42 protein-coding genes and 2 tRNA genes (2 of these 44 running past the window's edge) are annotated in these 57,671 nt (G+C 40.3%); 21 read left to right on the top strand and 23 right to left on the bottom strand.

Annotation, left to right across the window (positions count from 1 at the left end):
- A protein-coding gene (locus tag LC454_RS07145) for a TolC family protein (RefSeq protein ID WP_223581038.1) crosses the window boundary here: on the bottom strand, positions 1–1,089 show its 5' portion. 300 nt of this gene lie to the left of the window's left edge; 1,089 of the gene's 1,389 nt are visible here — the first part of the coding sequence; the start codon lies at positions 1,087–1,089; its stop codon lies off the left edge, out of view.
- A gap of 82 nt (positions 1,090–1,171) precedes the next feature.
- Positions 1,172–1,600, bottom strand: a complete 429-nt coding sequence (locus LC454_RS07140; RefSeq protein ID WP_223581037.1) for an HYC_CC_PP family protein — start codon at positions 1,598–1,600, stop codon at positions 1,172–1,174.
- A gap of 244 nt (positions 1,601–1,844) precedes the next feature.
- Between LC454_RS07140 and LC454_RS07135 the strand changes: the two genes are divergently transcribed.
- The gene (locus tag LC454_RS07135; protein ID WP_223581036.1) at positions 1,845–2,279 is read left to right on the top strand and encodes a hypothetical protein; all 435 of its coding nucleotides are present in this window, start codon (positions 1,845–1,847) and stop codon (positions 2,277–2,279) included.
- 209 nt (positions 2,280–2,488) lie between these two features.
- Positions 2,489–2,562: transfer RNA gene (locus LC454_RS07130), tRNA-Pro, on the top strand.
- A 218-nt stretch (positions 2,563–2,780) separates the two neighbouring features.
- Here the strand turns inward: LC454_RS07130 and LC454_RS07125 are convergent.
- On the bottom strand, positions 2,781–3,791 hold the full coding sequence (locus LC454_RS07125; RefSeq protein WP_223581034.1) for a substrate-binding domain-containing protein: 1,011 nt from the start codon (positions 3,789–3,791) through the stop codon (positions 2,781–2,783).
- A 248-nt stretch (positions 3,792–4,039) separates the two neighbouring features.
- Here LC454_RS07125 and LC454_RS07120 point away from each other — a divergent pair, with 248 nt between their 5' ends.
- The 10 genes from LC454_RS07120 (at position 4,040) to LC454_RS07075 (ending at position 21,348) form a co-directional block, all read left to right on the top strand.
- The gene (locus LC454_RS07120) at positions 4,040–7,177 is read left to right on the top strand and encodes a SusC/RagA family TonB-linked outer membrane protein (protein WP_223581025.1); all 3,138 of its coding nucleotides are present in this window, start codon (positions 4,040–4,042) and stop codon (positions 7,175–7,177) included.
- Positions 7,178–7,194: 17 nt separating this feature from the next.
- A complete protein-coding gene (locus LC454_RS07115; protein ID WP_223581023.1) occupies positions 7,195–8,760 on the top strand; it encodes a RagB/SusD family nutrient uptake outer membrane protein in 1,566 nt (521 codons plus the stop codon).
- Between the two features lie 31 nt (positions 8,761–8,791).
- Positions 8,792–9,676 (top strand): DUF5017 domain-containing protein, encoded by an 885-nt coding sequence (locus LC454_RS07110; RefSeq protein ID WP_223581021.1) that lies wholly within the window; start codon positions 8,792–8,794, stop codon positions 9,674–9,676.
- A complete protein-coding gene (locus LC454_RS07105) occupies positions 9,673–12,324 on the top strand; it encodes a glycerophosphoryl diester phosphodiesterase (RefSeq protein ID WP_223581019.1) in 2,652 nt (883 codons plus the stop codon). Before LC454_RS07110 ends, LC454_RS07105 begins: the two co-directional genes overlap by 4 nt.
- 22 nt (positions 12,325–12,346) lie before the next feature.
- Complete coding sequence (locus LC454_RS07100) at positions 12,347–13,792, top strand: hypothetical protein (protein WP_223581017.1); 1,446 nt, start codon at positions 12,347–12,349, stop codon at positions 13,790–13,792.
- 37 nt (positions 13,793–13,829) lie between these two features.
- Entirely contained in the window at positions 13,830–15,353 is a 1,524-nt protein-coding gene (locus LC454_RS07095) for an SGNH/GDSL hydrolase family protein (RefSeq protein WP_223581015.1), read from the top strand.
- Positions 15,354–15,439: 86 nt separating this feature from the next.
- Positions 15,440–16,117 carry a GDSL-type esterase/lipase family protein gene (locus tag LC454_RS07090; RefSeq protein ID WP_223581013.1) on the top strand — a complete coding sequence of 226 codons (678 nt, stop codon included), beginning with the start codon at positions 15,440–15,442 and terminating at the stop codon, positions 16,115–16,117.
- Between the two features lie 65 nt (positions 16,118–16,182).
- A complete protein-coding gene (locus tag LC454_RS07085) occupies positions 16,183–18,465 on the top strand; it encodes an FAD-dependent oxidoreductase (protein WP_223581011.1) in 2,283 nt (760 codons plus the stop codon).
- Positions 18,466–18,508: 43 nt separating this feature from the next.
- On the top strand, positions 18,509–20,203 hold the full coding sequence (locus tag LC454_RS07080) for a sodium:solute symporter family protein (protein WP_223581009.1): 1,695 nt from the start codon (positions 18,509–18,511) through the stop codon (positions 20,201–20,203).
- 164 nt (positions 20,204–20,367) lie between these two features.
- Positions 20,368–21,348 carry a DUF1080 domain-containing protein gene (locus LC454_RS07075; protein WP_223581007.1) on the top strand — a complete coding sequence of 327 codons (981 nt, stop codon included), beginning with the start codon at positions 20,368–20,370 and terminating at the stop codon, positions 21,346–21,348.
- 45 nt (positions 21,349–21,393) lie between these two features.
- Here the strand turns inward: LC454_RS07075 and LC454_RS07070 are convergent, their stop codons facing one another.
- Positions 21,394–21,687, bottom strand: a complete 294-nt coding sequence (locus LC454_RS07070; RefSeq protein ID WP_223581005.1) for a hypothetical protein — start codon at positions 21,685–21,687, stop codon at positions 21,394–21,396.
- A 45-nt stretch (positions 21,688–21,732) separates the two neighbouring features.
- Positions 21,733–22,152 (bottom strand): hypothetical protein, encoded by a 420-nt coding sequence (locus LC454_RS07065; RefSeq protein ID WP_223581004.1) that lies wholly within the window; start codon positions 22,150–22,152, stop codon positions 21,733–21,735.
- A gap of 294 nt (positions 22,153–22,446) precedes the next feature.
- Between LC454_RS07065 and LC454_RS07060 the strand changes: the two genes are divergently transcribed.
- Positions 22,447–23,193: a copper homeostasis protein CutC gene (locus tag LC454_RS07060; protein WP_223581002.1), complete on the top strand. Its 747-nt coding sequence runs from the start codon at positions 22,447–22,449 to the stop codon at positions 23,191–23,193.
- 34 nt (positions 23,194–23,227) lie between these two features.
- On the opposite strand, the gene LC454_RS07055 is transcribed toward LC454_RS07060, so the two are convergent.
- Both LC454_RS07055 and LC454_RS07050 read right to left on the bottom strand, forming a co-directional pair.
- Positions 23,228–23,398 carry a spore protein gene (locus LC454_RS07055; RefSeq protein WP_120262149.1) on the bottom strand — a complete coding sequence of 57 codons (171 nt, stop codon included), beginning with the start codon at positions 23,396–23,398 and terminating at the stop codon, positions 23,228–23,230.
- 32 nt (positions 23,399–23,430) lie between these two features.
- Positions 23,431–23,501: transfer RNA gene (locus tag LC454_RS07050), tRNA-Cys, on the bottom strand.
- A gap of 382 nt (positions 23,502–23,883) precedes the next feature.
- Between LC454_RS07050 and LC454_RS07045 the strand changes: the two genes are divergently transcribed.
- The 3 genes from LC454_RS07045 (at position 23,884) to LC454_RS07035 (ending at position 27,387) form a co-directional block, all read left to right on the top strand.
- Entirely contained in the window at positions 23,884–24,513 is a 630-nt protein-coding gene (locus LC454_RS07045) for a porin family protein (protein ID WP_223581000.1), read from the top strand.
- A 116-nt stretch (positions 24,514–24,629) separates the two neighbouring features.
- Complete coding sequence (locus tag LC454_RS07040; RefSeq protein WP_223580999.1) at positions 24,630–25,763, top strand: AI-2E family transporter; 1,134 nt, start codon at positions 24,630–24,632, stop codon at positions 25,761–25,763.
- A gap of 991 nt (positions 25,764–26,754) precedes the next feature.
- Positions 26,755–27,387, top strand: coding sequence for a porin family protein (locus tag LC454_RS07035; RefSeq protein WP_223580998.1), 633 nt, complete (start codon positions 26,755–26,757; stop codon positions 27,385–27,387).
- A gap of 73 nt (positions 27,388–27,460) precedes the next feature.
- Here LC454_RS07035 and rpsJ read toward each other — a convergent pair whose 3' ends face one another.
- From rpsJ to rpsL, 4 genes are all read right to left on the bottom strand, one after another.
- Positions 27,461–27,766, bottom strand: a complete 306-nt coding sequence (gene rpsJ, locus LC454_RS07030; RefSeq protein ID WP_028070501.1) for a 30S ribosomal protein S10 — start codon at positions 27,764–27,766, stop codon at positions 27,461–27,463.
- Between the two features lie 127 nt (positions 27,767–27,893).
- Positions 27,894–30,017 carry an elongation factor G gene (fusA, locus tag LC454_RS07025; RefSeq protein WP_223580996.1) on the bottom strand — a complete coding sequence of 708 codons (2,124 nt, stop codon included), beginning with the start codon at positions 30,015–30,017 and terminating at the stop codon, positions 27,894–27,896.
- A gap of 133 nt (positions 30,018–30,150) precedes the next feature.
- A complete protein-coding gene (gene rpsG, locus LC454_RS07020) occupies positions 30,151–30,618 on the bottom strand; it encodes a 30S ribosomal protein S7 (RefSeq protein WP_046671863.1) in 468 nt (155 codons plus the stop codon).
- Between the two features lie 19 nt (positions 30,619–30,637).
- Positions 30,638–31,051, bottom strand: coding sequence for a 30S ribosomal protein S12 (gene rpsL, locus LC454_RS07015; RefSeq protein WP_073405808.1), 414 nt, complete (start codon positions 31,049–31,051; stop codon positions 30,638–30,640).
- 812 nt (positions 31,052–31,863) lie between these two features.
- On the opposite strand from rpsL, the gene LC454_RS07010 reads away from it, so the two are divergent.
- Complete coding sequence (locus LC454_RS07010) at positions 31,864–32,349, top strand: beta-barrel fold lipoprotein (RefSeq protein ID WP_410528653.1); 486 nt, start codon at positions 31,864–31,866, stop codon at positions 32,347–32,349.
- A gap of 109 nt (positions 32,350–32,458) precedes the next feature.
- Here LC454_RS07010 and LC454_RS07005 read toward each other — a convergent pair whose 3' ends face one another.
- On the bottom strand, positions 32,459–32,635 hold the full coding sequence (locus LC454_RS07005; protein ID WP_223580993.1) for a hypothetical protein: 177 nt from the start codon (positions 32,633–32,635) through the stop codon (positions 32,459–32,461).
- Positions 32,636–32,804: 169 nt separating this feature from the next.
- Here LC454_RS07005 and LC454_RS07000 point away from each other — a divergent pair, with 169 nt between their 5' ends.
- Positions 32,805–34,364 carry a hypothetical protein gene (locus LC454_RS07000; protein WP_223580991.1) on the top strand — a complete coding sequence of 520 codons (1,560 nt, stop codon included), beginning with the start codon at positions 32,805–32,807 and terminating at the stop codon, positions 34,362–34,364.
- Positions 34,365–34,413: 49 nt separating this feature from the next.
- On the opposite strand, the gene rnr is transcribed toward LC454_RS07000, so the two are convergent.
- From rnr to fsa, 3 genes are all read right to left on the bottom strand, one after another.
- A complete protein-coding gene (gene rnr / locus LC454_RS06995; protein ID WP_223580989.1) occupies positions 34,414–36,546 on the bottom strand; it encodes a ribonuclease R in 2,133 nt (710 codons plus the stop codon).
- Positions 36,547–36,805: 259 nt separating this feature from the next.
- Positions 36,806–37,234 carry a Fur family transcriptional regulator gene (locus LC454_RS06990; RefSeq protein WP_120262141.1) on the bottom strand — a complete coding sequence of 143 codons (429 nt, stop codon included), beginning with the start codon at positions 37,232–37,234 and terminating at the stop codon, positions 36,806–36,808.
- A gap of 130 nt (positions 37,235–37,364) precedes the next feature.
- Positions 37,365–38,024, bottom strand: coding sequence for a fructose-6-phosphate aldolase (gene fsa, locus LC454_RS06985; protein WP_120262140.1), 660 nt, complete (start codon positions 38,022–38,024; stop codon positions 37,365–37,367).
- A gap of 178 nt (positions 38,025–38,202) precedes the next feature.
- Here fsa and LC454_RS06980 point away from each other — a divergent pair, with 178 nt between their 5' ends.
- On the top strand, positions 38,203–39,423 hold the full coding sequence (locus LC454_RS06980; RefSeq protein WP_223580987.1) for an MFS transporter: 1,221 nt from the start codon (positions 38,203–38,205) through the stop codon (positions 39,421–39,423).
- A gap of 82 nt (positions 39,424–39,505) precedes the next feature.
- Here LC454_RS06980 and LC454_RS06975 read toward each other — a convergent pair whose 3' ends face one another.
- The 7 genes from LC454_RS06975 to LC454_RS06945 all read right to left on the bottom strand — a co-directional run bounded on the left by LC454_RS06975 (position 39,506) and on the right by LC454_RS06945 (position 52,890).
- Positions 39,506–39,961 carry an aspartyl protease family protein gene (locus LC454_RS06975; RefSeq protein WP_223580986.1) on the bottom strand — a complete coding sequence of 152 codons (456 nt, stop codon included), beginning with the start codon at positions 39,959–39,961 and terminating at the stop codon, positions 39,506–39,508.
- A gap of 129 nt (positions 39,962–40,090) precedes the next feature.
- Positions 40,091–41,029: a malate dehydrogenase gene (locus LC454_RS06970; RefSeq protein ID WP_120262138.1), complete on the bottom strand. Its 939-nt coding sequence runs from the start codon at positions 41,027–41,029 to the stop codon at positions 40,091–40,093.
- A gap of 397 nt (positions 41,030–41,426) precedes the next feature.
- Complete coding sequence (locus LC454_RS06965) at positions 41,427–43,751, bottom strand: BamA/TamA family outer membrane protein (RefSeq protein ID WP_223580984.1); 2,325 nt, start codon at positions 43,749–43,751, stop codon at positions 41,427–41,429.
- Positions 43,723–49,008, bottom strand: coding sequence for a translocation/assembly module TamB (locus LC454_RS06960; protein WP_223580982.1), 5,286 nt, complete (start codon positions 49,006–49,008; stop codon positions 43,723–43,725). Before LC454_RS06960 ends, LC454_RS06965 begins: the two co-directional genes overlap by 29 nt.
- Before the next feature lie 319 nt (positions 49,009–49,327).
- Positions 49,328–49,702 carry a DoxX family membrane protein gene (locus LC454_RS06955; RefSeq protein ID WP_223580977.1) on the bottom strand — a complete coding sequence of 125 codons (375 nt, stop codon included), beginning with the start codon at positions 49,700–49,702 and terminating at the stop codon, positions 49,328–49,330.
- A 22-nt stretch (positions 49,703–49,724) separates the two neighbouring features.
- Complete coding sequence (locus LC454_RS06950) at positions 49,725–50,066, bottom strand: DUF4342 domain-containing protein (RefSeq protein ID WP_223580976.1); 342 nt, start codon at positions 50,064–50,066, stop codon at positions 49,725–49,727.
- Positions 50,067–50,253: 187 nt separating this feature from the next.
- Positions 50,254–52,890, bottom strand: coding sequence for a valine--tRNA ligase (locus LC454_RS06945; protein ID WP_223580975.1), 2,637 nt, complete (start codon positions 52,888–52,890; stop codon positions 50,254–50,256).
- 299 nt (positions 52,891–53,189) lie between these two features.
- On the opposite strand from LC454_RS06945, the gene LC454_RS06940 reads away from it, so the two are divergent.
- Together LC454_RS06940 and LC454_RS06935 are read left to right on the top strand one after the other, a co-directional pair.
- Positions 53,190–55,073, top strand: a complete 1,884-nt coding sequence (locus tag LC454_RS06940; protein ID WP_223580967.1) for an LTA synthase family protein — start codon at positions 53,190–53,192, stop codon at positions 55,071–55,073.
- Positions 55,074–55,077: 4 nt separating this feature from the next.
- Complete coding sequence (locus tag LC454_RS06935; protein WP_223580965.1) at positions 55,078–57,003, top strand: LTA synthase family protein; 1,926 nt, start codon at positions 55,078–55,080, stop codon at positions 57,001–57,003.
- Positions 57,004–57,009: 6 nt separating this feature from the next.
- Here the strand turns inward: LC454_RS06935 and LC454_RS06930 are convergent, their stop codons facing one another.
- Positions 57,010–57,671, bottom strand: partial view of a hypothetical protein gene (locus tag LC454_RS06930; protein WP_223580963.1) — the 3' portion only. The gene runs 415 nt beyond the window's last position; the window shows 662 of its 1,077 coding nt (coding positions 416–1,077); its start codon lies off the right edge, out of view; it ends in the stop codon at positions 57,010–57,012.

Here is a 57,671-nt window from a genome sequence, read left to right as displayed (position 1 = left end):
TTCTCTCTGGATCGCCTGTGTATATAATTTTTGCTCCCTGTTTTTGGTATTAAAACGGAAGATATTAGTCAGGTTCCAGCTTAATGAAACGCCAAGCAGATAATTTGCTCGGTTTATACCCACTCCTTTAAAATAATTTGAAGAGTATGCTGAGTTATCCTGTATATAGTTCCAATCGAAGCCGGTTCCACGTCCTTGTAGTACGCCAAAAGCGGAAACAGAGGGCGTGCGGTTGGATTTCAGGACTTCCTCGGTTTGCAAGCTCTCATTGATCTTACTGTTTTGGAATAGTAGGAATGGATGCTTTTCTATGGAACTTGCAAGTGACGCTACCGTGCTGTTCGGGATGCTGGTATTATAAGTCGTATCCAGCTGATAGGTTTTAAAATCATCATTTAACAAGATGGCGAGTTGTTTTGAGTATTCCAGTTCCTTGTCGTAGGATTTGATCTGTAGGGATTTTGCATTGGAAACTTCCGCTTTGGCCAATTGGGCGTCCACTTCGGCGATCAATCCACTTTCCGCTCGGGCGGCAGTCATTTCATAAAATACCTGCGCGCGGTCCAGGTTTTTTTCCTGAACATATTTTATTCGTTGACTCGCCAGTAGATTCAGATAGGCGGCACTTGTTTTTATTTTGTGCTGAAAGATTTCCTGTGCAAGATCGGCCTCGGTTGTCTGTTCCTTTATTGAACCGAGGAGCACCTGATTTTTGATCCTTCCAAAGGTGTATACATTCCAGTTGATATTGGCAAAATAGAGCGATCCAAAGGCGGCATTCCAATTTTGCTCCGCTAGGGGCATGGATGTTGCACCCGATGCAAGACCGCCATAGGCATACATAGGACCATGTTGGGCATTTATTGTTCCAAAGCTCTGCTGTGCTGCTAAGGTGAGATCCGGAAGATATTGTTGTTTTTGAAAGACAGTATGCTGTTTTGCTGCCGATGCAACAAATTGCTTTGATTTTATCTGGTCGTACTGTTCAACGGCACGTGTGAGGGCATCTTCGAGTTTTAAGGTCTGTGAAAAGCCATGTAGGCTCATTCCACAGATTATACCCAATGATGCAATGAGTTTTAATTTCATCGAAAATAAAATTTGTTAGTAGACGTCAAGAATTAAGGCGGTACCTGTTTAGGCACCACAAGCTTTTACAAGATGTATGCTGTCAAATTCGATAAGTACAATGAAGGATATAGAGTGGATTGCTCCAAACGGGACTTTTTAAGGATAGATAGGCGAGGGGTTTGTTGTTATTGCTATTGACAAAGGAAATATCAAATAGGGCGCCCAGCAGTTGGTTGGGTATCGCCGAACCCCAGAATTTTACTGAAAAGTCAAAGTGAGATTGCTTTTTTATACTGTCGTTGAGTTTGACCAGTTTGGACTGATGTTTACAGCAGTCTTTCTTTTTTTCGTTTAATTTCTTGTCCTTTGAAGAGCAGATCGGGCAAGGTTTATTGTTGTCAGGGTTTTCAGTATTCGTCCAGCTGTACAGTTTTATAGCTGTTCCTTTGCAAATATGCTGGTACTGTGTAAGGCCTAAGGCCAATACCGAATATATTATGGAAAGAAAGACGACGACTAATTTTTTCACCTGTTTTAACTTATCTGTTGAATTGCCTACAAATTCGTCTGCGTCATAGGTTGCTTGACAAATCGCAATGGCTTCATGTATCAGTGATGCAAATATATTTTTTCTTTTAAAGGCTTATTTGTACAATTTCATCAAAGTTTTATAACATTTCTCCAAGCCGAATGCGAAGCAATTTATCGGAGGTAGCTATAGCGGATGTTAGAGTTTGGTATAATACTTGTAAATGTACCCCCAAAAATAAATTATGAGCACATTAAAAATGACTTTTAAAAATTGGATGCTGCTGTTGCTTGGAGTAATTGCGGTTGGAATGACATCTTGTAGCAAGGAAACTGTTGATAATATTGGCAGGGATGCAGCACTGAATATAATCCGTACCGGAAATTGGGAACGCTGGACTAAAACTGTTTCAGGAAATAGTGTCGCCGAGTTAAATGTGACCCGTGAAATGATGGAACAGGGCGAGACACTTAATTTTGATAAAGATGGTGCCTGGCATAAGAAAAAAGATAAATCTGCGGTAGCTTACGATTACAGTATGCCTGATTCAAAAACAATGATTTTTGATGGTGTTGAATATAAAATTCAGGAAAATATTGTTTCTACAGTATCGAAGCTCACACTGATTAATCAGCAGGGGGCGATTAAAACCACCATGGTAATCAAAAGAAGTTGGTAATCTAGACGAGATCAGATGGTCAGTAGCTAAATCTAAAATCTGCTGACCATTTATTTAAGGACTTTTCGTTTATAAATATATTGTTTATTGGTTTTTTTAAAATTATTTGTCAATATATCAGTTGGTTAAGCGTGTCGTTGAAAATAATTTTGAAAACAAAATATTTTTAGTGTACTTTTGTGCCACACAAAACAAAGGTGATACCTTTTCGGGGTGTAGCGTAGCCCGGTATCGCGCCACATTTGGGATGTGGAGGTCGTAGGTTCGAATCCTGCCACCCCGACTGAAAAGCTCTAACGAAAGTTAGGGCTTTTTTTGTTTCTAGGCGGGATGAGAACCTACGACTTCTTAGGGACTATAAGGTTCGATCCGGAGGAGGCTCAGGGTTGTGTTTGGGCATTGTGTGGCTGAGCCAATCCTGCCACCCCGACTGAAAAGCTCTAACGAAAGTTAGGGCTTTTTTTGTTTCTGGGAAGGATGAGAGCTTGCGACCTCAAAATGTTAAAGAGATTTCCGAATGATAACTTGAGTAGGATTGCGTTCGTTTAAAGTTTTCTTTTGAAGTATAGCCTTAGCTGCCGCTTTTCCCATTGCCCGGAAATCGGTAGATATTACCGTAATTCCCCCCTCAAGGATCTCTTTGACGTCAGTATCATTATAGGAAATAAGGCCTATATCCTCGCCCAATGTAAATCCATGTTTTTTTGCCAATTTAATTAAGGATACGTCATCCGAATCGTAGCGACTAAAGGTGATAAAGGCTGTATGCTTCTTAAACTTTGTCTCATCTACGTCTGGGATAATGTCATAATCGATGCTTGACTCTTCACAGTACCGGACGAAACCTTTGATGACATGTTCGGCATGTAAAGCTTCAGGATGTGCGATCAATATGATTCTTTGGTACTTTTGAATATTATTCTGCAATAAGGAAAGGCTATTATAAATATCGTATTCATAGTCCTGATAGATAGCCGTATAATTTCCGGAGAGTCCCAATTGATTGTAGTCGATAATAATCCGTTTGTTCGGAGGGATGAGATTGATGATCGGAGATGGGTCTTCTTTCAGGAATGTAACAATAACAAAATGCGTATAGTTGTTGATGTTTTCAGTGATAATATTACGAAAGACATTAAAGTTGTGATGGTGAAAATAGACGTCGATCGCTGCGGTCCCCTTGGTCTCTACTAATAAAGATTGATAAATCTGTTCACGCATGGTATTCATTTTATCCAGGAGTAACAGGATGCGATAAGAATGCTCCACCTGTTTTTTCTTTACATAATATCCTTTGCGATAGACAGACTCAATTATCCCTTTTTCGAGTAGATAATTAAGACCTTTCAAGACCGTCTCTTTGCTCATGCCGAGTTGGTCCTGCAATTGATTTAAAGAGGGAATACGATCTCCAATATGTAGGTCGTTCTTTTCGATCAATGCATGAATGTGATCTACTAGTTGAAGATATTTCATGCGAGACCCGTTGCCTGTTTCGTTTGTAGTGGACATGTGATGAATAGTCATTTACGATAATAGAGTCAAACTTAGATAAACTTGTTTTTATATGCAAGTCTTGATATTATTCAGATAACGGAATCAGTTTGATGATTTTCTCCCCCCATGAAGATATTTTCAAGAAGAAACTACATCTTTTTTTATTTTTTTTTTGCAGGGGCAAATATAATTTATACTTTTATAAAAGCAAACCAGTCTAGACCAGACTAGATTGCAACGAATAACTAATTATAAATACTATTATGACTCTATTTCATCTAAAGGCGGCTCTGCTTTTATTGGGGATTTTTTTTCTAGCGTTGTCCTCCTTTGGACAACAGCCCACTTCTGTCAAAGGAAGAGTGATGGATGTCGAAGGGCTTCCTTTGGTCGGAGTTACAGTATCTAATCAGTATAAAACTGTAACAACTTACACAGACTCATTGGGTAATTTTTCTATATCGCCCATCTCTCAAGGTGAATTATTACTTTTTTCAATGGTTGGCTATGTTACTGTAAAACATGTGGCCAAATTGGATCGTTCCCAGAATATCCAGCTTTCACGAAGCGAAAAGATACTCGATGACGTTGTTGTCATCGGCTATGGGACAACAACCAAACGCGATCTGACGGGAGCTGTAGGTCAAGCTAATTTGACAGATATGCGTAAAGCCCCTGTTGCCAATTTCGAGGAAGCCTTAGCCGGTCGGGTGGCTGGTGTTAAGGTAAGTTCAAATGATGGACAGCCAGGAGCGGAGCTCAATATCGTTATTCGGGGTAATAACTCGGTGACACAAGATAACTCTCCACTCTATGTCGTTGATGGATTTCCGGTCGAAACATCTGTTGGGAATACCATTAATCCCGAAGAGATTGAATCCTTGGAGGTATTGAAGGATGCTTCAGCGACAGCGATTTACGGCGCTAGAGGAGCCAACGGGGTGATTCTTATTACAACCAAAAAAGGTAAAGTTGGGACCCCGGTCATTAACTACAACGGTTGGGTAGGACTCAATCAGATCCTAAAAACGCAAGAACTGCTAAATCCATACGAATTTGTGAAATATCAATTGGAACAGAATCCCACCCTGTATACAAATATATACCTAAAGGATGGTAAAACCCTTGAAGATTATCGCAATATGGAGGGGATCAATTGGCAGGACAAAGTTTTTAGAAAAGCTGTTACCCACAATCATTCTATAGCGATACGTGGGGGGACGGATCGTACACGATATGCAATCTCTGGATCATTATTGGATCAGGATGGGATAATCCTAAACAGTGGATTTAATAAATATCAAGGAAGAGTAGTGCTGGACCAGACTATAAATAACAAATTGAAAATAGGCTTGAATCTAAACTATACGGCCTTTAAACGATATGGTACCGTGGTGTCAGAATCTCAACCTAGCCCGACTGCGAGCCTGATGTATGGGCTCTGGGGGTTTCGGCCAATCACTGGAAATGCGTTGACGGATGCTTCTTTGATAGACGATCTTTTTGATCCGGATATGGATCCAAGCTTAGGTACCGATTTACGGATCAATCCTTATCTCGCTGTGCAGAATGAGTATAATCCCCTGTTCAGTACAAATCTTGTTGCTAATGGTTATCTGGAATATAAATTGGGATCGGAGTTGACGTTTAGGGCTACTGGTGGCTATACGCGTATAAACCAACGACGGGAAGTATTCTTTAACTCAAAATCCAGAGCAGGACATCCCTTTTCAAACAATAAAGTAAATGGTTCTATTTGGAATAACGAAGTCACCAATCTATTAAATGAGAATACCCTGTCTTATGACAAGAAATTTAATGGGGGGCATCGGCTAAAGGCGGTCGTCGGGTTCACAGTGCAAGATGTCCGAAATTATACCAACGGATTTACGTCCATTTTGGTGCCCAATGAATCATTAGGTATTAAAGGCCTGGACGAAGGACAGATTACGATGGCGCCAGTGACTGACGCATCCAATGGACTGATATCTTATTTGGGGCGGGTTGATTATAATTATCGATCAAAGTATTTGCTGACACTGTCTTTCAGAAGTGACGGCTCCTCTAAATTTCCGAAATCCAACAGATGGGCTTATTTCCCTTCGGGATCTTTTGCGTGGCGATTGAAAGAGGAAAACTTTTTGAAACCGAGCAAGATTATCAGTGATGCAAAATTGCGCGTAGGCATAGGTTCTACCGGAAATAATCGTGTATCAGAGTATGCATCATTAACGGCCTTACAGATGAATCCCGCTTCAGGCTACAGTGTAGGTAACAGCGCCGGTCAGGGAATGGTACCGACGAATCTTGGAAATCCAAACTTAAAATGGGAGACCACCGTTCAAACCAATGTTGGTCTCGACCTCTCCATACTCAAGAATAGAGTGTCCCTTACAACGGATTATTATCACAAGGAGACACGTGATCTATTATTGAATGCAACCTTGGCTCCCAGTATGGGATTCCTGACAGGCTTCAAAAATATTGGTCGGGTATCTAACAGCGGTATCGAATTTACATTGGAGACCAAAAACGTACAGACTCCAAATTTCTCATGGAGTTCAAGTTTTAATATTGCATTTAATAAAAACAAAGTTCTTGAACTCAATGAAGGAGAGCCGAGTTTGGCAACACGTGTCACCTGGGGAAATTTCAATAATGCATATCCTTATATCGCAATACCAGGACAGCCAATTGCCTTATTTTATGGGTATCTTTTTGATGGTGTCTATCAGTACGCAGATTTTGACCTCGTCAACGGAAACTATCTACTGAAAGCGGGACAACCCAATAATGGAGTCCCCAGAGCTAGCATTAAACCAGGTGATATTCGCTTTAAGGATATCAATGGCGATGGACAGGTTGACAATTATGACCTGACAATAATAGGCAATCCAAATCCAAAACATATCGGCGGATTTAACAATAACCTCAATTATAAAAACTTCGATCTGAATGTTTTTTTACAATGGAGCTATGGCGGGGATATCTTAAATGCCAATCGCATTGAGTTTGAAGGCGGAGATCCTGTCGCTCGCGGTTTTCTGAATATGTTTGCTTCTTTCGCTGATCGCTGGACACCGGAAAACCAGACCAACGCGCTATATCGTGTCGGCGGTCAGGGGCCAGCAGTGTATTCTTCCAGAACAATTGAGGATGGATCCTATTTACGACTCAAGACCCTGTCTTTAGGATATACTTTCAATGCTGATCAGCTCCGAAGATTACGAATGAAATCCATACGACTTTATGTCGCTGCACAAAATCTAGTTACATGGACAAAATATTCAGGGCTCGATCCCGAAGTGAGCACCCGTCCTGGAGCATTGACACCTTCGTTTGATTGGTCCGCTTATCCTCGCCCTCGTACGATGACAGTCGGAATTGACCTTAATTTTTAAACTAACCTTTGATCAAGATGAAACGCATTTTTATTTTTTCTATATGTATCGCTTGTCTAACCAGTTCATGTTCCAAATTGCTGGATAAAGAACCTGACTTTGTGACCACTGAAAAATATTTTCGAAATGAAAGCGAATTGATGAATAGTCTCAATGGAGTCTATAACAGGCTGATCGACACCTATGGGCGGATGTATAGCCGTGGGCTTTTTAGCTATCTTGTCGTTAGTGATGAGGCCTATTTCAAGAATATATCAATCAACAATATTCGAGTGATGGTCATGGACGCTGCTGATTTGGACATTACTAGATTATGGGAAACCTTATACGAAGGGATAAATAGAGCAAATCTATTATTGGAAAATGTTGATCGTGTAGAGATGGATATCACCAAAAGAAACGCCATCAAGGGCGAAGCACTCTTTATGCGCGGATATTACTATTATATCCTAACCGATTTCTTTGGAAAAGTTCCTTTAAAACTATCTTCTACCCAGTCTCCCAACGACCCTTACCCAGCTCAGGCTACCCTGGCGGCTTTGTATACGCAAATTGTGAAAGATATGCAGGAAGCGGAAAACCTGGTTTACGAAAGTGGAGTAGTGGCTAATGAAAGAGTGTGCAAAACGGCTGTTCAGGCCGTACTAGCCCGTGTGTTTCTAAAAATGGCGGGACAGCCCATCAATGATCACGCTCGCTATCAAAATGTTATTGAATATACGGATAAAGTGATTGCTTCAGGAAAGCATCAGCTCAATCCCAATTATAAGCAAATATTTATCAACCATTCACAAGATATAAATGAGCCGAAAGAATGCCTGTGGGAAGTTGGCATGTTTGGAAATAAGATCGGCAACATCGATCAGGCTGGAATGGTTGGTATTGAGAATGGTATCGAATGTCCCGATGAACGTATTGGATATTCAGGCGGAGCAATGCGGATTACAGCCAAATTATACAATTTGTTTGGTCAGAAAGATACGATGCGGCGCGATTGGAGTATTAGCCCTTACCGATTTGTGACCACGGCGGGAGTTACGCAAAAACAATATTATAGTGCAGCTCAACTTTATGATCGAAACCCTGGAAAATGGAGACGGGAGTATGAGACCGGTACCAAAGTAAGAAGTGCCAATTCAACCAATTTTCCAATTATAAGGTATAGCGATGTATTACTGATGAAAGCTGAGGCAGAAAATGAGGTCAACGAATCCCCAACTACAGCCGCCTATGAAGCAATCAATCAAGTGCGTAGGAGAGCTTTTGGTAAGGCGTTAAATGAGGTTAATGAAGATAGTGATGCGCCTGGCGGAATGGATAAAATAGCCTTTCTAGACTATATAAAAGACGAGCGCCTGCGCGAATTTTGTTTTGAGGGTATCCGGAGACATGATCTGATTCGTTGGGGAATTTATATGCCCACTATGAATGCCTTGGGACGCGATATTTCAGTCAATGCACCTGCGGCACATCGATATGGTGGTAATGCTGGCCTGAACACGACGGAGAGAAATGTGCTGTTTCCCATACCAAATACAGAGATAACCATTAATAAACAGATTGTCCAAAATCCAGGTTGGTAAATCTGGTGGATCACAAAATAAATAGACACAGATGAAAATATCGATGATGTATCTCATGCTGGCCGTATTGTGTGCCAGTTGTATGAAAGAGGATATCGCCAGTGCCGATATAGACGTTAGGACGAATGCCTCAAGTTACAAGGTAGGTGATACCGTTGTATTCCGATTTGAGGGAAGCCCTGACAATATTGTATTCTATTCTGGAGAGAACGGACACAACTATGACTTGAAAGATCGACTTTATGCAGATAACGATTTACAGGTAGATTTCAAAACACTCGTACAATGGGGTGTTATCTATGATAATCTAAAATTATTGGTTTCCAATAATTTCAGCGGAATATACACGAAAGAAGAGGTTGATAAAGCCGCCTGGACAGATATTTCAGACAAAGCCGTTTTCTCCACCGGGCAAGATAATACGCCTTCCGGAACTGTAAGTTTAAAATCGTATCTCAGTCCGGTTGATACAGGATCAATATATCTGGCGTTCCGATATACTGACTTTCAAAAGCCGCAACAGAACAGATGGGTCATTCGCAGTTTTAATGCGGTAAAAGTATCGCCAGAAGGCGTGCAGACGAATGTAGCTACGATATCCAATGCAGGCTGGAATGCCGTAAGTTTTCTAAATGACACTAAGGGATGGACAATTTCGACAACACAGCTATTGATGTATGGTGGTGTTGCATCCGATACCGATAATGATGATTGGGTGATTACCAAAGGTTTTAAAGTAAAGGAATCCATCGCGGACAAAGGAATAGCACTTAAAAATATTAGTTCAAATCTGCGGGAATACAGCTATGTGTACAAGACCCCAGGCGTCTATAAAGCTGTATTTGAAACCTCCTCCGACCGGTATAGTGGCCGCAAAGCGGGGTACGCCGAAGTGACAATAACCATTACACCATGATCGATATGCAACGGTTAAATAGAGGATACAGTCATTGCGCTGGGGTATGGAAGACGATGATGATACTGCCATTTTTATGCTTCGCAAATGTTTTCGCACAAAGCGGGGCTGATGTCCACCTAGAAAATAGTGTGCTCCAACTGATCTGGCGTGAGGGTAAAAATGGCTATCAGCTTCAATCCCTTGCCTTGAAAGATGGAGTGGGAGGAAAAAAACAGCTTACGATGGCGACACAGCAGCGAACGATCCTTTACGCTAAACATAAGCCGCTGGATAAATCTTCTATTGTTTATGATCATGATGGGAAGCTCATTCATTTTCCAGACTCTCAATATCGTTATGTAATTCCAATCTGGTCGCAAAGTTTATCACCTGTGAGCCTGAATACAGCTGGTGAAGTATTACACTACCAGCCGACTATAGCGGCTTCAGCTTCGCGCTCGGGGTTGAGATTTCAATACGAAAACGAAAAAATTGCCCTGTCAGAAGAATGGAACCTTGATCCAGATCATACGCATGATATCCGTGTGCAGATGACTTTAAAAGCGAAACAAAGCGGCTATTATTCCCTGTCGTCGCCATCACTGGCGATTGGTGATCGCAAGCAGTTTCAGTGGGCGGTGATTCCGGGATTATTCCAAGGAGCAGCGCTCAATCCTGACTTTGTGGATGCCTACGCTTACGGACATGGTATCCCAGATCGTCCGGTTATTGTCCGTGAACGTACAGCCTCTACATTAGTAGCGCTGTTAACGACACAATCTGGAGTGACCTTAGCGACCGTAGCTGAACCCGGAACCGCAAGGGATCCCTGGCTGAAAGACGCAAAGACTCATGCGGACTGGAAACTTGGATTGTCATTGATGAATCGAAATAACGAGCTTACACCGACACTCTATCATCCAGTACTGGGTGAGGCGGGGTCTTACTTGAACGAAGGACAAGAGATCACATTTTCTTTTCGATATACAATTCAGCAAACTTCGTGGTACAATGTCCTAGGGCATGTGATAAAAGATGTTTATAAGTTTAGTGATTTTTTAAAATTGAAAGAGACAAATCGTTCCTTAACGGATCGCCTTTACGCGATGTATGATTATGTCTTAGCAGATAGCACTTCCAAGTGGCGGACCGTAAGTGATAAGAATACGGTGATTGGTGCTCAGGATTATCTGGGTGGCGTGTATGGATCTGCAAAAGATGCCATGAAAAATTCCGATTACGGTGCGATGTGGATGCTGGCTAGACTGACTGGAGATACTACACTCAAACAGCAACGACTCCCTGCAGCCTTAAACTTCAAGTTGCAGCAACAACAGCGAGAGCCTGGGCTCTTTTATGGATCAGCTGCAGGGCAGTATTACCTATATCGCAGTCAGCAGTTTACCGAAGAATGGGGTCCGTATAGCGAGCCCATTGGCACCAGCTATTACATGTTGATGGATATCGGCAATATATTGCTTTTTGAACCAGATCGATCTGATCTTAAACAAGCCTTGCGTAAAGCCGCAGATTGGCTGTTGTCAACAATGCATCCCGATGGACACTGGGAGGTTGCATATGATAATAAGTCAGGCCGTCCCATGTTTGAGGACCTATCCGATCTCCGACCAACATTTTATGGACTCTTGGTTGCGCATCAGTTGCTAAAGGACGAAAAATATCGAGCTGGCGCAATTAAGGCCGCAAACTGGTTTGTCGAACATGCAGCAAAAAAAGGATGGTTCCTGGGTGTCTGTGGTGATACGCGATTTGCACCTGATTTTGCAACAGCACAGTCTATACAGGCCCTCCTCGATATGTATACATTGACCAAGGATCCACGCTATCAAACAGCAGCTTATCAGGTCACCAGATACTATACAACATCGATCTATACGCATCCGATCCCCTCTCGCGAGATCAAACGTGTGAATGGGACCGCTCGTCAAGATTGGGAAATTAGTCAAGCGGGGCTGGGATTTGAACATGGAGGTATTATGGGCTCTGCAAATCATCATGGCCCTATTCTGTTATCGAGTCATGCGGGGCTGTTTGTAAGACTGTATGCACAGACGAAAGATAGCCTACTGCTGGATATGGCAAGAGCAGCAGCCTGGGGACGGGATGCTTTTGTGGATGCCAATACCGGAGTCGCTTCCTATTACTGGGATGCGATGAATAAAGGGGCCGGGCCATTTCCACATCATGCCTGGTGGCAATTGGGATGGATTACCGATTATCTGCTCTCCGAGGCAGCGGTTCGTTCCAATGGTAAAATCTCCTTTCCGAGTGGATTTATAACACCTAAAGTTGGGCCACACCGCAGTTATGGCTTTGATAAAGGGAGAATATTTGGCAGGTCAGTCGATTTGAAAATGAAAAAGGGACTTATCAGCCTCGATAATGCACAGATAGATTATATCCTGGCAACGAACAGTGATACTAAGGAGCTCTATATTGTTTTGCTGAACAATAGTGTGGATCGGCAGGAGATTCAACTCAAGTTGGATAAAGGCCAATCCCAGCGTCTATTTGGATCAGAACAGCGGGAAGCTTGTCTTCTCAATGCCAATGGGGAGAATGAAATCGGAATGGCAGCATCTCCAGATTGGAAAATCACCCTGCCAGCAACGGGACTAAAAGTAATGAAAATCAACTATCAATAACCATTTAAAATCAACTAATAGCATGAATAGCAACATTAAACATTTAAAAAACTGTTGGATTTTACCAGGATTCTTTGGACTAATGTTTACGGTTTTAAGTTGTACAGGGATCGAAAAGAGCTTACAGCAAAATGAACAGCAAAATCAACAACAAGTAGAACATAAACTTGCACGAATGGCGTCTGCTGCCGGGCAATTGGATTCACCTATGGTGAAAAGTCTGGCTTATCAGGTTATCGTAAACAATGATACCTTGGGCGTATGGCAAGAAACCTGTTATGATTTGGCCCAAAATGGCGGACAAACGGATGTACATACCGCATTGTTTAATTATGTGCCCGGTACTCAGGTCAAGATTATTTGTAGCAGTGCATTCTCAAATTTTACGCTTTCGCCTAAAAGATTGAATATACCGGTTGTGAAGAATGGCAATGAATTGACCTTTGCCCTCCCGGAATATTACAATTATGCGTTAGCTATCCCTGGTCGAGCACCCTTGCTATTATTTGGATCTCCCGATTACAGTGCCTATAAACCTGGGGCTGTTGTTTTTGCCAAAGGAATACATCATGGCGTAAACGGAGTTTTTAAACTTGAGTCCAATAAAACCTATTATTTAGAAGAGGGAGCGATTTTAAGAGGAAAGGTATTGATAGAAAACGTGTCTAATGTCAAATTGATCGGTCGAGGTTATATTGATGATCGTACCGCTCCTGTCGCTGGAAACTTTGTCAAAGTCTACCGTAGTCAAAATGTGGAACTTAGGGGATTTGGCGTCCGGCATGCCGCTTTAGGTTGGCAAGTGGATATGGTCAATTCGTCGAATGTCAACGTGTCCAATCTTAATCTATTGAGCTTTGGGCAGAACAATGATGGTTTGGATTTAGGTTCAGGATGTCAAGATGTTCATTTCTCCCACTGTTTTATTGGATCGGGGGATGATGGTTTTGGTTGGCACGCAACAAATGCGGCTGCAGATGGTGAAACACCACTTTTAAATTGTAGCGCCCACGACTGTATGATCTGGAAAAACCAGGTGGGCGTAGGTATTCGTATAGGTTCTTCATTGGAAACCAGTAGTGTCGAACAGCTCACATTCAAAGATATTGATATAGCCAAGATGACTTGGGGAGGTCATTCTGTGGCGATACCACATTCGGATTGGGCCGATGTGAGGAATATCACTTTCGAAGGGATCCGTGATGAGACCATTGGAAACACACGATTCGTGTTGATGTACATTAAGCAGAACTCGAATTCAAATCCAGTCTATAGACCTGGGACCATTTCTAATATTCGATTTATTGATTGTGTCAGCAGTGCCACAGCGGCTACTTTCGAGGGCTATGACGCGGAGCACATGATTAAAGACGTGACCTTCAAAAATGTAAAAGTGGCGGGGAGGAATATGTTGCAATCTGATATCGTCGCGAATTCCTTTACTTCGAATATCACGGTTGTAGATTGATGTTAAAAATATTTTACGAGGACTTGTATTCAAATGTATGCGTAGCTATCAATTAATCATAACGATCCTATTGCTTCTTTTTACAATGACTGATTTGAGTGCGCAGAATAGCCGGGAGCTCGATAAGATTGCAGCTTCGCAAGGTGCCGCCTCGCAGCTATTATTTTCTGTGGATCTCCATAAAGAGGAACTTATTCATCCAAGCGATTTTGAGCGAGATGACGAGTGTATAGTGCGCGGTGGTATCCCTAATTTTCTTGCTAAAATTACCAATGGTCAAGATGTGACCGTCGCATTTATTGGTGGAAGTCTGACACAGGCAAATTATTGTTACAGGATGCAGATGTCCACCTATTTGCAGGCACGTTATCCATCCACCAAATTTAAGTGGGTCAATGCCGGCGTATCTGGGACAGGTACAGATCTGGGAGCTTTTAGAATTCAAGAGCAGGTATTGACACAGCATCCCGATCTGGTTATCATAGATTTTGCCGTCAATGGCGCCTATGCCGCGGGCATGGAAGGAATGATCAGACAGATTATCCAGCATGACCATCATACCGATATCTGTTTAATTTATGCCATTTTGGGAGGGCAAACCAAGCTATATCGCAACGGAAAAATACCGTCACATATTGAAGCCCTGGAAGCATTAGCCGATCATTACCGTATTCCTACAGTACATCTGGGAATGGAGATTTCCCATCTGGAATTTCAGGATAAACTGTTATGGAAGGGAGATGCGCAAGCTGCTGGAGAACGTATTTTGTTTTCAACCGATGGTATCCATCCGCTTAAAGCCGGAGGCAATCTATATGCAGCGGCCATTGCCCGTGGAATTGACAAAATGAAAGGATTGTCAAGGATGGAGTCCCATCCATTGCCCAAACCGCTAGTTTCTTCCGAATGGGATGCCGCAGGGATGTACAGACCCGATGATATTGCTGATTTTGATGTAAAATGGGGGGTGATTTCAACAAAAGAATCCAAGTTAAAGGCGTTCAATGGATGGTTTGACACAGTGATGGTAGCTGGGGAAGAGGGTGCGCAGTGTTCATTCGCTTTTGAAGGCGATATATTTGGCCTGTTTGATATCGGCGGACCCGAGGTGGGACAGCTTGAAGTCTGGGTAGATGACCATCGAATAAGCCTATATAAATTGCAATCAGATAGTTTTCAGTCCTATGAAATAACAACAGGGGATAACAGTAATACCCCATTGAATCGTTTTAATGCCTACTGTAATAATCGATATAGAGGTCAATATGATTTGATCAGATTGCCAAAAGGGAAGCATGAAATCAGTTTTCGTATATCAGCATTGAAAGCAGATAAGCGGCTGATTTTGGGGCCATCTCAACAAGAGGATATTGTTCAACATCCTGCAAAATATGACTCCTCTGTAATTTATTTAGGACGGATACTCTTACGTGGGAAACCCATTTTAAAGAATACTAGAAAACAAGAAATAGGAGACATGAGACCACATCCTTATACCTCCAAGGGTAGCATGAACCGAGTGAAGCTCACGAATACCTTAGAATACCAATTTAATGAGTAAACGAGCTCATGAATAGCATTGGAAATAAATACTTATGAATAATGTCTTAAAGGGGGAAATCGATTAATGAATAAAAAAATAATTAGATGAAAGCAACTCAATTAATAAAGCTATTTAGCGGTCTGTCCCTCTGTTTGGGCATATCGTTTACCAATGCCCAAACTGTATTGACACAGGAGCAGAAATGGGAGGAGAAGATACAGCGCTATGAACGTCTGGATAAGCAAAATCCACCACCAGACAATGTCATCTTATTTGTAGGTAGTTCGACCATTGAAAATTGGAAAACTCTAAAAGACGATTTCGTCGGTCGGGCTGTGCTGAACAGAGGGGTCTCCGGAACCAAGACAATCGATCTGTATACCTATAGAGACCGATTGATTACACCATACAATGCAAAGCAAATTTTTATTTATGAAGGCGACAACGACATTGGGCTGCATTGGTCTACAGATAGTATTGTAGCGCAGTTTACTGCATTGTTTAGTGAAATACGAAAAACCAAACCGCAAGCTGAAATAATTTATATATCCATCAAACCTTCCCCGCGCCGATTGAAAGATAAAATACAGATCGAAGAGGTTAATGCACGCATTAAACAGTTTTTAGAACAACAGTCTGGAACTGCCTATGCGGATGTATATTCTAAAATGCTGGATGTCAATGGTGATTTAGTACCAGCATACTATCGGGAAGATGGTCTGCATCTGACTGCTGAAGGATACACTCTCTGGAAAGATGTGATTTCCAGATTTATAAAATAGACGAATTTGCCCCAGTATAAGGGGTGTTGAATAAGGTGATAAACTAGATAAAAAAGAAAGTATATATGATTTATAGCAAGGGGGGAACCTCCAGAACATTAAAGAATGAAGTTGTTACCGCCGATTTAGCGGTTGTGGGTGGTGGTATGTCTGGTGTGTGCGCTGCGATTACAGCAGCTAGGCAAGGTTTGCGTGTCGTGTTGGTACAGGATCGGTCTGTACTTGGAGGGAATGCCTCCAGTGAGGTTAGATTGTGGATACTGGGTGCCACTTCCCATATGGGTAACAACAATCGTTGGAGTCGAGAAGGTGGGGTTATTGACGAAATATTGGTTGAAAATGTGTATCGCAATCCGGAGGGTAATGCCGTGATATTGGATATGATTTTACTTGACAAGGTAAAAAAAGAACCCAACATTCGATTGTTGCTTAATACCAGTGTGTATGAGGTCCACAAAGAAGCTGGTGAACGGATCAAATCATTAACTGCTTTTTGTAGCCAGAATTCCACACAATATATCCTTGAATCATCTTTATTTTGCGACGCTTCTGGAGATGGTATAATCGGTTTTCTCTCTGGAGCGGCTTTCCGCATGGGGGCTGAAACACGGGAAGAATTTGATGAGGCTATGGCGCCAGATACCTCCTATGGTGAGCTTTTGGGCCATACCCTCTATTTCTATACCAAAGATGTCGGAAAATCTGTGTCTTATACTGCCCCAGCTTTTGCCATGGATGTTACCAAAGAAATACCACGGTTCAAAAATTTCAATGCCAAAGAACATGGCTGCAAGTTGTGGTGGGTGGAATATGGGGGGCGTCTAGATACTGTACATGATACGGAAGAGATCAAATGGGAACTTTGGAAAATCATCTATGGTGTGTGGGATTATATCAAAAATTCAGGACAATTTCCTGAAGCCGATACCCTCACATTGGAATGGGTTGGAATGGTTCCCGGAAAGCGAGAAAGCCGTCGGTTTGAAGGCGATTATATCCTGACACAAAAGGATGTGGTCGAGCAGCGTCAACATCCAGATGCCGTAGCCTATGGAGGCTGGTCCATCGATCTGCATCCTGCGGATGGCGTCTTTAGCGACCGTCAGCCCTGCAACCAATGGCATAGTAAAGGTGTTTTCCATATCCCTTATCGTTGTTTATATAGTCGTAATATACAAAACCTCTTTTTGGCGGGGCGTCTGATCAGTGTATCCCATGTCGCATTTGGTGCGACTCGGGTAATGGCGACATGTGCTTATGTCGCACAAGCTGTGGCGATAGCAGCAAAACTATGTGTTCAGCATCAACTTGCACCACGAGAAGTTGGACAATCCTATTATATGACGGAATTTCAAAAAGAGCTGCAACGAGCCGGTCAGTATATCCCTGGTTTTCATTTGTTTGATAACAGCGATCTTGTACAGCAGGCAAAACTCACTTCTTCAAGCAATTTGGACTTTAAAGGATTCTCCAAAGAGAATATTTTGTGGAAAAATCTGGACATTTCAGCCGCACAACTTCTTCCTGTAGTTGCAGGTGCCTTACCGATCTTTCTTTTGGAGATTGAAGCGATGCAGCCAACAATATTGGAAGTAGAGTTAAGAAACAGTGAAAGGAAAGGTGGTTTTACGCCAGATCAGGAGCTGGGAAAAATTAAAATTAGTGTAAACCCTGGTGTTCAAACAGTAACATTGGATTTTGGATTGAAGATACATGAGGATCAATATGTTTTCCTTACGTTTCTCCAAAATGAACATGTGCGATTGGCCTATACCCTTCAGCGAATATCTGGATTGCTTTCTGTTTTTAATGGAGTTAATAAAGCAGTTTCAAACAATGGTAAACAAGTAGCCCTATCAGGATCTGGAGTGGATTCATTTGAATTTTGGACCCCACAACGTCGGCCCGAAGGACACAATCTCGCCATTCAACTATCGTCGGGACTGTCCGTCTTTGGGATCGAAAATGTGCGTAATGGTATTGATCGGCCGACAATTCGTCCGAATGCCTGGGTCGCTTCAACGGACGATCAGCAGCCAATAATTTCGATTAAATGGAAGCAGAAGCAGCGCATAAGAAGGATCGAAATTAATTTTGATACCGATTGGGATCACGCGATGGAATCGGTATTAATGACCCATCCTGAGATCGTGATGCCATTTTGTGTTCGGAATTATAGCATTGAAGATGGAAATGGAAAGATTATTTACACACAGCGGGCAAATTTTCAGACTAGAAATGTGATAGAACTTCCGGAACCTTGTGTTACAGATGAGCTGACTATATCTCTTGAACACCCTTCTCCAGATGTGCCAGCAGCCGTTTTCGCTATCAGGTGTTATGCATAGTTTGTAAAATGATAATATTCAGTAATTTAATAGTCGATACAAGATGATAGATACAGTAGTCATAATCGTTTTTTCAGTATTCATCATGCTGGTTGGGATAAGTTTTTCACGAACTGGAAGAAACTTGAAGTCCTTTTTTGCTGGAGGTGAATCCGTGCCTTGGTTTATAGGGGGAATGTCCCTATTTATGAGTTTTTTTTCAGCAGGTACCTTTGTCGCTTGGGGTTCAATAGCGTATAGTCATGGCTGGGTAGCGATTACCATTCAGTGGACCATGTGCATAGGTGGGCTGATTACGGGTCTCTATCTGGCACCCAAATGGAAGGCCACAGGAAATCTTACTGCGGCTGAGTTTATTAAGGAGCGCCTAGGAAGCGCTGTACAGAAGTGTTACATCTATGTCTTCATGATCGTTTCGGTATTTCTTAAGGGCTCCGTGTTGTATTCTGTGGCCAAACTTGTTTCCGAATCGCTGGATTATCCCTTGATCCCAGTTACCATTGTGCTGGGCATCTTAATGATTGCCTATACCGCCATCGGCGGTTTGTGGGCCGTAATGGTGACGGATATTCTACAGTTTGTCGTCCTGACAGCAGCTATTGTGATTGTCATTCCATTGGTTTTTCAGGAAGTGGGCGGTGTGCAGTCCTTCTTGGACAAAGTGCCAGATGATTTCTTCAATGTTGTAAACGGTGAATATACCTGGGGTTTTATTTTAGCTTTTGCATTGTATCATATTTTTTATATTGGGGGCAACTGGACATTTGTACAGCGGTATACCAGTGTTGATACGCCACGATCAGCTTCCAAGGTCGCTTATTTATTTGCTGCATTGTATATTGCTAGCCCGATTTTGTGGATGATTCCGCCAATGGTTTACAAAGCGATCAATCCGGATTTGACCGGCTTGGCGACAGAAACGGCTTACATCATGGTTTGTAAGCAGGTGCTCCCCGCGGGATTACTTGGTTTGATGCTGACGGGAATGTATTTCTCTACATCGGCATCAGCAAATACGGCCTTAAATGTTGTATCGGCTGTTTTTACAAACGATATCTATAAAGGAACTTTAAATCCAAAAGCCTCAGAAAAAAAGCTGATGTTTATTGCTCGCGCATCATCTTGGTTTTTTGGATTTTTTATGATTATTGTTGCGCTGATCGTACCACTGATTGGTGGAATAGTCGAGTTCACCCTGAGTATAGGTGCCATTACTGGTGGACCATTATTGGCACCACCAATATGGGCGTTGTTTTCAAAGCGATTGACAGGAAAGGCTACTGTGTATATAACTGCTGTCAGTTTAAGTGTCAATCTGCTGTTTAAGATTATTTTTCCTTTGTTGATAAACTATAAACTTAGCCGAGCCAACGAGATGCTGCTTGGTGTTGTGCTGCCCTTCGTTTTGCTGGTTTGTGTCGAACTGTATGCAAAATCACGCGGGAAAATAAGTGCAGAATATCTTGCTCTCAAACAAAATAAAGCGGCTCGTAAGGAAGCTGTACAGCAGATTGATATAGAAGAGGAGATGGCACTGAAGAATCAGAATAAATTTGGATTGAAGATGATTGCATTTTCGCTCACCTTTATTGCGTTGTTGCTTTATGTACTGTGCTTTTTCTTTGCCGACCGTTCTCCATTAGTTGGTGGAATTGCTACAGTAATACTCATCAGTTCATTGATTCCATGGCGAGCAGCCCATCGAGTTTTTTATGGATCGGATTTAAAATCAGATTAATACAGTGCGTTTTTTTTATATGATCAATGCTGAAAAATCAATCCATATTACTTGCAAGGCACTGTATTCTTAGCGTTTTTTAACACGATATCCCTTGGATACAAGAGCCGAAACAGTTAAATTGCTGGAAATTTATTGTCAATTAGAATATAAACATAAACAATATGAAAAGAAAAGCGGCATTTCTTTTAGGGCTTTTGGCTTCCGCTGCGCTACCGCAAGCAACTTTCGCTAAAGATTCGATAAAGGAGTCAATTGTTCAAGACCAAGAAATTGAAGGAAAAGAACTGATCGGGCGATGGGATATCGAGGTAGACGTCAATGGTACCTCAGCACCTTCCTGGCTTGAAGTGAAATTGTCAGGTTATAAGACGCTAGTAGGCCACTATGTGAGTACTTCGGGGAGTGCAAGACCGGTTTCACAAGTTTTTTATGAAAATGGAAAGTTTAAATTTGCGATACCACCACAATGGGAAGGCGGAAAGATGAACTTAAGTGTGGAAGGGGAGATCCAAAACGGAACATTACAGGGTACAATAACGGAACCTGATGGAAAAATGCATCGCTTCAAAGGTGTACGCGCGCCAGAATTAAAAAGAACAACTGCCGTTAAATGGGGAAAACCGATCCAGCTTTTTAATGGAAAAGATCTTTCGGGTTGGAAAGCTACAGGTAAAACAAATCAATGGATTGTGAAAAATGGGATCCTGACCAGTCCACAGTCGGGTTCTAATCTTGTTTCGGAACAAAAATTTGAAGATTTTAAATTGCATGTTGAATTTAAAATCCCTGCCGGAAGCAATAGCGGAGTCTATCTGAGAGGACGCTATGAAGTACAGATTGAGGATAGTCCGAAAGATGCACATCCGAATGCCGTGCTTTTTGCCGGCGTATACGGTTTCCTCGCAGCAAATGAGATGATGAATAAAGGGGCAGGCGAATGGCAGACATTTGATATCACGCTAGTCGGACGTCTGGTGACGGTTGTAGCGAATGGCAAAACAGTGATCAGCAACCAGGAGATTCCGGGGATTACCGGTGGTGCGTTGGATAGCAAGGAAGCCGAACCGGGACCATTGTATTTCCAGGGAGATCACGGACCTGTTGAGTTCCGTAAGGTCGTCGTTACACCTGCAATCAAATAAGACAAAAGATTTATTGAAGAGACTGCCGTCCGAGGTAGTCTCTTTTTAAACTCCAATGACAACAACGACAATGTCCTCATTCTGGTAAGAGGTATAGTACCGGTCTATTGAACCACTTTCTTTATAGTCCTGCAATTCCTTAAAGATCATTTTCTTTAAGGTGCCTTTTCCCTTTCCGTGAATAAACTTGATTTCGTTCATTTCCCAATAAATGGCTGCATCTAAGTTGGATCTTAGGAAATCAATGGATTCTAACATAAGTTCGTCAGCCGAGTAGTCTTCCCAATCTTCAAGGAAAGCATCAGCGTGTAGATCAACTATAGCGGGTGGTTTGCGCATGATTCAATATTTTACAGTGCCGCAAATGTAAAACAAAACAACGACTTAATAGCTGAGGTCAGCGAGGAAATAAACTGCATCGGCAAATTTTTCATGCCATTTTTTTATAATGGCTGCCATTTCATATTCTTCCTTTTCGGCATGAGTGAGCATCAACAGTTCCAGGGATTGCAATAATTGTTTGTGATCCAGAAAGAAACCATCATAGTCACGGTAAGCTGAGACCGTTTCTTGAATAAGTTGTAGGCTATCGTGTCGAATCAGAATCGTTGCATGACGGGAGGAAATACGGTCCAATAACCATTCCTTTTTGAAATCAGATGCGATGTGCCTATCACATGCTTGGCTAAACAATAGTTCGAATTCAACAATCTGACTTTTTAGACTATGTATAGCGGACTGGAGTTCCTCAAAAGTACTGATGATCCGTTCCTGTGTCTCCATATTTCTTGATATAATAGCCATGATATTTTACTTAAAGTTTATATAATGTTGGTTCTTAATGTTTTAAATAAAAGCATGTAAGGTATATACAAATAGTTTGGCGAAATGTTTTCCTAATTATGAATAATGATAGACTGGTGATCTGTCGAATTTTGCGTCACATGAGGTTGAAGTCAACTGCTTTTGTGAAAATTTGAAATGACTTAAAGTTTGTTCCAGAAGGGTTAGCTTTACTTTCTCAATGGGGAAAAATAGGTAATTTGCGTTTTTTTTACGTTATTCGCATAGCATAAAAAAGGTTAAAAATAGAAACGAATGAGGGAGAAAGCAATCGGAAATTATCAATTAGAAATATGTTCCAATTCGGTCGCTTCGGCGATCGAGGCTGAAAAAGGCGGAGCAACACGTATTGAATTTTGTCAAAACTTGGAGAATGGGGGAACTACACCTTCATATGGTCAATTGAAGTTGGTGCGTGAGCTTGTGCATATCGGTATTCACGTACTGATTCGGCCACGTGGAGGAGACTTTCTATATACAGATGAAGAAGTGTTGGAAATGATCGCCGATATCGAGCTGTGTAAGGAATTGGGTATGGATGGCGTTGTCATAGGTGTATTGAATGCAGATGGTACCGTGGATAAGATCAATACGAAGCGCTTGGTTGATGCTGCGCGTCCAATGCATGTGACATTTCACCGCGCTTTTGATCGTGTGGAAGATCCTTTTAGTGCATTGGAAGATGTTATTGCTTTGGGTATCGATCGTATACTTACTTCGGGTTTGAGAAATTCAGCTTTATCGGGGGCGCCTTTATTGCAACAATTGATCGAGCAGGCAAATGGTCGTATTGTGATTATGCCGGGCGCTGGAGTGGATGTTTCCAATATCCGGACGATATTAGCGGAGACTGGGGCAATTGCTATACACAGTTCAGCAAAAGAAAGCCAACCTTCAAAGATGCAGTTTTCGCAGGATCAGGTTAAGGGGATGGATGAGGCACAGTGGATGAGCTCAAAAGAAAAAGTCCACCAAATGGTAGACTTATTAAAAAGCCTTTAAAGTATAACTTTAAAGGCTGCTAATTTCTTGTTGCTTACTTAGCTAATTGATTTAAGATAGCGTCGTTTTTAACGATTTGGTTGTCAGCTTTCATTTTTGATCTAGAACCTAACTCAACGTTAGTTCCTAATTTCAAGAACTGAACTTCAACACGTGAAACAGTTTTATTTCTTCTATCTTTTCTTTTTAAACGTGTAACTCCCATTTTGATAATATTTTTATTGTTTAAATAAAACGAGGTCGGAAGCGGATTCGAACCGCTGTAGGAGGTTTTGCAGACCTCAGCCTAGCCACTCGGCCATCCGACCCTATTTTTTTTCCTTTGAAGGTCTGCAAAAATAAAACTTATAATTGGAATTAAGAAATCTTTGTGATAAAACTTTTGTGTTTTTGGGCATTATTCTGAAAACCAGTCTGGTAGTTTTTAATACTGGTATCACTTTAGATTTATGATTACCTTCTCGATTGTAGGTGGAAACGTTGAATAAGTCGCTGTTTTTTCAACCTACTGTATCTTTTAGAGGACATTCAAAAAAAATCTGGCATGAGTTTTTTCGTTTGTTTTGAAGTGGATATGAATAGTTTATGGATTTTGGAATAGATATTGCAAATGAGACTGTCAGGAATCTCATACAAGAAGTATATGAGAGGAAATGATAAAAAGGAACAAAGTAAATTAAATTAGGAAACATGAAAAAACTATTATTATCTGCAACAATTTTATTTGGTTCATTAGGAGCTTTTGCACAAGGAGGATTGGGATACGGACTACGCGCGGGTGTAAATATTCCTAAATATTCATATGAAAATGGAAGCTCTGAGTCTAACACTGGCTTTTTTGTAACAGGTTATTTGGATGCGCCTATTTCGCCGTATTTTTCTATTCAACCTGGTTTGTCTTTGCAAAATAAGGGTGGAAAAGAATCTGTGAGTAACGGTTCTAGCTCTGGGGAATTTAAACAAAGCATTATGTCTTTGGACATCCCAGTCAATTTAGTGGCTAAACTCCCTACAGGCGGATCAGGTAATTTCTTTGTTGGTGCTGGTCCCTATGTTGGTTTTGGTTTAAGTGGTAAAAATAAAATCAAAGGTAATGTTGGAGATCTAGGAACAGAGGGCGAAACTGATGTAAAATTCGGAAGTGGTGATGGCGATCATCTAAAACGTACAGATTTTGGTGTAAACTTTTTAGCTGGTTATCAATTGACGAATGGCTTTCAGATCAATGCAGGTTATGGCTTAGGTTTGACCAATTTAGCGCCTAATGGTGGCTCCACTAAAAACCGTGTTTGGTCTGTGGGTATCGGTTTTGGACTATAAGAAATATAAGTATTTAAGCTTATTATGAGGAAGAAGTCCCTGCATTTGTAGGGACTTTTTTATTTCTCTAAACTTAAGTCATTTGAAATTGTTATTTTTATTCAAAAGAATATTAAATGAAAAGATTCCTCTCCTTACCATTTTATGTCAAGTTAGCCTGTGTATTAATTAGTATCATTCTTTTGGGCTATTTGGCCAAGATTGGTGATACCATACTTATCCCGATGATTTTGGGCCTACTGTTTTCGCTGCTTTTGATTCCGCTGAGCAATTTTATGGAGCAAAAGTTGCGTTTTCCCCGAACATTAGCTGGAATACTGAGTGTGATCTTGTTTTTTGGTGTTTTGGGCTATGGCCTTTTTTTGTTGGCCTCGCAACTGACGCTACTCAAAGAAGATTTCCCGGCATTTAAAGAGCAAATTATGGATGGTGCCGGTAAACTGCAAAGCTGGGTCAGTGAACAATTTGGTATACAGCATAAGGAGCAGATGGAATTCATCAATAAGACGGCTTCAAAATCAGTTGATTCCGGTACCCTATTTTTAGGTACGGCACTGGTTTCACTTTCCTCTTTGTTTATTTTATTTGTTTTTACTTTCCTGTATACCTTCTTTCTGCTGATCTATAGAGGGCATATTGTGAAATTTCTTTTATTTGTCAATCGGGTCGAAGACCGACCAATCGTTGTTGATGTTGTCCGACAGATTCAATATGTAGTCAAGAAATATTTAATTGGACTGTTGATCCAAATGAGTTTGGTCTCCCTTTTGGTTTTTATTTGTCTCTCCTTAATTGGTGTAAAATACAGCCTGCTTTTAGCCTTGATTACAGGTGTATTCAACGTATTGCCTTATGTGGGTATATTCTCATCTATGCTTATAATAGCTATACTGACCTTTGCCACAGCTTCGTTTACGCATGTCGTATTAGTCATCTTAGCTTTGATTATAGTACATATGATTGATAGCAATTTTATAGTCCCCAAAATTGTTGGATCAAAGGTAAAGGTTAATTCGCTATTTGCTATGCTATCCATTATTATAGGTGAGATGGTCTGGGGTATTTCCGGAATGTTTTTAGCTATTCCTATTTTGGCAATTGTTAAGATCGTCATGGATCGTATCAAAGAACTTAAACCTTGGGGATTCTTGCTGGGGGAGGAAGATAGTAAAGATGAAGTGTATAAGGATTTATTTGAGACTTTAAATCCCATTGAGAAGAAGATTATTGAAAATGAGACAAAGGAATAATTTCCGGGCTAACTTTTATGTTTTCAAATTTTAGAAATTCAGCCTTTTTACAGACAGCATTCAAAATGCATAATATTGGATTTTATGGAAAATGTTTGTGTCGTGTGAGAAATAAGGACACTTTTGGAGAAATAAGGACAAAAATCGAGCATGACAGAACCGAGCAATAGGTGTATGACTCTATATTCTCTTTCATTTGCTTGAGTTTGTTGGCTTAATTAAATCAAAGATAAGGAAGGTGTTTTGCCTAAATATGCCCTATATATGGGGGCAAAAAACGGTTAATTGTGGGAGAGAGCACCCTTTTTAGGCTTCGCCTTTTATTCAGTATTACTTCGCCCCTCGCTCGTACCATCTTCAGCATGTTCTAATATATTCTCTACCTATTCTCCACTGATTTCCTACATAATAAGTAGGGAGTCAGTGGAGAATCAGTAGAGAAAAATGTGGTGATAGGCGAATAAGGGGCGAAGCGGTTACGAATGAGTACTGAAGAGAGGGTAAACAATTGATGGAAAATTTCATCGCACTAACTTCCTGCTTTCTTTGCCATTTTTCCTGATCTCATTCACTCCTTGGCCCACTTGTGGCCTACTATTGGCCTACAATCACCTTAATGTAGTAGGTCAATAGTAGGAAAACAGTAGGCCAATAGCAGGTGAAACTTAGAAGGATGTTAGGAAATAATAGTAAGAATGTGCTTATTTAATCGTATAGTACTTGGTTTAAATTTCTAGACAAAAAGAATACTTTCTGATATGGCTTTGTAATTTCTTCTGTCGGGGCAGTTCAAACATATCTCAACGCTGTACAATATTCTTGACTGGTGTTTAATCGGATAAATCTGTCTTCCTTATTGTTAGGAAATTCTGGATTTAATTGAGCTTTCAACATGATGAATCTCTAAATTTGATTTTTCTACGCTAAAAGTTTTTAGTTGTATTTCAGTAATTTATATGTTATTTTCGTTCTATATTTAATTTATTTTTTAATGAAAAGAAAATTACTATCAATTGCTGCAGCATTATGTTTTATTGCTGCAGCAAAAGCACAAACATCTTATGGGCTCAAGGCTGGTGTTAACTTTGCTAAAATCAGAGAATCAGTAAAAGGTTTCTCGTATACCTCAAATGCTACAACGTCGTTTTATGTTACTGGTTACGCAGATATGCCTATAGCGAACAATTTAAGTGTTCAACCTGGTATTTCTTTGCAGGGAAAGGGAAATAAAATTAACATCAAAGACTTAGAGGAGGTAGCTGGGGGCAGTTTGGGAATAGAAGATTCAAAAAGTCAGTTGATGTATATTGAAGTCCCTGTCAATTTTGTATACAGCATACCAACAGGTAATTCTGGCAGTGTTTTCTTAGGCGCGGGTCCTTATGCTGGTGTCGGTATACATGCTAAAGCCACTCGGGGTAATGAAAGTGATAGTGGTAGTTTTAGCGACGCTGGTCTTAAAACCTTTGATGCTGGTTTAAACTTTCTCGCTGGGTTCAAACTAACAAACGGTTTCTTGATTAATGGAGGATACGGTCTAGGATTGACGAATATAGTGAAAGGAGCCGAGGAGGGGTCTGCCAAAAATCGTGTATTCTCAGTAGGTGTTGGTTACCAGTTCTAAGCAAAAAGTATAACAAACGAAAAAAGGGCTTTTCTTACGAAAGGCCCTTTTTGTTTTCAGTGACTGAAATCTATCACACTTTGATTTCTACTTCAACACCTGAAGGTAATTCAAGTTTCATCAATGCGTCAACAGTTTTAGCGTTTGATGAATAGATATCCAACAATCTTTTGTAAGCACACAATTGGAATTGCTCACGTGCTTTTTTGTTAACGTGTGGTGAACGTAATACCGTGTAGATTTTTTTCTCAGTAGGTAATGGAATAGGACCACTAACAACTGCACCTGTAGGTTTTACTGTTTTTACGATTTTTTCAGCTGATTTGTCAACCAAATTGTAATCGTAAGATTTCAATTTAATTCTGATTCTTTGGCTCATTTTTATTTATTTAAAATGATTGCTAATTAGAGCTATTCACAACTAGCAATCGGTGTGTATTTTTGATTAAAGAACAAAGATAAAAGATTATAGTCCTTCATCTTTGTTCCTTTATTTTTGAGTTCTATTATTCAACAGAACCTTTGATTTTACCTTTTGATTTTGCAATCACATCATCAGCAACGTTACGAGGAGCTTCAGCAAAGTGATCAAATTCCATTGTAGATGTTGCACGACCTGAAGTGATTGTACGTAATTGAGTTACGTAACCGAACATTTCAGAAAGTGGAACCAATGCTTTGATTACTTGTGCACCGTTACGTGAATCCAAACCTTGCATTTGACCACGACGACGGTTTAAGTCACCCATTACATCACCCATGTTTTCTTCTGGTGTTAAAACCTCTATTTTCATAATTGGTTCCATTAACACTGGAGAACATTTAGGCAATCCTTCACGGTATGCTTGACGAGCAGCTAATTCGAAAGACAATGAATCTGAATCGACAGCGTGGAATGAACCATCAATCAAACGAACTTTCATTCCTGATAATGGGAATCCTGCTAATACACCATTTTTCATTGAAGTTTCAAATCCTTTTTGAACAGAAGGGATAAATTCTTTAGGAATTTTACCACCAACGATTTCATTAACGAATTGAAGCGGTGATTTAGTTAAATCGAAATCTTCGTCCGCTGGAGAGATAACAACTTTGATATCCGCGAATTTACCACGACCACCTGATTGTTTTTTGAATACCTCACGGTGCTCAGTAGTACCGTTGATAGACTCTTTGTATGATACTTGAGGAGCACCTTGGTTAACCTCAACTTTGAATTCACGTTTCAAACGGTCGATCAAGATCTCTAAGTGAAGCTCACCCATACCAGAGATAACTGTTTGACCAGTTTCTTCGTCAGTTTTAACAACGAATGTAGGATCTTCTTCAGCTAATTTACCAAGACCAATACCTAATCTATCTACGTCAGCTTGAGTTTTAGGCTCAATCGCTAAACCGATTACCGGCTCAGGGAAAGTCATAGACTCTAATACGATAGGGGCTTTTTCGTCACAAAGTGTATCACCAGTTTTGATGTCTTTGAAACCTACAACCGCACCGATATCACCAGCCTCAATAAAAGGAATAGGGTTTTGCTTGTTCGCGTGCATTTGGAAGATACGAGAGATACGCTCTTTGTTACCTGAACGCGTGTTCAATACATAAGAACCAGCATCTAACTTACCAGAATAAGCACGTATGAAACACAAACGACCTACGAATGGGTCAGTCGCAATTTTGAAACCTAAAGCTGCGAAAGGCTCATTAACAGATGGTTTACGCTCGATTTCTTCACCAGTGTCAGGGTTAGTACCTTTTACAGCCTCTACATCAAGAGGTGAAGGCAACAATTCCATTACTAGATCCAACATGGTTTGAACACCTTTGTTTTTGAAAGATGAACCACATACCATAGGAACGATAGCATTATCTAATACTGCTTTACGTAAAGCATCTAAGATTTCGCGCTCAGTTAATGAATTTGGATCTTCGAAGAATTTCTCCATCAAAGTCTCATCATAACCAGCTACTGCTTCTAATAATTTCTCACGGTATTCAGCAACTTCATCCACCATATCTGCAGGAATAGGAACTTCTGTAAAGGTCATCCCTTTATCATGCTCATTCCATACGATACCACGGTTGTTAATTAAATCAACAACACCAGTGAACGTATCTTCAGCGCCGATAGGTAATTGTAATGCGACAGCATCAGAACCTAACATTGATTTTACTTGACCAACAACTTTCAAGAAGTCAGCTCCTGAACGGTCCATTTTATTAACGAAACCGATACGTGGAACTTTATAGTTATCCGCCAATCTCCAGTTAGTCTCTGATTGAGGCTCAACACCATCAACCGCAGAGAATAAGAATACTAATCCGTCTAATACACGTAATGAACGGTTTACCTCAACCGTGAAATCCACGTGTCCAGGAGTATCGATTACGTTTACTTGGTATTTATTACCACGGTATTGCCAGAAAACTGTAGTAGCAGCAGAAGTGATTGTAATCCCGCGCTCAGCCTCTTGCTCCATCCAGTCCATTGTTGAAGCACCTTCGTGAACTTCACCAATTTTATGGTTTACACCTGAGTAGTAAAGGATACGCTCAGTTGTTGTAGTTTTACCAGCATCGATGTGAGCAGCGATACCGATATTTCTAGTGAATTTTAAATCTCTTGCCATAATATTTTTAAGCAGCTGGCCTTATGGGCCTTATGTGTTTAAATGTAATGTTAAATAAGTACACCGACCTTGATAAAAGATTGTTCGTTTATCGGAGGTCGGTGTAATCATATTTTTTTGAATGTCTTCAAAATTAGAATCTGAAGTGTGAGAACGCTTTGTTAGCTTCCGCCATTTTGTGCGTATCTTCTTTCTTCTTAACAGCAGCACCTTCACCTTTAGAAGCTGAAATGATTTCTCCTGCTAATTTTTCAAACATTGTTTTTTCACCACGTTTGCGAGCGTATGAAATTAACCATTTCATACCCAAAGCGATTTTACGGTCTGGACGAACTTCCATAGGAACTTGGAAGTTAGCACCACCTACACGACGTGATTTAACTTCAACAGCAGGCATAACGTTGTTCAAAGCTTTTTTCCAAGCTTCTAAACCGCTTTCTTGTGTTTTTTGTTCTACTAATTCTACTGCATCGTAAAAAATAGAATAAGCGATAGATTTTTTACCATCTACCATCATATTGTTTACGAAACGTGTTACCTGAACGTCGTTAAACTTTGGATCAGGTAAAATGATTCTCTTTTTCGGTTTTGATTTTCTCATTTTTCTTTCCTCCGTTTAATTATTTCTTTTTACCTTTTGTTGGAGCTGCAGCTACTTGTCCTGGTTTAGGACGCTTAGTTCCGTATTTAGAACGACGTTGGTTACGACCTGCTACACCTGAAGTATCTAATGCACCACGGATGATGTGGTAACGCACACCTGGTAAATCCTTAACACGACCACCACGGATCAATACGATCGAGTGCTCTTGTAAGTTGTGACCTTCTCCAGGGATGTAAGCGTTGACCTCTTTACCGTTTGTTAAACGTACACGAGCTACTTTACGCATTGCTGAGTTTGGTTTTTTAGGGGTAGTAGTATATACACGTGTACATACACCTCTTCGCTGTGGACATGAGTCCAACGCTGGTGACTTACTCTTATCAACCAGAGCTACTCTACCTTTTCTAACTAATTGTTGAATAGTAGGCATTTACCTGTTTTTGTTTATAAATTTGATACCTAAATTATTTTAAGTTCGCAAAGATACTGATTTCGTTTTGAATATTAAATAGTTAGTGTGTAAAATTTAGATTATTTTTTCGAAATGGAAGCTCTCTTTTCCCTGAAGCGAAGCCGTTTTCCCTCCTGGTTTGATGAGTTCGCGCTCCTTCTCGTGGATTCTGTCCTTGGTCAAAATGATTTCGCCGGGAGGATTTTTCGTTTACTCACTTGTTGAAATTGGTTAGACGCCCGTCTGTATCATTCTCCGCAGTAACGAAATGATTTTGTCGGGCGTCAGAATGGTTTAGTCACCTGTCTGTCTCTTTTAGTCCTTGGTCTGGATGATTTAGCCGAGTGGAATTTTCATTTCCCCACATGGAAAAATGACTCCGACACTGGTTTGACTCAATCCGACATAGCGCAGAATCGATATTTTACTTGGCGAAATGGAATAAACACCCGGGAGATTTCATTTGATACTTACGCAGCTCTCATTCATCTCTTGTAAAATCCGGATAAGGTATGACGACAATCTATAGCTTTTCCTTGCTAAATAGGATGTTGCCAAATAAGGACAATATTAGTTGTGTTGTCAACCCAAACTGTGCAAAAATAGTAATGTTTTATATTGTTGCTCTATAGCATCCTTACATATTGATTACTAGTTCTTCTATGTTTTTTTACGAAATTATTCTTCTACTGGTTTTCCAGTATATTTATCTTTTTGCGTGTTTATGCCTCTTTTTGGCAGGACGTTTGTCAAACACGGATAGATAATTAACAGTAAAAACAAATTAAAGTATGCAAATTATGAAAATCAAATCGATGTATTTAGTTGTATTAACGCTAGTGACTCTTGCGTTTGTTGGATGTTCAAAAGATGATGATAATACCCCAAGTGATGGAAAAGGAAAAGTCAAATTAACAGTAACCACTTCTTCAAGTTTCGATAAAACTAAGGGAGCTAATATACAGGTCTCAGTGGGGTCTCATGACGGAAATGCTAATCCACAAAAGTGGAAAGTTAATGGGCAGGAGTTGGCTGCAAAAACAGTTTATATGTACTCGGAGGACGATTTCCAAGGGGGGAAGACGTTTACATTCGAATCACTTGATAGCTATCTGGGAGCGAGTGCTAGTATTACAGCTATGACAACGGGGGCAGCTTATACACTGACTTATAAAATTGAAGAAGGGGGAAAAGTGCATGATGAAGGTACTGTAGAGGTGAGAAGTGGAAATAATCCTGTTTCTCTACCTTGGAATTTTAGCAATTATGGTAAATAATGTCTCAATGAGCTAGGGAATAGACGCTATGCTTAGTGTTTAAAAAGTAGTTAGATAGATAAAGGCTTGTGAATATTTTTGCACAAGCCTTTATCTTTGAATAACAATTTTAGGGACATAGTCGACGATAAGACAACGACGTAAAATCTATCTGCCGTTTATCCAGATCAACTTTCATCATACGAATCTGAACCTCATCACCCAGCTGGAATTTCTTTTTCTTCCGCTGGCCAATGATCGCATAGCTAGGTATTCTGCCTGTTTGTATTAGATGGATACATGTCATTATACCTAAATTCTAGACTTATTATAATAAATCATTTTAGGATCAATCTACTGGTTTTTGAGTATTTTAGATATTTTCTTGTTTTATTTTTCCCTTTAATAGGAAATTTCATATATTGTATAAAATTTTTTTAGTGAAAAGAATAAATTAAAGTGTTTAAATGAAAATTATGAAAAGAGAATTTATTGCAATTGCTGTATTTTCGGTCTGTTTACAGTCTTGTGTAAAGGACGAAATAAAATCTTCTAAAATCGATCAGGTAGAAAGTTTTGCTTATGAAAATGCGGCAAAGGAGAAGTTCGCTATTATTTTGTCTAAGGCGGTTAGTTCAAATCAGTCAATGAGAAACTTTATTCAAGAAGAGGCCCTTAAAATGATGGATAACGATTATGATGTTTTCTATCCATTTATAAAGGATGAAATTTTAGATAATAATTTGAGTTTTCGGGATAACTTATTAAAAGTTACAGATCAAGAAACATTAAATAGGATTGAAGGTCAGTTACCATTGCTAACTATTTACGTGCCTACTCTTCCTAGCGGTTTTTCCCCCGAAACTTGGACTCCCAGGGATGAAATTCCAGCTGTCGTTGCAGAAGGAAATTATAAAAATAATGAGCTGCCATTTTTTCAAAACGGAGAAGAGAAAATAAAGATAAAAGCTAATCAAATACCAGGATTTCCAACTTTGGTAGTGAAAAGTAATGAGAGGATCGCGGTAAAAAATAGAGCGTTGCTAGCAAGTTCTGGATCCGGTCAAAATGTTAAAGGTAACTATCAATTTATATCCAGTGAGTTTGAAAATAAAGAGATCCGGAGCGGAGTAGCTAAAGCAGCTAATAAAAGAGATTTGAATATTTCAAAAAAGGCTAATTCTACCTCACTGTCAGGTGTGAGTTGGGGAGAACGTAAGACAACAATAGATTTGGATCTTTATAATATAGTAACTTCTGGAATTTTTCACACGATTACCGCTTATAAAGAGTTTGAAAATCAATCAGATGCTTGGCACAGAGACTATATTTACTACCGTCTTCAGCCTAATTCCACTGAAGGTAAGTTTCAGAGGGGACTATATAGAGAGTTTATTCATTACCTATCAATTTCTGAGTCTGGTTTTAATTTGATGACAAATACAAATTCTGATCCAGACGATCCGATTTTGAGTCAGTCAAAAGTTGGTTCGCCTAATTTTTGGTCAGATGGCTATTTTGAATTGAGGTTTGATGTTATATCCAATGCAAAAGATGGCGTAGGTGAGCGTTTTACAGATATCAAGTCCATAAAACCACAAGATTTATTTGATATAGAGTATGGAATAGTGGGAGGGTCAGTTTATTACATTAAAAAAATAACTCCGAAATTTGCCAAAGTAGATATTCCGTTGCAGGAATGGGATTTAGAGAATTTGACCTATGGCTGGAAAATTTCTGTTTCGGAACTTGATCAAGCTAGTACGTCAACCGTTAGTACCACGAATACTTCCAAATTCGCAACTAATTTTGGCCTTGATAACATAAAAAAAGGATTAAAATTTGGAGCAAGTGCAGAAATAAGCTCATCGAAAACACATTCATATACAGTACAAAATGTAACCGATGAATTGGGGGATGTTTTAGTGTATTTCGGTGATAAACTTTGCCTTGGAAAAAGCCCAACTGGTTATCTTTTTAACACTGTATACAATTCAAATATTTCAATGTTAGTTGCACCGAAAGAAATAAAATAGATATGATACTTAATAGAGCACCAAATTTAAAATTGGTGCTCTGTTTTTCTTACGACAACAACGTAAAATCAATCTGCCGTTTATCCAGATCAACTTTCTTCACGCGGATCTGAACCTCATCACCCAGTTGAAATTTCTTTTTCTTCCGCTGGCCAATGATCGCATAGTTCTTCTCATCCAGTACATAGAAATCATCCGTGATATCACGTAAGCGTACCATACCCTCACACTTGTTCTCCTCAATCTCCACATACATACCCCATTCGGTCACGCCCGATACGATACCGGTATATTCTGTACCGATCTGATCTTGCAGGTATTCCGCTTGTTTGTATTTGATGGATGCGCGTTCCGCTTCAGCTGCCTTTTTCTCCATTTGTGAAGAATGCTCCGACATTTTCTCGTAGTGCTCGGCATTGACCTTTGTACCACCATCCAGGTAGAATTGCAGAAGACGGTGCACCATCACATCCGGATATCGACGGATAGGGGAGGTGAAATGGGTATAATAGTCAAATGCCAATCCATAATGGCTTGTTTTCTTCGTTGTATAGATTGCCTTGGCCATTGAACGTACCGCCAGGGAGGTCAGCATATTCTGTTCCTTGCTGCCTTCGATCTTCGTCATGATAGCATTGAGGGATTTCGCAGTTTCCTTGTCTGTTTTAATGGTCAACTTGTGGCCAAAACGTGCCGCAAATTGCGAAAATGTAGTCAACGTCTCCGGGTTCGGAACATCGTGGTAACGGTATACAAACGTCAATTTGTTTTTACCACGGCCTTGCTTACCGATATACTCAGCCACTTTACGGTTGGCCAACAACATAAAGTCTTCGATCAACTTGTGGGCATCTTTACGTACTTTGGTATATACGCCTGTAGGTTTGCCATTCTCATCCAAGGTGAATTTAACCTCCTCACTTTCAAAAGCAATTGCACCATTCTTAAACTTACGTTCACGAAGGATATATGCCAGTTCATTCAATTTTAATAGCTCATGGCTGAAATCACCGGATTTCGTCTCAATAACTTCCTGTGCCTCCTCATAACTAAACCGTCTGTCCGAATGGATAATGGTACGGCCAAACCATTGCTCATGAATAGTCGCTTTGTCGTCCATTTCGAATACTGCCGAAAAACAAAGTTTGTCTTCATGTGGACGTAATGAACATACGCCATTGGACAAACGCTCCGGAAGCATCGGAATAACACGGTCAACCAAGTAGACCGATGTCGCACGGTTAAACGCTTCTTTATCCAACTCGGTATCCGGAATCACAAAATGCGATACATCGGCAATATGGACACCGATCTCATAATTCCCATTCTCCAGCTTTTGGAAAGATATAGCATCGTCAAAGTCTTTGGCATCTGCAGGGTCAATCGTAAATGTGGTAACACCTCTGAAATCACGTCTTTTGGCAATCTCTTCCTTGCTGATTTTCTCCGTGATTTTATTGGCTTCTTCTTCTACCTTTTTAGGGAATTCCAATGGGAAGCCGTAATCTGCCAAGATCGCATTCATCTCGGTGTTGTTTTCACCCTTGACGCCCAGAACATGTTTGACCGTTCCTACCGGATTCTTACTGCCACTTGGCCAGTCAATGATCGAAACCACGACTTTCTCTTTATCCTTGGCACCATTCAGGTTGTCGAGTGGAATAAAGATATCGTGCAGCATCTTGCGATCATCGGCGATAAAAAATGCGAAATTATTTGAAATGCTGATTGTTCCGGTAAAGTCGGTTTTGGCCCGCTGTAGGATTTCAATAACTTCACCTTCTTTTTTGCGGCCACCTTTTCTTTTCTCAAAAGTATGTACTTTGACAATATCGCCATGCAAGGCTTGTCTTAATTTACGTGGCGCAATATAAATATCGTTTTCAAATTCATCCTCAGGAATAATATAGGCGGAACCATCTGCTGTCATATCCACCTTTCCGGTGACATATACTTTAATTTGTTTCAGATTAAATTTTCCGCGTTCTACTTCCACGAAAAGTCCGCTTCGCACATTTTCCTGTAAAATATCGGCAATGGCAACTTTGGAATCGTTGTCCGTCAGATTCAATTTGGAAGAAACTTGTTTATAGTTGAGTGGCTTGTTTCCTGATTTTTCGAAAATATCGATGATCAGTTGTGTTAATACCTCTTTATAGGGATTATCTTTTCTTGTCTTCATTCGTTTTATTATTTACTCATTCGTATTAGCCACCAAGTCATTTGTATGATAGCTAGTGTGTAAAACAGTGGTTATTAGCCCCGCAGGTACAATAAATCAACTCTATGCGCAATCACTCATCAGTATGGTTGCGGTGTTGATACAAGGTACAAAAAAATCAGCATTCACCTGTACAATAGCCGAGCCAATTGGAGCTAATCCAATTCTCAAACTATAGACAGATCAAGCGAAAAATTGTTTTGAAGCTGTATGTTGTGATTTATTTTTTACAATGATTACATACGCCGAGCGCGTTTACGGCAATCGCCTCCAAGCTAAATCCATCGGGGATAGAAACTTTTGGTAATGTAATTTCGTCCAGACAGTAGACCGAGTTGCATACCCGACAGATGAAATGCACATGTTGGTCATGATGGTCATGTTCGGAGCAGTTGGTGGAACACATGGCATAGGTAGCGGTTCCATGTAGATCAAAGATCTTATGGATAATACCTTTTTCTTCAAAACTGGCCAATACACGATACAATGTCACACGGTCGATATCCTTACCCAATAATTTCTCCAATTCCGGCTGGGAAATAGCCGAATCTTTCGTTGAAATAATTTCAAGCACCTTTAACCGAGGTTGGGTGATTTTTAAACTATTTCGTTTCAGAATTTCTGGATATACAGTATTGGATTGTTCCATGGACTTAGTCGTTAAATCTTAGATCAGTTACAAAAATACGGAATTTATCCACATAAGAAAACCGATAAAGTTAAGATTATTGTCATCTTCCCCTTATCGGTTCAAAACCTATACAGAAGTATAGTCTATTTTATTTACCCGCAGCCTTAGCGTGGTCAGCCAAGAATGTTGCTAAACCGCTATCAGTCAATGGGTGTTTTAATAATGCTAGCATTGCCGATAATGGGCCAGTCATTACATCTGCACCGATTTTAGCACAACCTAAGATGTGTGCGCTATGGCGTACAGAAGCTGCTAAGATCTGCGTTGGGTATTGGTAGTTATCGTAGATCAAACGGATATCCTCGATCAATGCCAATCCGTCTGTAGAGATATCATCCAAACGGCCAATAAAAGGAGATACATAAGTAGCACCTGCTTTTGCCGCCAATAAAGCTTGACCAGCAGTGAATACCAATGTACAGTTTGTTTTAATACCTTTTTTGCTGAAATATTTGATTGCTTTCACGCCATCTTTGATCATAGGAACTTTCACAACGATCTTGCTGTCAAGAGCTGCTAATGCTTCTCCTTCTTTGATCATTTCTTCGTAAGTTGTAGAAATAACCTCAGCACTCACGTCGCCGTCAACAATTGCACAGATTGCTTTGTAGTGGTTGATTACGTTCTCATCACCGCTGATACCTTCTTTAGCCATTAAACTTGGATTGGTCGTTACACCGTCTAATACGCCTAAGTCTTGGGCTTCCTTGATTTGCTCTAGGTTCGCTGTGTCAATAAAAAATTTCATTGTGTATGTTATTGAATGATAATTGTTTGATTATTTTAATGTTCAAAATAATAGATGCAAAGTTATTGATTATATTCCAGTATTACACATCTATTTTGATGAATTACATCATTATTTTTGCAAAATAGAATCTCTTCCCGTTCTTTTTTGTTATACTTTTATAGTATTATCTTTATATATGCAGGTTTTTAGATCGCTCCATTATAGAAACTTCCGTTTACATGTAATAGGACAAGCAATTTCCCTAATGGGAACTTGGATGCAGCGGATAGCAATCAGCTGGCTGGTCTACGAACTGACAGGTTCGGTTTTCTGGTTGGGTTTCGTTCAGTTTATTTCCTTATTACCCTCCTTGGTCTTGTCCCCTTTTATTGGAAGTTTTGTTGATAAACATAAGAAGTATAAACTGGTGTTATTGACGCAGATTGGCCTGATGATACAGGCAGGTATGCTGACATTACTGGTTTACCTCAAATTGGAGACTGTGCTGTGGCTGTCGGTTCTTGGTCTGATACAAGGGGTCATCAACTCCTTCGATGTGCTCGGTCGACAGTCCTTAATGATGTATCTGGTCGGTGACCGTAAGGATCTGCCCAACGCTATTGCACTCAATTCGACCATCTTTAACGGTGCCCGGATGCTTGGGCCCGCCATTGGAGGAATCTTACTCAGTACCTATGGTGAATTGGTCTGTTTTGCATTGAATTTTATCAGTTTTGTACCCGTTATCATTACATTGTTGATGATGAAGGTAGATGAAACCAAGGGGCAACTAAGTAAAGGTAGCAACTGGGAGGGACTGGTCGAGGGATTTCGCTACCTCAAACGTTCTCCGCATATTTCTTCCTTGATTATTATCATGACTTTTTCCAGTTTGATCGTCATTCCTTATACCTCACTCTTGCCCGCGATAGCGAAAGAGATGTTTCATGGAGACGAGCGTATATTCTCCTGGTTTGAAAGTGCTGCCGGATTGGGTGCCATGATCGGTGCATTTAATATGGCCCGACTGAAATCGGGAACGAATCTCCGCTATCAGGTGATGGGAGCGGCTGCACTGATGGGGCTAGCATTGCTGTTCCTAGCGCATTCAAGTATGTTACAGATGGCTTTAGTGTATGTAATGCTTGTTTCCTTTGCCATGATGATGCAGAATTCCAGTATCAATACCTATATTCAGACACATGCCATACCGATCTATAGGGCGCGGGCTATTTCGTATTATGTCATGGCCTTTCAGGGTATCTTTCCAATAGGTACACTCATGATCGGTTCCCTCGCAAGTTACTGCGGTCTCCGAACTACCTTATACCTGATGGGCGGACTGGGGATAGTTATTGCGCTACTCTATTATATCTACCTGAGAATGCATATCCATAAGCGGCTTTTTCGATTTTAGTATTGAGTAGTTCGTATTGCGTATTGAGATTTTGGTACAGCGAGTCGGATGCTTACCAATCAGCATGGGATATTTTTACGGCTTACTTACTCTTGATTTTTCTGTCCCGCAAGCGTAATATCTTTTTCGCATAATCAATAACGGCACCATAATCGGCGAAAATATCACCTCCTAATACCCCGATCACAGGTTCCAGATCCATTTGCTGATAAGCATAATTGATCGAACTTAGATCCAGTACTGCGGTCTTCAATTTGTTTATGTGCCAGGTACCGATTGCCAAACTGGGAATTTCCATGTTAAAGCTTTCCATCGAGTTTGTGCCGAGACCTGTTGATAGGGTTTCCGATGGTTCCAACAGCAATTGATCCTCCAAAAGATGTCCCATTTGGGTTTTATCAAATACGGTTTTAGATGCCCCCGTATCGATGACCATTTTAAAGCTGCGTTCATATAGTGTTACATCAACGAGAATATGTGTTCCCTGTCCCTGGAGATCTAAGATTTGAAAAGGTACTGTTGTCATATTCCCAAACATAACCAAAAATTTAATTAAAAAAAAAGTTTGGAGTAGCCTTATCTTCCTGTGAAAGTAAAATCTTTTTTGCAACATGAAAAAAGGCCGTTATTTAGAATAACAGCCTCTCCTCTCGTTAGTTTATGTTGATCACAATACCTTTATCTCTTTCAATACATTATTCATGGTGCGTACGGCATCAGCACTTTTGCTGAATTTTTCCTTATCTTCCTCATCCAGTTGTAATGGAATAATACGATCCCAGCCTTTTTTGTTAATAACAACCGGAACACCAAGATTAATATCCTCCTGACCAAATTCACCTTCGAGGTAAACAGAAGCGGTAAATAATTTACCTTGGTCACGGACAATACTCTCTACCACTGCGGCAGTAGCAGCACCTGGAGCATACCAGGCCGAAGTACCGATGAGGCTCGTTAAAGTTGCTCCACCTACCATGGTCTTATGGACGATCTCTGCCTGCTCCTCAGCTGTAAGAAAATTACTGACCGGAATGCTGTTCCACGTGGAGTGCTTTATCAAAGGAATCATGGTTGTATCACCATGGCCACCAATGACAATGGCATTGAGATCTGCGGCCGATGCATTTAATTTTTCACTCAATTGATATTTGAAGCGTGCTGAATCCAAAGTACCCCCCATTCCGATAATCCTATTTTTAGGCAAACCGCTTGATTTGAGCGCGAGGTAGGTCATCGTATCCATTGGGTTGGAGACAATGACAATAATGATATCTGGAGAGTGTTTTACCAAATTCTCTACAACCGACTTGACAATATTTGCATTTGTCCCGATCAATTCTTCGCGGGTCATTCCCGGTTTACGGGGAATACCTGAGGTGATGACAGCAACAGTAGAGCCTGCAGTAGACAGATAGTCATTGGTTACTCCTTTGATTTTGGATTCAAACCCCAATAGGGCTGCTGTTTGAGCCATATCTTGCGCTTTTCCTTCTGCAAATCCTTCCTTGATATCCAATAACACAATCTCCTCGGCGACATTTCGACGGATTAAATTGTCTGCTGTAGTTGCACCTACAGCTCCAGCACCAACAATAGTTACTTTCATATGTAAATTATTTATTTTTTAATGGCCATATGGAATATCCAGTCCATTTTCACGAATGCTTGTACTGTTTTTTGACATGGATATTTCATGAGCATTTATGTGGATTAGTAAATAATGCTTGAATTTAACGAATTATTGTCAGTAAATCAATCAATTTCACCGGAATAACTTGTTTTTAAAAAGATAATAGAAGCGCTCATACGAATTTTGCCAATCGTGATGCCATTCCGGCACTATGGTGGTATAATCTTTTATTGCCTACTAATGGATGCGAATGCTTATACAACCAAAAAGCAAAAAAAGACTGCCCTAAAAGACAGTCTTTTTCATGGTTGCGGTAAATTTTCGAATGAAAATTTACTGATTTCAAATTTCATCCCAATAGTATAACTCAGTTCTAGAACGGATAGCCAATGGCCAGATTGAACATCAGGTTATCTTTTCGCCATTGCGAACTGCCAAAATCTATATCCTTAAATACCCAACGTTCCCCTTTAGGTAAGTAGGGGATACGGAATGGAATGGAAAAATCGGTCCGGATAATTAGGAAGGTAAAGTCGAAACGCAAGCCGGCTCCGCCACCTACGGCAAGTTCATTCAAAAAGTTTTTGCTGAACTTAGCCCCGGGCTTGTTTACATCTTCTCGTTGCAACCAGACGTTACCTGCATCAATAAACGCTGCCCAATGGACAAAACCAGCCAGTTTAGAACGATATTCTGTGTTCATTTCCAATTTGATATCACCGGTCTGGTCAGCATAAAATAATCCATTGCTCAATTTCTCCGGAGCAACGGTTCCCGGACCTATCGCGCGGGCACCAAAGGCTCGGATACTGTTTGGTCCACCGACATAGTACTGCTTCAGATAGGGTAGGGAGCGCGAGTTTCCATAGGAATAACTCAATCCAAGACTCACCCTGGAGGCCAATTGTGAATTCTCAGACAGTTTCATATAATGCCTTCCATCGCCGCTTAATTTAATATATTGGGAGAAGTATGCATCGAATAACTTGAACGTCTTGCCCTTGTTGAAATCGGCTCCTTTGATTAAACCAAGAATATTACCCGAAAGATCTAGATTTCCTTTGAAATAGAATGTATTTTTCAGATGTTGCTTCATCGTATTCTGGAACGTGAAGTTGTAGTTGGGGCCAATTGTAAACTGCGGATCGATCGCATGCCGCAAAGCAGGGATTGTATCCATTTGCTTTTGGTAATTCTCCGAAATACCTTTAGGCTGTACATAGGTGATCTCCAACAAGGCGAGATCATGTTGCTTTTCCTCAGATTCTTGCCAGATATAGCCATAATCTAATGCAATTGAATTTAGTGTGTAAGCTTTCCGTCTGTTCAGAAATTCATATCGGCCTTTCACATAGGTTTTGGGAATAAAACGACGTGAGGGATTGATATGTCCGAAGGGAGAGAGTATCCTTGGAAAAGTTATCGTTGCTTCCATTCCATAGCGATAATAGCTGGAATTTAGATCCGCATTTCCCCCGGTCTGGGTTTCATATCCGCCAAAGACATTAAAGCTCAATTGCTCTGCGCCCTTAAAGGCATTGCGCAGCGTCCAGTTGACGTTAACCTCGGTTCCATTGTAGACCGATGCCATTTTCCCCAATAGTTCGACCCTTAAGGATTTTTTTGGTAGTGGCGTGAGATAGTAATACACATCCAGCGCATTGGGCACTTCCTTACTGTCTACAAAGTTATTCTTGACAAATTTCCAGCTGTTTAAATTGACCAAATGACTGATTGTCTGATTGTGTGCCGTACGGTTATAGACATCACCTGGCTTAAAGAAAATATGGTTGGCAATGACCGGCTTGCGAAAGGTACGCCTTCGATCAATAAAATAGTAACTGCTGTCAAAGAGTTCGGCATTGCGCGTTGACCGCTGGTAGCCCGAACCGGTCTCTGTGTAGTTCGGGAAAATATAGATCTTATTGATTTTGGAGGGAACTTTTGCCTGTGCGGGGGTTTCCTTTTTTAACGTCACGTACATGTCGACCCTGTTGTTGCGGTGTGAGCTGTCGACTTCTACCAAAATATAATCGGGACTGAAATAGTAGTAACCTTTGTTTTTAAGGTCATTGTCAATACGGTCACGCTCATTCAACACCACATCAAGACTGTAATTTTTTCCGACCTGAAGCAGGCTTTTGTCCGACGATGAGCGGATATCCCGCCCCAATTGGCTTGTGCTATCAATATCAAACTTGACCGATTGGATCCTATAGATTAGATTCGGTTTGGCCGTATAATTGATAGTTGCCTTTTTCTCTTCAACCAGGGTGTCTGATCTAACCTCCGCATTGAAAAAGCCAATATTTTCCATGCGGTTCCGTAACAGGTTTTCATTGTATTCACGGTTGACGTCACTCAACAAAACAGGTTCTTCGCCAATTTTCTTGAAGAATCTTTTGATCATGTTTTTATTGGCAGAATCGCCTGCCATATTATTAAAATACAGTTTAAATGGAACGCCCGCCAAACGTTTATTTGGTTTGGGCATCAAAGATGATTGGAGATAGGTTGCAAGTTTTTCCTTATTCTCTTTTGAAATGGTATCCGAATCTATAATCACATTGCCTTTGACATACAGGTTTTCCCCCTCTTTCAAATTCTTGGTCGAAGAACAAGAAGCTATTATTGTCGTCAAGGTCAATATTCCGATAGCAAGTTTCAGTTTAGTTCGCATGATAACTCCTTTCCTCATCTTCATTTTTAATTGCTGTCGTTCTGACCGTATCTAAATTTGTTTTTGGACTCGGATTTTTTGGTTCATTTCTGCTCGAGTCCAATTGTTGTTTACGTTTTTCCTTTTCGCGCTCTTCAATACGTTTTCTATACTCGGGACTATGAAGCATCAAACTGTCTCTTATGACTGTACGTACACTGTCCCTATAAACTGAGTCGGTTTCCATCCGCTCCACATTAAAGCGTTTTCTAAATCCTTTGCTGTCGGTGTCATAGTACTCTTTGAGTTTTTTTGAACTCATCCAGATTTCTTTAAATTTATTATAATCCATATTGATAATAAATCCAATACCGGTCTCTACATATTGTCCCTGAAGGGTCACCTGATACTGGTTTTTGCGATACATACGGGCGAAATAACGACCATCTTGTGAAAGTTGGTAATCCAATTGAATATCGCCGGCAATATTATTGGAGGCCTCACCAGGGCGGGTGTTGCCTTCAACTTCAAAATTAGAACCTATGGTAATTTTTAGTCGGTCATTTAACAGCATTTTTGAGACACCGATATTTAGATCTGTTCTTGTTTGTCCAGCTCCAGTAGCATAATCTTCTTCGGAAGTCAGGTTGAAATCCAATTCTACGCCAGTGATCAACTCTGAAGCCAAGCGGTTCAACTGTCCGCTCAGGAACGAACTGATACTATTCCGAACAATAGCCTCTGTACCACCGCCGCCGGATAAACTTTCAAACGGATTGGTCGACATAAATCGTCCCAATACAATGAGGGAGAACACCTGCTTGTTGAGTTCAGACGGATTTTCACGGAGTGTAGTCAACGCGTTGTTTACCTTACTGACAACATCTTGGGAGACAATAGAGTTGTTCTCATCCAAGTCGATATCAAAACCCAATTGTGGCTGGAAGAGCTTGTCCGTAATTTTTAGCAACACATTAAATGGAACACGCTGTTTATATAGGTTCGCATTTTCTGATCCCAATTGCGTCGCAACCAGTTCTAAAGTAGGCGCTTTGGTCATATATGCTGCCGTAATATTAAGTCGTGCATCCAATGGATCTCCATTCCAGGTAATAGTACTTCCTTTTTGGAAGGTAAAATCTTTTTTTACAGGGCCAAAACTAAATGAGTAGCTTCCTTTGTCCACGGTAAATGTTCCTGACAAGGTAATTTTACTGCTGGCATCTATACCTGCATTTAATTCCGCCTGACCCTGGATATTTAGGGCATCCTGTGAACCGGCATCCAGGAGAATCTTAAATTTAGCCTCTTTATCCGTCTGTAGGTTTAGATCCACATCCATGCCGGTCAATTTGGTAACGGTCATCGAATCCAACTTTGCAAATATATTCGCACGTGTAGTATCACTCTTATCAACAAATTCGACCACCCCTTTACGGTCAGCCATACCCGGGTTCTCATTCGGCATAACAAAGGTGAAATCGGTATCACCAAGGACCTTGATTGTTCCATCGACAACAGGTTTGTCCAGATTTCCTCTGATCCGTAGGTTGGATGTCAGGTACATCTTACCATAAAACATGTCATTGTCCGTCTGGGTTGAGTTTAGCACCTCAAAATTGTCGGTATTCACATTCAGATTAAAATCAAAATCAGTATAGGTCTTTGTATCTATCGAGCCAGTAACTTTAGCAATATTCCCTTTCTTATCCTCCAACGCGAATTTCGTGAAATTGATTCCGCTATTATCAAAATGCACGGTCTCATCCTTTGCTTTGAAAAGAGCGTTCAACATGGCGATATTGAACTGGGCATCTTTAAACTTGACGTCACCATCTATCAGAGGTTTTGAAGGAGACCCTGTAATTTTCAGCTGACCTTCAAGGTTTCCTTTTGAATCTTTCAAATAGCCCAAGCTAAATGCTTGTACAGTCTGCATAGTCAATGGCTGAATATCCAATGTGAAATCCAGACTGGATTCTCCTTTCGGTGGACTAATAAAATCACCGTTTAATACCACATTATTGCCGTTTTCACTAATACTGACATTTGCACTATAGGTATTTTCTTTTTCGTTGTTGACTTTGATATTTACATTTCCGACGGTATCTTTTCCAACGTAAAATTTATCAATGACCAGATCCGAAACAAATACAGGGCTACTTTCCAGACGTGATATTGTTGCTTGGCCATTGATGCCACCACCTAGATCCATAATATCGCTTTCAAGCATTTTACTTAGGGTCTCAATACGGAAGTTCTTAAAGGAAATATTTACTGGTGAATTCAATACACTGTCCTGCGAGGATATACTCAATTCTTGCCCCTTACTGCTCAGAACAAAGTCTTTTGCCTGAATACCCGTATTTCCAAATTTAAGTACATTGGCCGGATTTACATTCCATTTGTCATAGTTCAACATTAAGCCGTCCTGGTGCAGGCTGAAAACAAAAGCTCCATTGTCGACAGCCATATCTCCACCCAAATGGTACTGTTCCTTCTCTTTTCTATCTTTTATCCACAACCCAAAATCCAGATTATTCTGAATGACGGAACCACTAAATACCGTATTGACAAGTTCAATGTTGCTGACCTTGATCTTATTGATCAGCGCAGAATAGTAAAGGGTGCTATCCAAGGTGTTGATATCCAGGGTAACATTGTTTATTTCTGTCCCACTGTAAACTATTTTTGGTGCATCCAATTTGGCCAATATTGTTTTTGTTTCACTGTTAAACATCCCATCCAGTGTGACATCTTTCATTTCTGTCAGTTCCGGGACAAAGTCCTGGACAAATTTGGTACGGGTCAACTGTGCTGAAAACTCGATGCTTTGTGGCTCATATTTAGGCACCTTAACAGGTTGTCCAGGTTGATAGTAAACCTGCAAAATATCCTGAATCGCATTTTGTAGTTCCAGAATTTTGTACTTTCCGACCAAGTGGGCATTGAAAAAAGCGGATTTTAAAAGTAGTAAATTTCTGGTTGTATCCGATTTTGCAATCAACGAGATGCTATCCAGAGAATAATATGCGTCATTGTACGCAATAGAAGAGTTGGTGATATGGGCCTCCCCATTCAAAAAGTTTGGATCTGCCGAAGTAAAATGGCCGACCATCTTACCGTGGTATTTAAAATCGTCCTCCATCAGCTTCAGGTTTTTGAGGTTGATGGTGTCAACCATCAATTCAAAATCCACTTGTGGATATTTAGATTTCATATTGGCCGTGGCATCCAGCTTTAATTTAATATTGGGGTCAGGACTCACCACGGAAGCTTTAATATCTCCATTGTCTGCAGTGAGGTTCATATCGATATTCTGATAACGATAACCCATCGCATCCATACGGTTTACTTTGCCGTCGAAATTGGCGACAAGTTTTTTAGGATCCGTTCCGTGTCCTTTTAATTTTCCCTCAAATGAAAGTATACCCAGGGTGCTATCCATTTTCATGATCTGGCCAATATCAAAATCACGGATGCTAACAAAAGCATCGTAAGTCGTATCTCTGCCCGCCATGCTCACTTTCCCATCAACTTTGGCTGTTCCTTTTTCGGTCACCAGTGAGAGGTTGGTGTCAAAGGCAGTCATTCCCCCCTTAAATGTTCCGGTTAGTCCGATTGTATTGGGCAGTTGAAGACCTGTTGGCAACATGGTTTTGGCGACAAGTTTTTCAATATCTGAGCGACCTGTTGTTAATTTTTTCAGATTAAGGTCCATCGACATCTTATCTACATCCGGTAGCCCCTTTAGGCGCAGACTTGCAATAACCCGCGTATTTGACAAGGTCTGGAAATCAATACTGGGAATATTTAGATCATTTAGTTTGCCCACCACGCGACCATCGATATTGAACTTTTTGTCCATCAACGGCTTCATGACCTGCATCGTGTCAAGGAACGGTGCAAAGAAATAAATGTCGCGCATATCGACATGGCTTTTTTTGATGGTCGCATTCACATAAATCAATTCCGGTTTTTTGGTAATAATATCCAGTGAAGGGTAGCTTACTTTTAGGTAGTCCCGAATGAGTGTACGTGGTGTTTCCGCATAGAGGTTCTTAATTTCTGCCCCTGTATTGGTATATTTAAAATCCCCTTTAAGCTGTTTGATAACAAGGCCTGAGTGATCTGATGCACTCAGTTCATGCAATGATCCACTGATCGAATCTGCGCTATAATATAAATCCGTCAGATTTGTTTTTATTCCCGGAATTTTGATGTTGAAATAATCAAAGCCTTTCATACGGGCTTGATTGTCATCTCGGTAAGCTAGACTTGTATTAGTGATATTGATATCTTTGGCCGAGACGACCCATTTGATTTTTGTAGTATCAGCGGTTGTATTACCTTTTTCAGGAGTTTTTTTGGCTATTTTACCAAAGAGTACATCATTGTCGGATCCATCCAAGTGGATGGTTTGGATATCGACCAGTTCTTTGTTTAAATCAATCTTGTTGATATCAGCGCGGAGATTTTTAATGTTAAACTTGGTTTTCAACGCACTGGACTGATCCTCATAGCGGACAAAGATATTGGCCAGGTCGGCAATTTGTATCCCCACATCCGGAAGCAGGGTTGTCGTCTGTGCCGTTTTGTCTGTGATACCAAAGTCTTTAACTGTTGGGGCCGTGCCATCAACGACCGGTTTCCATTGCTTTACGGTCGCATTTAAACCATCTATTTTTACCTTCGGTAGGTTGAAGGCCATGTTTTTGGTCAGGTCAAATTTCTTGATATTGGTGTTTAGTGTACCTAAATAAACGTCAGCGCTTGTTCCGATAACATCATCAGCGTAAACGATATGAAATTTATCAAGCTTTATTTTATCGAGATTGAACAGCAGGGCAGAAGTGGTATCGGCTGTAGGCTTGCTTTCCTTTTCGGATGCAAATGCTTTGACGATATAATCAAAATTAAAGGAGCTGTCCGGTAGTGTTCTGCGAATTTTTGCTGTGATCCCTTCCGCTTCGATACTTTGGATCTCAACCGTGTTTTTCAGTAGTTTGAGCATATTGATATCCACAGCGATGCTTTTTCCCGCAACAAGGGTATCCTTGCTCTGATCTTCCAGATAGATGTCCTGTAACACTAATTTTTTTGGGAAATCAATGTTTATATAACCGATTTTTACCGGTGTACCTATTTTTCCTTCAACATAATGAGTTACTTTTCCTGCAATATAGTTCTGAACGGACGGGATTCGGATTAAAAATACAACTAGAATAACCAGCGCAATTATTACTCCAATAATCCACAATATTGTTTTGAAAGCAATTCGGGTAAATCTGTTCAACGTATAATTTGATTTAAGTATCTATTAATAAAAATTAAAACGGAAAAAAGTTTGCAAAGTTTTTCAGATATTAACTTATATCACCGCCATTTCAGCAAACTAAGATAAATTTGCTTGTATATGCAAGTTTAATTTGTGCAACATATGTATGCAAATTTTAGACAATTCCCCATTTACCCCTAAAAGCTTTGTGTTTGAAGGGATAATATTTAAAACACATCAAATAATTGACCAAACCATTTTTGGAGTATAAAGTTTTTTGTTTTTTTAATTTTATGCTAACAAAAGCATGCAATATCGATCAATTTGTTAAAAGAGATTACTCCATTAGCTTTTTGTATTTTCCCCAATTTTCAAAAATCACCCATAACCAGATAATGAAAAGTACAGCCCAGATAATTAATCCCATTTGGCTATAAAAAATCATGTTATGTGTAAAAATGCCGATGAGTATTGGAAAGATGACCAATGCGCCTAAGGTTCTCGTCTTGGGGAGGATAAACAATAAGCCTCCCAGAATTTCGATGATTGCAACGAGTGGCATCAACCATTTTATCGTGACAAAAGCCTGAAAAACCTTTTGCATATCCATGTCCATAGGTGGAACAGGCATATAATGAAAGATTTTATCTAAGCCCGCATTGATAAAAAGAAGGCCAAACAAGACACAAAGGATATTCTTTATGATGTTCATGATCGTAAAATTTAAGGACCAATTATTTAACAGTAATTGTTGTTGGAGGTTCCGCAGAATCATCCGGCTTTTCCTCTTCTTTCTTTTCGCTGTTTCGTTCCACAGTGATTGTACATTCGGTGAGCAAGGCAGCTACTGCACCAATAGCAGCAAATACAGGTGCTAAGATCAGCCCTATTGCGCCAACAGTAATTGGAAAACTCATGATTTCTTTGCCATGTTTGTCCGAAATACTGATTTTATTTACATTACCCTCTGCAATGATTTCTTTGATCTTTTGTAAAAGGTTTTCACCGTTGATTTGAAATGTTTCCTTGAATCCCATGATGCTATAATTTAAGTTCGCTCTTATAAAGTTATTCATTTTTTTACAGGAATTCTTATAAAGTTAAAAATCAACAGAAAAGCGATAATACAAAATTTTTATCATTCCATGGAATCACATGTGGGCATAAGAGTAAAAGAAAGGAACGCGTCCCAAAAGTAAAGGCAGATCAAAAAAAAGCCCCACGAAACTCGCGGGACTTTGAAAAAAAATATTGTCGATCGTTTTAACCTAAAGTGGCCAAGCTATCTTGAAGAATCTTGATTTTAGCTTCTGCATCAGCTTTCTTGCTTTTTTCGTTTTCAACGATTTCTGGTTTTGCATTTTGTACAAAACGCTCGTTTGAAAGCTTTTTGTCTACAGACACCAAGAATCCTTTCAGGTAGTCCAGTTCTTTTTCAATACGTTCGCGCTCTGCATCTACATCAATATTGTTTTCCAGAAGTACATAACACTCATCCTTACCCGCCAAGAAACTTGTTGCACCAGCTACTTTTTCTGTCACAAATGTCACAGCTTCTAGGTTGGCAATTTTCGTGATGATCGCAATATACTGTGCCAGATCAATGTCAGACTGTTGGTTGATTGCCAAAGGTAATGCTACTTTTGGTGAGATACCTTTCGAATTCCGGATATTACGAACTTCGGAAATGATCTGTTGTGCTACAGCAAAATCTTTGATAACATGCTCATCAAAAGCATTGACTTTTGGAAATTCAGCGACAATGATACAGTCTTTTTCCTCTTTTATACCAAACAGTTCATCATGCCACAATTCTTCCGTTAGGAAAGGCATAAACGGATGCACCAAAGTCAATATACGTTGGAAGAAGGATTTTACCATTTCCAAAGTTTCTGAAGCAATTGGCGAGCCATAAGCTGGTTTCACCAGTTCAAGGTACCAGGCACAGAAGTCATCCCATACCAATTTATAAGTTGTCATCAAGGCATCTGATAAACGGTAATGCTTGAAGTTTTCTTCAATTTCAGTCAATGCTTGGTTGAATCGCGCATCAAACCATGCAGCTGATATTTTGTCCGACGCTGAAGCTGGAGCATCGATGACTTCTAAGCCTTTTACCAAACGGAAGGCATTCCAGATTTTATTGGCAAAATTACGGCCTTGTACACACAGCTCAACATCAAAAGGTAAGTCATTTCCAGCAGGTGCTGTCAATAACATGCCCATGCGTGTCGCGTCAGCACCGTATTCGTTCATCAAATCAATAGGATCAGGTGAATTACCCAAAGATTTTGACATCTTGCGCCCTAATTTATCGCGTACAATACCTGTAAAATAGACATTTTCAAAAGGTAGCTGTCCACGGAATTCATAACCTGATACAATCATGCGTGCTACCCAGAAGAAAATAATATCCGGTGCAGTGACTAGATCCTGTGTTGGGTAGTAATAGTTGATCTCTTCATTTTCAGGTTCATTGATACCGTTGAATACAGAAATTGGCCATAACCAAGCTGAAAACCAAGTGTCAAGCACATCTTCGTCCTGACGCAAATCTGCAAGCGTTAGACCCGCATTGCCCGATTTTTGCTGTGCCAGTGAAAGCGCTTCTTCGGCGGTCTGTGCAACGACAAAATCATCGTTACCATCACCATAGAAGTAAGCAGGTATTTGATGTCCCCACCACAATTGCCTAGAAATGTTCCAATCTGTTACATTTTCCATCCAGTTGCGGTAGATATTTTTGAATTTCGTCGGATGGAATTTAATGGTATCATCCATGACATTATCCAAGGCAGGTTTTCCCAGGTCTTCCATTTTCAGGAACCATTGGTTAGAGATCTTAGGTTCAATAACAGCACCGGTTCTTTCAGATGTTCCGACATTATTGGTGTAGTTTTCTACTTTTTCCAACAATCCTTTTTCTTCCAGTTCTTTTTCGATCTCTTTACGCACTTTGAAGCGATCCATACCAGCATAATGCAAGCCGTTGTCGTTTAATTTCGCTTCATCGGTAAAGATATCCACAAACTCCAGATCATGCTTTTTACCTAGTTCGTAGTCATTGATATCGTGTGCTGGAGTTACCTTAAGACAGCCTGTACCAAATTCAAGATCCACATATTCATCTTCAATGATATTTACTTTACGTCCGACGATTGGTACGATCACTTGTTTTCCTTTTAACCAGGTGTAGCGTTCGTCGTTTGGATTGATACATACTGCTGTATCACCAAAGATTGTTTCAGGACGGGTTGTGGCAACGACAATATATTTGTCTGTTCCTTCAACCTGATATTTTAAATGATATAATTTACCGTTCTTTTCCTTGTAAACAACTTCTTCATCGGAAATATTGGTTTTGGCTTCTGGATCCCAGTTAACCATGCGGTAACCACGATAGATTAAACCTTTATTGTAAAGGTCAACAAATACACGGATCACCGATTGATACAATTCAGGATCCATGGTGAAACGGGTACGATCCCAATCACAGGAAGCGCCTAGTTTTTCCAGTTGCTTTAAGATAATGCCACCGTACTTTTCTTTCCATTCCCAAGCATGCTTTAAAAAATCCTCACGGGATAGGGATCTTTTGTCAATGCCTTGCTCCTTTAACATAGCGACGACCTTAGCTTCAGTGGCAATGGAGGCGTGGTCTGTCCCCGGTACCCAACAAGCGTTTTTACCCTGCATACGTGCGCGGCGAATCAAAACGTCTTGAATCGTATTGTTCAGCATATGACCCATGTGCAATACGCCAGTGACATTCGGTGGCGGCATTACAATCGTATAAGGTTCACGTTCGTCAGGAGTAGACCGGAAAAATCCGTTCGCTTTCCAATAGCTGTACCATTTTTCTTCAGCTTCTTTTGGATTGTAAGTTTTCGCTATGCTCATTTTAAATTCTATATTCAATTTTTTAAGGAATACAAAAGTAAGGAATTCTATGTTATTTTCCTTGTTATCATTGATCTTGTTATTGATTGTAGATCAAGGGCAAAGGATAAGGGATGAAGGTTCAACGTTAAGGAGCAATGATTAAAGATCCGCGCTTACCCACATCTCAATACTCATATCTCACTACTCAATACTTAAATCTTAATACTTTTTTAATCTTTTCTTCATATTACTAGTCGATTAGCCTGGTTTTAATGTAAATTAATGTAAATTTGCCTGTTTTATTTTTACACGAAGGGATGCAACGATTTGCGAACGAACTTAGGGCGTTAACACAATATTTTTTGTTTTGGCTAATCATCTGTTTTATAGATAGATTTATTTTTATTTTTGCTTTTTTTGAGAAAATAGGAACTGCTCATTTCACTGAGATTTTTAGAATTTATTTTCATGGATTAAGCCTTGATTTTTCAGCTGTATCCTATATCTGTACCATTCCCTTTCTTGTCTATTGTATACTCGGATTTTTTCCAAAGGCTCAGCCAAAACGCGTCATCCTTGATATTTACACAATTGTCGTACTGGTTTTATTTTTTGTGACCAGTTTTATCAATGTTAATATCTATCGAGAATGGGGGGATAAAATATCAAAACGAGCGATAGATGCTTTCCTGGCATCACCATCCGGTGCGGTAGCTTCTGCAGAATCTACACCTGTTTTTCTTCCGATCTTCGGAATGTTGGTGGGGATATTTTGTGGTTATTTTCTCTACCGTTGGATGTTCAAAAAAGTGTATTTTTTTAATGTTAAATCACCGATTGGCAACTTCTTAAAACTGGCCGTCGGCGTTTTTGTTTTGTTTACCTTTATCCGTGGAGGTTACGGCCGCGCAACACTAAACCCTAGTAAAGCTTATTATTCTGAGGTTACCTTTTATAATCATGCGGCTGTCAATACACAATGGTCGCTTTTGCGCGACTTTTTTACCAAGAGCACAAAACTGAAAAGCCCTTATGATTTCTACGGCTCGGACCAACAAGGTCTTCAAGAGCACTTGAAGCCTGCGTTCCAGAGTCAGCCTGATTCTGCGGTCGAAGTTTTATCCACGACACGCCCCAATGTTGTTATCATCATGTTGGAAAGTTTTGTCGGTGACCTCATCCAGTCTTTGGGAGGAGAGAAGGGCATAACGCCACATATGGAAGAATTGATCAAAGGTGGAATTTTATTTGATCACATCTATTCCGCCGCCGATCGTTCGGATAAGGGGATGGTTGCTATACTCAGTGGATTTCCGGCACAGGGACCGGAAAGTATTATTAAATATATCGACAAGCACGAAAATATGCCTGCTATTGGGCAGGAATTTGACCATGCAGGTTATGAAACTTCTTTTTATCATGGTGGACAAAGTGAGTTTTATAATTTCAAGTCCTATATGTTGACACATGGTATTTCCAGAGTGGTTGATAACGCTAATTTTGGTTTGGATGCCGAGCGGGCTTCCTGGGGAGTCTACGATCATGTGGTGTTCAACCAGATGATTCATGATTTTAACAAGGAGAAACAGCCTTTCTTCTCGACGATATTTACATTGATCAATCACGAACCATTTGAATTAAAGCACGGTTATAAATTTGGCAGTACCAACAATGCTGATAAGTTCAGAAGCACGGCGAATTATACGGACTCGGCTGTTTTCGATTTTATTGGTAAAGCCAAGAAAGAAGCCTGGTACAAAAATACCCTTTTTGTGATAGTTGCGGATCATGGCCATCGTTTGCCATCGGAAAAATGGGAGCTTTTCCATCCGAATAGATTCCATATCCCATTGATCTTTTTCGGTGATGTTATCAAACCGGAATACCGGGGTAAGATCTTCAATCGGATCGGAAACCAAACGGATTTGGCAACGACGCTGTTGACGCAGTTGAAACTTCCGACCAATAGATATCACTGGAGCCGAGATTTATTTAATCCGACAACACCACAGATCGCTTTCTATAATTCCAAAGATGCCTTTGGTGCTGTTACACCAGAACAGGCAGTATCTTTTGATAATGTTGGCCGAATAATCAACTACAGATCCAATAAAGAATATCCTGCTGCCAAAACCGATAGTATATTGAATATTGCCAAAGCGTATTATCAGCAGGTCTATCGTGAATTTCTAAAATATTAACCTGATGAAGTTAAGAGGAATATTAGCACCTTATTTTGCAGTGGCCATTCGCTTTGCCTTTCTTTTAATCGTTTACGCCCTGCTTAGATGGGGGTTTTACCTGCTTAATGCCTCATTATTTCCTAATGTAAATGCAGGGAAATTGTTTGTAATGTTTGGCGGAGGTGTGCGTTTTGATACCGTTGCTTTGCTTTATCTGAATATTCTTTACATTGTTATGCAGACGGTCCCCGGACCATTCATAGCTAATCCAACCTATCAACGGGTTTCCAAATGGATCTTTGTCGTAGTCAACTCACTAGGGATCGCCTTGAATCTGATTGACTATGCCTATTACCCTTTTACACTAAAACGGACCACCGGTACGGTATTGAGCCAGTTTTCAAATGAGTCCAACTTGTTTAAATTGGCATTTGACTTTTGTCTTGATTACTGGTATCTCCTGCTGGTATTTGCATTGCTCGTTTATGGCTTATCGAAATCGTATCAGTTGATCCAACTGGAAAGACCAAAACGTTATTCCTGGAAATCTTTCCTTGTTCAGGTTCCTTTCTTTTTATTGACTGCTTTTCTTTTTATAGGTGGTGTTCGTGGCGGCTGGGCGCACAGTACCCGTCCGATTACATTGAGCAATTCCGGTGACTATGTGGACACCCCTGAAGAAATGAATATTGTACTGAACACGCCATTTAGTATACTAAAAACCTTAAAAGCTGTTAGTCTCAAGCCCGTGAACTATTATCCGGAGCAGGAGCTGATCAAGCTGTATGATCCAATTCATCTTCCACAAACAGACAAACCCTTCAATAAAAAGAATGTTGTTGTATTGATTTTGGAAAGTTTTGCAAAGGAACATTTTGGTGAACTGAATAAAGATATTCAAGGTGGGAAATATAAAGGTTATACTCCTTTTTTAGATTCTTTGATTCGCAACGGCTATACCTTTACAGATACCTATGCGAATGGTCGCAAATCCATCGACGCTTTGCCTTCGGTGATTACAGGTATCCCTTCCATTGGCGAACCCTTTGTACTTTCGGTGTATTCGGGTAATGAAACCACTAGCTTGGCTAAACTCCTGGGGAAAAAAGGGTATGAAACGGCATTTTTTCACGGTGCTCCGAATGGAAGTATGGGCTTCTCTGCCTATATGAAGCTGGCTGGGATTCAACATTATTTTGGTAAAAACGAATATAACAACGATCAGGATTTTGATGGTATCTGGGGAATTTGGGATGAACCTTTTCTACAGTTTACAGCGAATAAAATCAATACGTTAAAACAACCGTTTTTTGCGAGCTTCTTTTCGCTGTCCTCGCACCATCCCTTTAAGGTGCCGGAGAAGTATCAGGGCAAATTTCCGAAAGGACCGTTACCCGTGCAGGAACCTATTGGCTATACCGATAATGCACTTCGCGAATTCTTTGCGACGGCATCTAAAATGCCTTGGTTTAACAATACCTTATTTGTGATCTGTGCTGATCACGCAACTGTAAGTTACCTTCCCGAGTATCAGACCACAGCCGGGGGCTTCCAGATCCCGATTATATTTTATGCGCCGGGCGATGGCTTGGTCGGCAAGGCCGATAAACTGGCGCAACAGATCGATATTATGCCAACGGTCTTAAATTACCTCCATTATGACGAACCTTATTTTGCCTTTGGATCAGATGCATTTAAGCCGGGAAGGGACAATTTTGTCCTGAACAATAATGCAGGAAGTTACAATTTTTACTACAAAGACTATATGATGTCTTACGATGGTCTTAAACCATTATCTCTTTATAATATGAAGCAAGATCGCTTGATGAAACAGGACTTGATAAAACAACATCCAGCTGTCCTGGATACGATGGAAACCAAGATGAAAGCTTTTATTCAACAATATAACAATCGGATGATTGAAAATAAGCTGACCTATAAAAAATAGGTCAGCTTAATTCGATTGCTGTTTTTGAAATTTGATCCGGATGCTTCTATCGATGACAAAAAGAACCAGATCATAAAAGATATAGATGAATGGCAAGGTAACAATGACCAATAGAATAAACCCCCGACTGTTATCTGCAAAAATACCATTGACCAGGTAATTTGCCAAACTGCTCCAAAACCAGCAAAAACTATAGAATGATGCCGGTACGATCAGATTTCCAATGAGCAACGCATAACGGTACCGACCGATTTTGTACTTTTTATAGATATACTTGATGTGTAAATAAAATAGCACTAGGGAGCTGATGAATGCGAGGAGCCCTGGACTGATCCAGAGGATGACGCTTGCTAAAAATGAGGTCTTTTCCCCAACTTCAATTTTGAAACTGTCCTGTTTTCCGACGGATTTAATAGTCCAATGAACGAGCGTGTCAGTTTGCTGTTGAGGAGCTCCCAAATTCTGCGCATAAGCCTTCATTTTATTTCCCGTATGCAGGTACAGATCAATAGGGCCAAAGGAAGACCAGTACTTCGAAGGAAATAGGAGATATTCAATTTCATATTTTGTGAGGATATCCCGACGGTCATAACCCATCAAAGCACGGTATTGAATTTTGATACTGTTTTCACCCTTATGAAGTTTGGCTGTAAAATAAAAGGCGTCAT

The sequence above is a fragment of the Sphingobacterium sp. GVS05A genome (assembly GCF_019969845.1).
Classification (GTDB): domain Bacteria; phylum Bacteroidota; class Bacteroidia; order Sphingobacteriales; family Sphingobacteriaceae; genus Sphingobacterium.
The sequence above is the reverse complement of the archived record's forward strand: the minus strand, read 5'-3'. Positions and strand labels throughout refer to the sequence as shown.

Bases quoted from the DNA above. Each gene is read 5' to 3' on its own strand.
- LC454_RS06970 (WP_120262138.1), bottom strand. From the start codon at position 41,029: ATGAAAGTAACTATTGTTGGTGCTGGAGCTGTAGGTGCAACTACAGCA.
- LC454_RS07100 (WP_223581017.1), top strand. From the start codon at position 12,347: ATGAATAGCAACATTAAACATTTAAAAAACTGTTGGATTTTACCAGGA.
- LC454_RS07075 (WP_223581007.1), top strand. From the start codon at position 20,368: ATGAAAAGAAAAGCGGCATTTCTTTTAGGGCTTTTGGCTTCCGCTGCG.
- LC454_RS07110 (WP_223581021.1), top strand. From the start codon at position 8,792: ATGAAAATATCGATGATGTATCTCATGCTGGCCGTATTGTGTGCCAGT.
- LC454_RS07060 (WP_223581002.1), top strand. From the start codon at position 22,447: ATGAGGGAGAAAGCAATCGGAAATTATCAATTAGAAATATGTTCCAAT.
- LC454_RS06990 (WP_120262141.1), bottom strand. From the start codon at position 37,234: ATGGAACAATCCAATACTGTATATCCAGAAATTCTGAAACGAAATAGT.
- LC454_RS07105 (WP_223581019.1), top strand. From the start codon at position 9,673: ATGATCGATATGCAACGGTTAAATAGAGGATACAGTCATTGCGCTGGG.
- LC454_RS07090 (WP_223581013.1), top strand. From the start codon at position 15,440: ATGAAAGCAACTCAATTAATAAAGCTATTTAGCGGTCTGTCCCTCTGT.
- LC454_RS06935 (WP_223580965.1), top strand. From the start codon at position 55,078: ATGAAGTTAAGAGGAATATTAGCACCTTATTTTGCAGTGGCCATTCGC.
- LC454_RS06950 (WP_223580976.1), bottom strand. From the start codon at position 50,066: ATGAATAACTTTATAAGAGCGAACTTAAATTATAGCATCATGGGATTC.
- LC454_RS07055 (WP_120262149.1), bottom strand. From the start codon at position 23,398: ATGGGAGTTACACGTTTAAAAAGAAAAGATAGAAGAAATAAAACTGTT.
- LC454_RS07065 (WP_223581004.1), bottom strand. From the start codon at position 22,152: ATGGCTATTATATCAAGAAATATGGAGACACAGGAACGGATCATCAGT.
- rnr (WP_223580989.1), bottom strand. From the start codon at position 36,546: ATGAAGACAAGAAAAGATAATCCCTATAAAGAGGTATTAACACAACTG.
- LC454_RS07035 (WP_223580998.1), top strand. From the start codon at position 26,755: ATGAAAAGAAAATTACTATCAATTGCTGCAGCATTATGTTTTATTGCT.
- LC454_RS06965 (WP_223580984.1), bottom strand. From the start codon at position 43,751: ATGAGGAAAGGAGTTATCATGCGAACTAAACTGAAACTTGCTATCGGA.
- LC454_RS06945 (WP_223580975.1), bottom strand. From the start codon at position 52,890: ATGAGCATAGCGAAAACTTACAATCCAAAAGAAGCTGAAGAAAAATGG.
- LC454_RS07120 (WP_223581025.1), top strand. From the start codon at position 4,040: ATGACTCTATTTCATCTAAAGGCGGCTCTGCTTTTATTGGGGATTTTT.
- LC454_RS07125 (WP_223581034.1), bottom strand. From the start codon at position 3,791: ATGTCCACTACAAACGAAACAGGCAACGGGTCTCGCATGAAATATCTT.
- LC454_RS07095 (WP_223581015.1), top strand. From the start codon at position 13,830: ATGCGTAGCTATCAATTAATCATAACGATCCTATTGCTTCTTTTTACA.
- rpsL (WP_073405808.1), bottom strand. From the start codon at position 31,051: ATGCCTACTATTCAACAATTAGTTAGAAAAGGTAGAGTAGCTCTGGTT.
- LC454_RS07115 (WP_223581023.1), top strand. From the start codon at position 7,195: ATGAAACGCATTTTTATTTTTTCTATATGTATCGCTTGTCTAACCAGT.
- rpsJ (WP_028070501.1), bottom strand. From the start codon at position 27,766: ATGAGCCAAAGAATCAGAATTAAATTGAAATCTTACGATTACAATTTG.
- LC454_RS07045 (WP_223581000.1), top strand. From the start codon at position 23,884: ATGAAAAAACTATTATTATCTGCAACAATTTTATTTGGTTCATTAGGA.
- LC454_RS07070 (WP_223581005.1), bottom strand. From the start codon at position 21,687: ATGCGCAAACCACCCGCTATAGTTGATCTACACGCTGATGCTTTCCTT.
- LC454_RS07085 (WP_223581011.1), top strand. From the start codon at position 16,183: ATGATTTATAGCAAGGGGGGAACCTCCAGAACATTAAAGAATGAAGTT.
- LC454_RS06980 (WP_223580987.1), top strand. From the start codon at position 38,203: ATGCAGGTTTTTAGATCGCTCCATTATAGAAACTTCCGTTTACATGTA.
- LC454_RS07000 (WP_223580991.1), top strand. From the start codon at position 32,805: ATGAAAAGAGAATTTATTGCAATTGCTGTATTTTCGGTCTGTTTACAG.
- LC454_RS06940 (WP_223580967.1), top strand. From the start codon at position 53,190: ATGCAACGATTTGCGAACGAACTTAGGGCGTTAACACAATATTTTTTG.
- LC454_RS07135 (WP_223581036.1), top strand. From the start codon at position 1,845: ATGAGCACATTAAAAATGACTTTTAAAAATTGGATGCTGCTGTTGCTT.
- LC454_RS06975 (WP_223580986.1), bottom strand. From the start codon at position 39,961: ATGTTTGGGAATATGACAACAGTACCTTTTCAAATCTTAGATCTCCAG.
- LC454_RS06955 (WP_223580977.1), bottom strand. From the start codon at position 49,702: ATGAACATCATAAAGAATATCCTTTGTGTCTTGTTTGGCCTTCTTTTT.
- LC454_RS07080 (WP_223581009.1), top strand. From the start codon at position 18,509: ATGATAGATACAGTAGTCATAATCGTTTTTTCAGTATTCATCATGCTG.
- fusA (WP_223580996.1), bottom strand. From the start codon at position 30,017: ATGGCAAGAGATTTAAAATTCACTAGAAATATCGGTATCGCTGCTCAC.
- LC454_RS07010 (WP_410528653.1), top strand. From the start codon at position 31,864: ATGCAAATTATGAAAATCAAATCGATGTATTTAGTTGTATTAACGCTA.
- LC454_RS07005 (WP_223580993.1), bottom strand. From the start codon at position 32,635: ATGACATGTATCCATCTAATACAAACAGGCAGAATACCTAGCTATGCG.
- LC454_RS07040 (WP_223580999.1), top strand. From the start codon at position 24,630: ATGAAAAGATTCCTCTCCTTACCATTTTATGTCAAGTTAGCCTGTGTA.
- rpsG (WP_046671863.1), bottom strand. From the start codon at position 30,618: ATGAGAAAATCAAAACCGAAAAAGAGAATCATTTTACCTGATCCAAAG.
- fsa (WP_120262140.1), bottom strand. From the start codon at position 38,024: ATGAAATTTTTTATTGACACAGCGAACCTAGAGCAAATCAAGGAAGCC.